General features: G+C 65.4%; 40 protein-coding genes (2 of these 40 cut by a window edge). 9 read left to right on the plus strand and 31 right to left on the minus strand.

Going from position 1 to position 57,671, the window contains the following annotated elements; genetic code table 11:
- A protein-coding gene (locus FA94_RS01020; protein ID WP_035546016.1) for a hypothetical protein crosses the window boundary here: on the plus strand, window positions 1-436 show its 3' portion. Its footprint begins 149 nt before the window's first position; only the last 436 of its 585 coding nucleotides appear in the window; the start codon falls outside the window, past its left edge; it ends in the stop codon at window positions 434-436.
- 58 nt (window positions 437-494) lie between these two features.
- Complete coding sequence (gene gspK / locus FA94_RS01025) at window positions 495-1,493, plus strand: type II secretion system minor pseudopilin GspK (RefSeq protein WP_035546017.1); 999 nt, start codon at window positions 495-497, stop codon at window positions 1,491-1,493.
- Between the two features lie 39 nt (window positions 1,494-1,532).
- Here gspK and FA94_RS01030 read toward each other — a convergent pair whose 3' ends face one another.
- Window positions 1,533-3,188 carry a type II toxin-antitoxin system Phd/YefM family antitoxin gene (locus FA94_RS01030; protein WP_051980251.1) on the minus strand — a complete coding sequence of 552 codons (1,656 nt, stop codon included), beginning with the start codon at window positions 3,186-3,188 and terminating at the stop codon, window positions 1,533-1,535.
- Between the two features lie 222 nt (window positions 3,189-3,410).
- Between FA94_RS01030 and FA94_RS01035 the strand changes: the two genes are divergently transcribed.
- The gene (locus tag FA94_RS01035; RefSeq protein ID WP_035546018.1) at window positions 3,411-4,238 is read left to right on the plus strand and encodes a hypothetical protein; all 828 of its coding nucleotides are present in this window, start codon (window positions 3,411-3,413) and stop codon (window positions 4,236-4,238) included.
- A gap of 233 nt (window positions 4,239-4,471) precedes the next feature.
- Here FA94_RS01035 and FA94_RS01040 read toward each other — a convergent pair whose 3' ends face one another.
- From FA94_RS01040 to gspF, 5 genes are all read right to left on the minus strand, one after another.
- The gene (locus FA94_RS01040) at window positions 4,472-5,473 is read right to left on the minus strand and encodes a FecR family protein (RefSeq protein WP_035546020.1); all 1,002 of its coding nucleotides are present in this window, start codon (window positions 5,471-5,473) and stop codon (window positions 4,472-4,474) included.
- 11 nt (window positions 5,474-5,484) lie between these two features.
- On the minus strand, window positions 5,485-6,033 hold the full coding sequence (locus FA94_RS01045; protein WP_035546023.1) for an RNA polymerase sigma factor: 549 nt from the start codon (window positions 6,031-6,033) through the stop codon (window positions 5,485-5,487).
- 6 nt (window positions 6,034-6,039) lie between these two features.
- The gene (locus tag FA94_RS01050) at window positions 6,040-6,795 is read right to left on the minus strand and encodes a secretin and TonB N-terminal domain-containing protein (RefSeq protein WP_035546026.1); all 756 of its coding nucleotides are present in this window, start codon (window positions 6,793-6,795) and stop codon (window positions 6,040-6,042) included.
- 174 nt (window positions 6,796-6,969) lie between these two features.
- The gene (gspH, locus tag FA94_RS01055; protein WP_156126481.1) at window positions 6,970-7,503 is read right to left on the minus strand and encodes a type II secretion system minor pseudopilin GspH; all 534 of its coding nucleotides are present in this window, start codon (window positions 7,501-7,503) and stop codon (window positions 6,970-6,972) included.
- Window positions 7,504-7,512: 9 nt separating this feature from the next.
- Entirely contained in the window at window positions 7,513-8,730 is a 1,218-nt protein-coding gene (gene gspF, locus FA94_RS01060; RefSeq protein WP_035546028.1) for a type II secretion system inner membrane protein GspF, read from the minus strand.
- A gap of 354 nt (window positions 8,731-9,084) precedes the next feature.
- On the opposite strand from gspF, the gene FA94_RS01065 reads away from it, so the two are divergent.
- Window positions 9,085-10,392, plus strand: coding sequence for a substrate-binding domain-containing protein (locus FA94_RS01065; RefSeq protein ID WP_035546029.1), 1,308 nt, complete (start codon window positions 9,085-9,087; stop codon window positions 10,390-10,392).
- 207 nt (window positions 10,393-10,599) lie between these two features.
- Here FA94_RS01065 and FA94_RS01070 read toward each other — a convergent pair whose 3' ends face one another.
- The 17 genes from FA94_RS01070 to FA94_RS01150 form a co-directional block, all read right to left on the minus strand.
- On the minus strand, window positions 10,600-23,271 hold the full coding sequence (locus FA94_RS01070) for a filamentous hemagglutinin family protein (protein ID WP_081935627.1): 12,672 nt from the start codon (window positions 23,269-23,271) through the stop codon (window positions 10,600-10,602).
- 253 nt (window positions 23,272-23,524) lie between these two features.
- Window positions 23,525-25,786: a tetratricopeptide repeat protein gene (locus tag FA94_RS01075; protein ID WP_035546030.1), complete on the minus strand. Its 2,262-nt coding sequence runs from the start codon at window positions 25,784-25,786 to the stop codon at window positions 23,525-23,527.
- A complete protein-coding gene (locus tag FA94_RS01080; RefSeq protein WP_035546033.1) occupies window positions 25,783-28,038 on the minus strand; it encodes a tetratricopeptide repeat-containing glycosyltransferase family protein in 2,256 nt (751 codons plus the stop codon). The genes FA94_RS01075 and FA94_RS01080 overlap by 4 nt, the downstream gene beginning before the upstream one ends.
- 49 nt (window positions 28,039-28,087) lie before the next feature.
- Window positions 28,088-30,244 (minus strand): tetratricopeptide repeat protein, encoded by a 2,157-nt coding sequence (locus tag FA94_RS01085; protein ID WP_231584820.1) that lies wholly within the window; start codon window positions 30,242-30,244, stop codon window positions 28,088-28,090.
- A gap of 318 nt (window positions 30,245-30,562) precedes the next feature.
- Window positions 30,563-31,225, minus strand: a complete 663-nt coding sequence (locus FA94_RS01090) for a PulJ/GspJ family protein (RefSeq protein WP_035546036.1) — start codon at window positions 31,223-31,225, stop codon at window positions 30,563-30,565.
- Window positions 31,209-31,631, minus strand: a complete 423-nt coding sequence (gene gspI, locus FA94_RS01095; RefSeq protein WP_156126483.1) for a type II secretion system minor pseudopilin GspI — start codon at window positions 31,629-31,631, stop codon at window positions 31,209-31,211. Before gspI ends, FA94_RS01090 begins: the two co-directional genes overlap by 17 nt.
- Before the next feature lie 357 nt (window positions 31,632-31,988).
- Window positions 31,989-33,293, minus strand: a complete 1,305-nt coding sequence (locus FA94_RS01100; RefSeq protein ID WP_035546040.1) for an L-fuconate dehydratase — start codon at window positions 33,291-33,293, stop codon at window positions 31,989-31,991.
- A gap of 122 nt (window positions 33,294-33,415) precedes the next feature.
- Entirely contained in the window at window positions 33,416-34,357 is a 942-nt protein-coding gene (locus tag FA94_RS01105; protein WP_035546042.1) for an ABC transporter substrate-binding protein, read from the minus strand.
- 86 nt (window positions 34,358-34,443) lie between these two features.
- A complete protein-coding gene (locus FA94_RS01110) occupies window positions 34,444-35,469 on the minus strand; it encodes an ABC transporter permease (protein ID WP_035546044.1) in 1,026 nt (341 codons plus the stop codon).
- A 16-nt stretch (window positions 35,470-35,485) separates the two neighbouring features.
- Window positions 35,486-37,000: a sugar ABC transporter ATP-binding protein gene (locus FA94_RS01115; RefSeq protein WP_035546045.1), complete on the minus strand. Its 1,515-nt coding sequence runs from the start codon at window positions 36,998-37,000 to the stop codon at window positions 35,486-35,488.
- A 286-nt stretch (window positions 37,001-37,286) separates the two neighbouring features.
- Window positions 37,287-38,291, minus strand: a complete 1,005-nt coding sequence (locus FA94_RS01120) for an alcohol dehydrogenase catalytic domain-containing protein (RefSeq protein ID WP_035546047.1) — start codon at window positions 38,289-38,291, stop codon at window positions 37,287-37,289.
- 24 nt (window positions 38,292-38,315) lie between these two features.
- On the minus strand, window positions 38,316-39,110 hold the full coding sequence (locus tag FA94_RS01125) for an SDR family NAD(P)-dependent oxidoreductase (protein WP_231584821.1): 795 nt from the start codon (window positions 39,108-39,110) through the stop codon (window positions 38,316-38,318).
- A 2-nt stretch (window positions 39,111-39,112) separates the two neighbouring features.
- Complete coding sequence (gene hpsN / locus FA94_RS01130) at window positions 39,113-40,426, minus strand: sulfopropanediol 3-dehydrogenase (RefSeq protein WP_035548990.1); 1,314 nt, start codon at window positions 40,424-40,426, stop codon at window positions 39,113-39,115.
- Window positions 40,427-40,579: 153 nt separating this feature from the next.
- Window positions 40,580-41,635 (minus strand): ABC transporter substrate-binding protein, encoded by a 1,056-nt coding sequence (locus tag FA94_RS01135; protein WP_035546049.1) that lies wholly within the window; start codon window positions 41,633-41,635, stop codon window positions 40,580-40,582.
- A 35-nt stretch (window positions 41,636-41,670) separates the two neighbouring features.
- Entirely contained in the window at window positions 41,671-42,477 is an 807-nt protein-coding gene (locus FA94_RS01140; protein WP_035546050.1) for an ABC transporter ATP-binding protein, read from the minus strand.
- A gap of 53 nt (window positions 42,478-42,530) precedes the next feature.
- On the minus strand, window positions 42,531-43,436 hold the full coding sequence (locus FA94_RS01145) for an ABC transporter permease (protein WP_081935628.1): 906 nt from the start codon (window positions 43,434-43,436) through the stop codon (window positions 42,531-42,533).
- Window positions 43,433-44,224, minus strand: coding sequence for an ABC transporter permease (locus FA94_RS01150; protein WP_231584823.1), 792 nt, complete (start codon window positions 44,222-44,224; stop codon window positions 43,433-43,435). The genes FA94_RS01145 and FA94_RS01150 overlap by 4 nt, the downstream gene beginning before the upstream one ends.
- A 219-nt stretch (window positions 44,225-44,443) precedes the next feature.
- On the opposite strand from FA94_RS01150, the gene FA94_RS01155 reads away from it, so the two are divergent.
- Window positions 44,444-45,511, plus strand: a complete 1,068-nt coding sequence (locus FA94_RS01155; RefSeq protein ID WP_035546052.1) for a LacI family DNA-binding transcriptional regulator — start codon at window positions 44,444-44,446, stop codon at window positions 45,509-45,511.
- A gap of 54 nt (window positions 45,512-45,565) precedes the next feature.
- Here the strand turns inward: FA94_RS01155 and FA94_RS01160 are convergent, their stop codons facing one another.
- From FA94_RS01160 to FA94_RS01175, 4 genes are all read right to left on the minus strand, one after another.
- Complete coding sequence (locus tag FA94_RS01160) at window positions 45,566-46,561, minus strand: Ldh family oxidoreductase (RefSeq protein WP_035546055.1); 996 nt, start codon at window positions 46,559-46,561, stop codon at window positions 45,566-45,568.
- Window positions 46,562-46,625: 64 nt separating this feature from the next.
- Window positions 46,626-47,987 (minus strand): C4-dicarboxylate transporter DctA, encoded by a 1,362-nt coding sequence (dctA, locus tag FA94_RS01165; RefSeq protein WP_081935629.1) that lies wholly within the window; start codon window positions 47,985-47,987, stop codon window positions 46,626-46,628.
- 165 nt (window positions 47,988-48,152) lie between these two features.
- The gene (locus FA94_RS01170; protein ID WP_035546058.1) at window positions 48,153-49,328 is read right to left on the minus strand and encodes a UxaA family hydrolase; all 1,176 of its coding nucleotides are present in this window, start codon (window positions 49,326-49,328) and stop codon (window positions 48,153-48,155) included.
- 148 nt (window positions 49,329-49,476) lie between these two features.
- Window positions 49,477-49,821 carry a UxaA family hydrolase gene (locus tag FA94_RS01175; RefSeq protein ID WP_231584824.1) on the minus strand — a complete coding sequence of 115 codons (345 nt, stop codon included), beginning with the start codon at window positions 49,819-49,821 and terminating at the stop codon, window positions 49,477-49,479.
- Window positions 49,822-50,231: 410 nt separating this feature from the next.
- Here FA94_RS01175 and FA94_RS01180 point away from each other — a divergent pair, with 410 nt between their 5' ends.
- Genes FA94_RS01180 through FA94_RS01195 form a run of 4 tightly spaced genes read left to right on the plus strand, consistent with a single transcriptional unit; the run spans window position 50,232 to window position 53,992 of the window.
- Window positions 50,232-51,365, plus strand: coding sequence for an ABC transporter substrate-binding protein (locus FA94_RS01180; RefSeq protein WP_231584825.1), 1,134 nt, complete (start codon window positions 50,232-50,234; stop codon window positions 51,363-51,365).
- 1 nt (window position 51,366) lies between these two features.
- Window positions 51,367-52,164, plus strand: a complete 798-nt coding sequence (locus FA94_RS01185; protein WP_035546059.1) for an ABC transporter ATP-binding protein — start codon at window positions 51,367-51,369, stop codon at window positions 52,162-52,164.
- A complete protein-coding gene (locus FA94_RS01190) occupies window positions 52,157-53,062 on the plus strand; it encodes an ABC transporter permease (protein ID WP_035546061.1) in 906 nt (301 codons plus the stop codon). Before FA94_RS01185 ends, FA94_RS01190 begins: the two co-directional genes overlap by 8 nt.
- A 12-nt stretch (window positions 53,063-53,074) precedes the next feature.
- A complete protein-coding gene (locus FA94_RS01195; protein WP_035546063.1) occupies window positions 53,075-53,992 on the plus strand; it encodes a LysR substrate-binding domain-containing protein in 918 nt (305 codons plus the stop codon).
- Here the strand turns inward: FA94_RS01195 and FA94_RS01200 are convergent.
- The 4 genes in view from FA94_RS01200 to sdhC are tightly spaced (at most 21 nt apart) and all read right to left on the minus strand, a layout consistent with a single transcriptional unit that may run on beyond the window.
- Window positions 53,923-55,659 (minus strand): L-aspartate oxidase, encoded by a 1,737-nt coding sequence (locus FA94_RS01200; RefSeq protein WP_035546065.1) that lies wholly within the window; start codon window positions 55,657-55,659, stop codon window positions 53,923-53,925. The two genes, FA94_RS01195 and FA94_RS01200, sit on opposite strands and share 70 nt — an antisense overlap.
- Window positions 55,656-56,318 (minus strand): fumarate hydratase C-terminal domain-containing protein, encoded by a 663-nt coding sequence (locus tag FA94_RS01205; protein WP_051980254.1) that lies wholly within the window; start codon window positions 56,316-56,318, stop codon window positions 55,656-55,658. The genes FA94_RS01200 and FA94_RS01205 overlap by 4 nt, the downstream gene beginning before the upstream one ends.
- Complete coding sequence (locus tag FA94_RS01210; protein ID WP_051980256.1) at window positions 56,308-57,213, minus strand: fumarate hydratase; 906 nt, start codon at window positions 57,211-57,213, stop codon at window positions 56,308-56,310. Before FA94_RS01210 ends, FA94_RS01205 begins: the two co-directional genes overlap by 11 nt.
- 21 nt (window positions 57,214-57,234) lie before the next feature.
- Window positions 57,235-57,671, minus strand: partial view of a succinate dehydrogenase, cytochrome b556 subunit gene (gene sdhC, locus FA94_RS01215; protein WP_081935630.1) — the 3' portion only. 25 nt of this gene lie beyond the right edge of the window; the window shows 437 of its 462 coding nt (coding positions 26-462); its start codon lies off the right edge, out of view; it ends in the stop codon at window positions 57,235-57,237.

Raw genomic sequence — 57,671 nt, forward strand, 5'->3', positions numbered from 1 at the left:
CGCGTGGCAAGCGCTGTCGTGGGTTTCGCTGACGCTGCTCGCGCCGCCGTTCTGGGCGATCGGCGCCCTGCAGATAATCAATCCGCACAGCGACCAGCCGTTCTTCTGGAATGCGCTGATGGCGATCGTGCCGCTGGCCGGCGGCGTCACCATCGTGCTGACCAATCAGCAGCATTACCGCGCGCCATTCCGCAGTCATCGCGCGGCGGCGCTTTACTATTTTCAGCGCAGCATGGCGTTGAGCTGCCTGCTCGTGCTGCTTCTGCTGTGGAGCACGCATGCCATCGACGACCTCGTCGCGCCGCTCGCCATCGCCACGCCAGGCTCGCACCCCGCCGCGCTCGCGCTGTGGATGACCGGCCTCGTCGCCGCGTTCGGCATATCGTCATCTCTGCATGCGAGCATCCTGCACGTGTGGCTTGCCTTCCTGGCCTGAACCCTGGCTTGAACCCTCTTCATTGAACCCTCTTCACGCTCCGCGCGGGACCGACTCTATGCGCCTTCGAAAACCAGGCCGCCGCACGGGCGCCTCGCGGCAACGCGGCATTGCCATCGTGATGGTGCTGCTGGTGGTTGCGCTGGCGGCCACGCTCGCGGCCAGCGTGTTGTGGCGTCAGCAGGTTGCCCTGCGCGACGTGGAGAACCAGCGCCTTGCGGTGGAAACGATGTGGGCCGAGCGCGCCGCCGTCGAATGGGCGCGTGCCACGTTGCGTGCTCAGGCTGCGATATCGAACGTGGCTTACGTGGGCCAGCCGTGGTCCGCGCCGGTGAGCGAGGTACAACTGGTCAGCTTCCTCGCGCCGGGATCGAGCGCGGCCTCCCTCAATGGCGAGCTGTCGCGTGCCTCGATCTCGGGTAGCGTGGAAGACGCGCAGGCCCGCTTCAACCTGATGAACCTGGTGTCGCGCGCCGCGCCCGGCCAGCCCTGGCAAACCAACGCCGAAGGCTTGCTCGCCTATCGCCGCCTGCTCGGTGAACTGTCGCTCGATCCGGCGCTCGCGAAGCAAACCGCCGCGTACCTGCTGAAATCGCTGCGCGAAACCAATGGCCCAGACGGCTGGCCCTTGCAACTCGTGACGGTGGCGGATCTGTCGCGCGCGGCCGGCTACGACGACAGCACGAGCGCGGCGCTCGCGCCGTTCGTCACGATCCTGCCCGACCTGACCACGGTCAATGCGAACACCGCGTCGGAGCCGGTGCTGGTCGCCGCGATTCCGACGCTAACGCGCGTGCTCGCGCACCGGCTCGTCGAACGACGCAACACGGCGTACTTCGTCAGTACCGGCGATATCGCCGAGGTGCTGGCCCCGACCCAAAGCAGCGCGACCCTGCCCGATGGCGCGATGGTCGGCGTCAACAGCGGGTATTTCATTGTTCATTGCCGGATTCATTCCGGCCGGATCAATAGCCGGATCGATACGCTGGTGGCACGCTATGGAGTCGGCAATTTCAGCTGGACATCGGTAATCTGGGTGCATCGGATCACCGGCTAACCAGGGCTAACCTGGCCTAACCTGGCTAGCGGTTTCAATTCAATGCAGATCGCTGACCACGGTCTCGCCGTTCATCGGCACCAGCGACGCATAGTCGATCGACAATCGGTCGAAATTCGTTTCGCGCACCTGGCCGATTAACCGGTTCCAATCGTCGATGGATACCAGCAACGCGACCGGACGGTTGTATTTCGTCACCATCACGAGAGCATCGCTGGCATGACGTAGCGCGCGCGACGGATTGCTGCTGAAGTCGCGCGTCGCCATCGCGATGGTGCGTAGCCTTGAAAATCCCGCCGCCGCCAGCTCCGCGTCTTCGCGCAACAGATGCTCGAGTGTCGTCGCGAGCAAACGTGCCTGCGATTTCGCCGATACCTTGTGATCGCGGCGCTTTCTGCGCATGCTGCGCGGATCGACATGCACCGCAAGATGACGGGCGATATCGCGCAGCGCCGCATCCGGAAGCCGGTCGTAGCGCCGCCAGTTGTCGGGCGGCAGCGCGATCATCATGCCGCCGTACGCGCCCTCTATGCCGCTCGCCATGTGCAGCGGCAAACGCTCGCTATCGCGCTCGTCGAGATCGAGCGCATTTTTCACGACGCCGATCATCGCGCTGAACACGTTGTACGCCAACGCGACGATGCCCGCCGCGAGCGGCGTCGCCCGCGACGCGATGACGCCGAACGCGGCGCCGTCGCAGACGGCGTCGAGCGGCAACGGCAGCGTGTCGCGCCACGCGCGGGTGGCGAGCTGGACGATCTGCGACGCGTCGAGTGTCGTTGCGGGTGCGTTCGTCAGGATCGCGACGCGTTGCGGCGTACCGCTTTCCGCGTCGATCCGATGCCATTCGATACGCCGGAACACCGGCGACGCGCCGCACTCCGTGGGCATACCGATCGGTTGCTCACAGACCGACGCGCCGTCGAGCCAGCCCGCTTCGCGGGGCTCGTCGAGCGCGCGATACGCGGGCGTACAGCCATGTTCCTGCACGACGAACAGACTGCCGTCGCAGGGCCAGCCGGACAGAATGGCGGCCGGATTGAAATGCCCGTCGAGAATCCACAACTCACCCGGCCGAACCGACTCCACCAGTTGCGCGGCAAAAGCCCGCTCGTGGACAAAGCCGCGTTCGTAGGGCAACAGATCGACGATCAGCGCAAGATCCGGGTCATAGACCGGCAGCACGCAAGGACCGTCCACCGCGCCCGGCTGAGTATCGGCCGGAGCGATTACGTGGACGCAGCCCGCCGGTCCCGGCATGCAGCGCATTCCGGCCGACATCGAAACACCATCCAGCACGCGCACCCGCAAATCGCCGGGCGATTGCGACCGTTTCTCCGTGCGCCGATGCGCGACCGGCAGCAATAGTCCCGCGCTGTCGCGCACCAGAGAACGGCCCCATTGCTGGCGTACGCGACTCATGCGGTCATGCAACGCGGTCAATTGCGCGGCGGTTTCTTCGGGCGCTTCGGGGAACGTTTCGCGCGTGCGGTGCTGGCGCGCGGCGATCTGCGTCATCGCCTGTACGGTCATGGAAAGCAGCAATTCGCGCAGCGGTTCGCCATCGCTGTCCGGCTCGTCTTTGCCGAGCGGATCGTCCAGCGACTCCGCGTGCAGCGCCCACTGCATTACCAGCCGCGCCATTACCGCCATCGGGCTATGCTCGACAAAGCGTTCCATGACTGTGCGTATCAAAGGCCACCTCGTTATCGTTTTGACAGACCGTGTCCAGCGTTCAGGTTTGCGTCGCTTGCGGAACGAGACTCACGGTCTTCGCCGTTCACGCGCAATCCGTGCCGCTCCTGTCGAACCGCTTGACGAACTTTTTCCGACGTTGGACCATCGAATGTGACGAGAAAGGGGCAGGCTGTCGCAACGTCGCGTCAGCTCCCCCGACGGCATCCACAAGGACCCGCCATGTTTGTCGACCCGCGCGTAGCGCACGGCCGAGCCAGATACGATCTGAACCGATCCCCGCGCCTGTTCGCCGAAGAACGCCGCTGGGAGATTAGCGACGTCGTCACGACCAGCCTCGACAACTTCACGGGCCTGCGCAACCGGCGCAATCTGCTCCGGCTGCTCGAACGCCAGGTCGCGCCGAAACTCGCGCGGCTTGGACTCGAACCCTACGTCGGCGCGCTCGGACAAACCGAAGGCCTGTTCGTCAACTTCTCGACCATGAGCGCCGAACACGGGCTGCGTGAATTCCAGTTGCAATTGAGCGTGCCGGATCTGGTGTTGCGCAGTTTTGCGTCGAGCACGATCCGCCCGCATGCGGTCGCACGCTGCATGCAGCGCAACGGCGTTACGTCGCTCGCGGAGATCGAAGCGGAAACCAGCGCCGCGTTCGTGCTGGCCCGCGTGATCCGTCCGCTCGCGCTGGCCGAAAACTGGCGGCAGGTCGGCGTGCCGACGGCCGCGGGTCTGTTCGTCGGCGCGTTGAACGACAGCAACGACATCGGCCTGAACACCTATATCCGCCCCGCAACGAGCGACCGCGACTCCCGCTGGGATCGTTTTGCCGCGCTGTTCGCCACGATGCCGCCGTGGCGGGCCGAGCAGATTCGGCAGGGTAGCGATCTGTTGCAATGGATGGTCAACCATATCGTGGCCTTGCAAAAATCCGCCTCGTTCGTCGAGCGTTGTCCATTTCTGCTTGAGCCTTATCGCCACGTTGCCGATCCCCTCAGTGCCAGTTGGGATGCCGCGCGCGCCGACGGCGGCGGCGATGCGGCAGCCTCGTGAGCGCCGCGGCTCGATGCCGAAAAATGCGGCCTTCTTAAACTAGGTCGAAGCGAGCCGCGCTAACCCGCAGATTTTCTTTTTAAGCGTCGATGAAGATCGGTCGCGCCCACGAGCGTGCCGACGCGTGCGTGTCGTGGTTACGCAGGCTATGAGAAATGAATAGATCTGTAGCGCATAAAAAAGCGGGCGCGATGGCCCGCTTCTACGTTCTACGGCGCGGGTTCAGCCCAAGCTCAGCTCAACAGAACCAGATTCCCCGGCAAGCGCGTGATGCGCGCCCCGTACAGGCGCCCAAGCAGATCGATCACATCGTCGAGCCGCGTAATCGGGAATTGCGCCTGCATCCGGTTCTGCCCCAACGCCGGATTTCTGAGAATAATTTTGCCCGGGCGGTAGCGATTGATTTCGTCGACGACCTCGGCGAGCGGCACGCCGTTAAACACCAGCACACCGCGCCGCCACGCCACGAAGCCACTCGGATCGACGCGCGAAACCGGCTCGACCTTGCGGTCGTCGTAGACCACCTGGTCGTTGGCGCGCAACGTAAGCCGCGCGCTGGGATGGTCGAGCGCGAGCGAACCCGACAGACAGGTCACGCAGACCGAGCCGCCGCCGCGACGCACATTGAAGCGCGCGGTGACGGCCTGCATGCGCCCTTTCCCGGCGACGACAGTGACCTGCCGCAACAGCGCGTCGCCCAGCGCCGTCGACGCCTTCGCGTCGATCTCCGCTTCGCCCGCCAGCAGATCGATCCCGCGCGTGGCGGCCTGGACCGGCAGCACGTCGAGCCGCGTCTGCGTATTCATTTCGACCACGACGCGATCCGACAGCACCACGCTACGTTGTTCGCCGGTGCCGGTGCGATAGTCGGCGGCGAGGTCGGTGAGCGACGGCCACAGTTCCAGCGGCGGACGCAACGCGAGCCACGAGGCCCCCGCCGCCACCGCAAAGCCGACGAACGCGCGACGCCCCGTGCGCACCGTTTTATCGCGGCGCGCTTCGGCTAGCCATTCATCGTTGGCGGCCGCCGGGCTTTCATCGGCCAGCTCGGCGGCCGCCGTACGCAGCAGGTTCCACGTATCGCGCAGCAATGCCGCAGTCTGCGGATGCTCGGCGCTCCAGCGCTGGAAGGACTCCGTTTCGGCACGGCTCATGCTGCCCGAACGCAGGCGCACGAGCCACGCCTGGGCTTCCTCCAGGGCGTGGTCCGCGGTAACGGCCTCAGCTTTCCTCATCGTCGGGATGTTCAAAATTTACGTGGCCCACTGCGTGAATCCGTGTACGGGTCGCCAGCTTCCTGCATACGCTGAAGACAATACTTCATTGCCGCACTCAATTCACTCTCTACCAGCCTCAGGGAAATCCCGAAACGTTCGGCGATTTCGCGATTCAACTGGCCATCCACCCGCGCGGCCAGCAGGATGGCCCGACGCCTGGGCGTCAGGCCGCGCAACACGTCTTTCAGGCTATCGATCTTGCGGCGCGCCGTCAGAATCCGCTCGGGATCGGCCAGTTCGTCGGGCACGCCGAGCAGCACGTCGACGTCGTCCTCATGCGCATGACGGCGCTCGTGGCGATGCTGGTCGATCGCGACGTTGCTCGCCATGCCGAGAATATACGCGTCGGCATTGGCGACCTGGGTGGACACATTCGCCTTGTCCAGACGCAGCCAGGTTTCATGCAATGCGTCGGTCGCCCCTTCTTTCGATCCTGTGATGCGCTCCAGCCGCCTGACGAGGTACGCGTAGCGCGTGGCCAGGATCTGTTTGAGTTGGGTGCGGCTCGTGTCTGGCATAAGCGCCTAGTTCCGACCGTCTGTTGTTGCTGTTGTCGTCGGGCAATGCAGATGCACACCGTTGCCGGTGGGCCGCAGCAGAATCGTGACGGGCTCGGGCAAGCTGCCCGGCGGCGGCGAATCGAGTCTCAGCGAACGCAGCGCGCGCACGATGGCCGCGTCACGCGAAGCCTGTCCACTTGAAGCGACCATATTCACCGCCACCACTGCCCCCTTATCGTCGATACGCAACTGTGCCGCCAGCCGGTAGCCACCCGGCATGGCGGCAGGCAGCGCGCACAGGACCTGGGTCATGCGCGCCTGCAACTGCGCGGCGTACGCTTGCGCGTCGGCGTCGTCACCGAGTCCGTCGACCGGTAATGCCGGGTTCGCCGGCGCCTCCGCCGCGACCGGCGACGCCTCCGGCGCAACAGGCTGCGCGACGATGATCGCCTCGTCCGTACCGGTGAACTCGGCCTTCAATCCGGTTCCCGCGAGCACCCTCTCAAGTGCTTCGCGCGGCGAATAATCGCCCTCAACCGGCGCGCTCGTATGACCGTCGAGCAGCGGCGCGGGCGCCAGCACGATCAGCTCGGTGGTCCGCGCAAAAGCCTGCAAGGCCTGCGCGAGCGGCTGGGCGGGCAGCTCGAAATGCGCCGCACGGCCGGACGGACGGCTGGCCTCTCCCGCGTCCTGGGCCTTGGCGCAACGCATGACGAACGCCAGCAACAGCAGACATGCAGTCAACGCCAGGACACCGGTCGGCGCCCGTGAACGTGTCATCTATCAATGCCGGAAATGTTTTGCACAGGACTTCGGCGCAGCGGCCCAGAGCCGCCCCGAAGCAAGCGAACATCGCATCGTAGGGAATCACTGTGACACTTAGGTGAATCCGCATAAGGGTGCGGTTTGGATCGACGTGCCATGCGTGCGGGTCCGGAGTCGGACCCGGCGATTTCAGGGGCGTCGCACGACGAAGTTGCCGATGCCCGTGCCGACCACGAGTAATCGCACGCCCTCCGACGAGAGCGTGATCGTCACCGGGACGCCGATGCTTTCATCGCCGAACACGACGCGCGATACCGGCTCGTTGCTGCCGGTGTAGCGGACCGACACGCCGGTCACTTCGGTCGACCAGCGATGCGGGCCGAACAGGTCGTCCGCGACGGGTTTCCAGGCGCCGTCTTCGGTGCGCCGATAGAACCTGTAGCCGCCCGCGATGGGTTGCCACGCCATCGGCGACGAGCGGACCTGCGCTTCGTCGCCGGCGGATTCGAGCAGGCTCGCGAGGCGCTGCGCTTCTTCGGCGAGATGGGTGCGGCGGTTTCGCGAAGGCGCCAGCGTAACGACCGCGACCAGCAGGCCGACGATCAACAGCACCACCATCATTTCGAGCAACGTGAAGCCGCGCTGCGTGTGACGAGCCGGGCGCGTGAGCCGTGTAGCAGCGAGAGGCCGCGCAATGTGGCCAGATTCGATCCGCCGTTGCATTCGCATCGCTCACTGCACCATGTTGTTCAACTCGATGATCGGCATCATCACCGCCAGCACGATCACCAGCACGACACCACCCATCGCGAGAATCAGCAGCGGTTCGAGCAAGCTGGTCAGAAACATCGTGCGCCATTCGAGTTCGCGCGACTCGCCGTCGGACGCGCGGTCGAGCATCGTGGTCACGTCGCCGGTCGCTTCGCCCGAGCGGATCAGATGCACCAGCACCGGCGGAAACGTCTTCGTATTGCCGAGCGCGCGCGACAGCGACGTGCCTTCCCTCACGCGCACGATCGCGTCCTGGATATTGGCGAGCATCGCGCGATTGCTGAGCGTTTCGCCGGCCGCCTGCAAGGCTCGCAGAATCGGCACGCCGGCTGCGGTGAGAATACCCAGCGTGCTGGCGAAACGCACCGTGTTGTAGCCGCGCACGATCCGTCCTGCGAGCGGCGCGGTGAGCAGCCAACGGTCGAACGACAGACGCGGTCCTGGCCGCGCAAGCACACCGCGCACGATCCACACGAGCACGCCGACCGCGATGAGCGTCGCCCACCACCAATGCCGCACGTAGTCCGACAGCGCCAGCATCGCCACCGTCAGAAACGGCAGCGCCTGCTTCGTGCTGGTGAACACGTTCGCCACTTGCGGCACCACGTAACTCAGCAGGAACGTGACGATGCCGAACGCGATCAACGTGACGACGGCCGGATAGGTAAACGCGAGCAGGATCTTCTGCTTGAGCGCGTTGCTTTGCTCGATGTAGTCCGCGAGACGCGACAGCACGATGCCGAGCTTGCCGGTATGTTCACCCGCCGCGACCAGCGCGCGATAGATGTCCGGAAAATCGCGCGGATGCTGCTCCAGCGCATTCGCAAACGAATGCCCGCCGATGACTTCACCGCGAATCGACGCCATCAGTTCGCGGATGTAATCGCGTTCGGCCTGTTCGCTGAGCACCGAGAGCGTTTCGTTGAGCGGCAGACCCGCAATCAGCAGACTCGCCAGTTGCCGCGTGAGGATGGCCTGCTCGCGCTGCGACAGCTTGCGCCCCGCGCCGAGCCGCCGGCTGCGCTCGCCTTGCAGCCGCGACGTGGCCAGTTCGACGACCAGCGGCGTGAGCCCGAGACCGCGCAACTGGGTGCGCCCGGCGCGCGCGCTGTCCGCTTCGAGTACACCCTTCAGCGTCTTGCCTGCCAGGTTGATGGCTTCATAGCGAAATGCCGACATGACACTCTCCTCCGGTTACGCGCAGCACTTCTTCAAGCGATCTTCAAGCGATGGTCCGGCAAAGAGTAAGCAGCGAACAGGATCAGAATTGTGACGAATGGTGGGCTAACATTTTTGGCGTTTCTGCTATTGCGGCGGTGTGGGTGTTTTTAGATTTTTCGCACATAAAACGCCTATACGTCATCTCTCCATACGGGTATTGGTTTCCCTAAAGGAGGCCGAAATGTTCCGTACCATTCGTTATTAAAAATTCACGAGATAAGCACGACGTTCATCCTAAAGTAGCTGCGCGGTCAACGACATAGTCCGGCCGTATCGGCAGCCCCTCTCTTTTTCTTCGTGCAAGGAAATCTCATGAAATCCAGCAAGCGCAAGATCTGTCAAATTCTGGCTCTCGTCCTGTCGGGCGTGGGTGCATCGGCTGCAATGGCGGTTCCCGTGGTTCAAGGCGGCGGCTCGTCGCTCGTGGCACCGACGATCGGTGCAATTGGCCTGAGCACCACCGAAATCGGTCTGTTCGGCACCAGCGAAGGTTCGTTCACGTATTACTCGGTCGGCTCGGGCGCCGGTCAGAACGCGTTCCTCGGCAATCAACCGACGTTCCTGGGCACGGGCGTGACGGGCACGGTCGACTTCGCCAACAGCGACGCAGCGCTGAACACCACCCAGATCACTTCGTATCAGGCCGGGCTGGCCAGGACCAGCGGTCCGCTGATCCAGATTCCGTACATCGTCACGCCGATCACGATTCCGCTGGTCAACGCACCGGCCGTGACGAGCACGACGACGCCGCAAACCACGCCGGACCAGGCACACAGCATCGCGCTGAACGACGACGATTTGTGCGGTATCTTCTCGGGCAATTTCACCGACTGGAGCCAGGTCACGGATCCGGAGAAAACCACGAAGTATCCGGCTGGCGCGATCAAGGTCGTGTACCGCGCTGACAGCAGCGGTACGAGCGAATTGCTGACGCGCCATCTGGCGGCTGTCTGCGCCACGTCCAGCGCGACAAAACCCGGTATCACGTTCGTCGACTCGCTCACCTTCGCAGCCTCCTTCCCGAGCGGCGTGCCGTCGAATTTCGTTGGGGCAACAGGTAGCGGCGGCGTCAAGAGCCAGTTGACCTCCTACCTCGCGGCCGGTACTGCCGCAGTGGCTTACCTGAGCCCGGACTACACGAACACGTTCCTTGCACCGTCGAGCTCGTCGGCTTCGTCGCAGCTCCAGGTGGCGAGCCTGCTGAACGCGAAGAACGGCTTGTACTACGCGCCGACGGCTGGCAACGCGACGACGGCATTGTCGATCGCCGCGCCCGGCACGAAGAACGCCGCATCGCAACCGGCCAACTGGGTGCCGATCGCGGGCGCGTCTTACACGGCCAACGCCAACCCGGCCTCGGGCTATCCGGTCTCGGGTACGAGCCAGATTCTCGTGAGCCAGTGCTACGCCGATCCGGCCGTCAAGACGGCCGTGCATGACTTCCTGAACAATCACTACACGAACTCCACGTTCGCCACCGTGATCCGCGGCAACGGCTTCGATACGGTTCCGTCCAGCTTCCAGACGGCGATCTCGAACGACTTCCTGAGCAACGCGAGCGGCTGGAACCTCGACATCGGCAACGCGAGCGTTTGCACGGGCACGATCACGGGTCGTTAAATTTTGCTCGCAGTCTGAATACCGCGGAAGTACTTTAGAAACCGCGTCCCCGGGAAACCGGAGACGCGGTTTTTTTATGCCGCGGATCGCGACGCCGCTCAAATGAAAATGGCGGCAATCGCCGCCATCCTCGTGCTCAACTTTCGCCCCCATCAAACCTGAGCTGCACGCCAACCAACCTCGGTCAGCGCGCCATCCTTCCTGTTTCTATATTTTTCCCAACCGTTCCCGTTCCTGCGCACTAAGCACGGCTTGCTGAGTCGGCCCCACCTGCCCGAACCCCACGATCGACACCGCGCTGGACGAGTCGTATCCAACCTGCTCGCGCTTGCGCTTCCTGCCGTCGTCCGTTGCGTCGCCGAAGCCTTCCACCTGGACGGAGATCGTCCAGCGTCGCTGGCCGACACCCGACGCATTGTTCTTCACGAGGTCCTGCGCCAACTGGCTCGCCGCCGACGCCGCCGAACTCGCGGCGGTCAGCGCACCCGTGTTCACGGCCTGTCCAACCGGCACGCCGAGCGACGTCCCCTGCACCTGAATGTTGTCGGCGTTCGCCACATGCAACGCCGCCACGTTCAGGTTGCCCGACACGCGAATGCCCGCGTCGCCCGCATCCACCGTGCCGCGCGGCGCGATCAGATTCGCGTTGCCCGTCGGCGAGCCCGGCACTGACTGCAAGGTCGCGATCCCGGCTCCTGTCACCTCGCCGCGCGCGTCGACCGTGCAGTAGTGGTTGGCGTCGCACACGTATTGCGGCGCCGGCGTATCGGCGGACGACTTCGCGCCCTTGCCCGCGTTGATGTCGCCGTTCGAACTCCAGATTGTCAGGTCGCCGCCCTGCTCGGTAAAGATACGGCTCTGCGCGAGCAGCACGCTCTGGTCGGTGAAGATGTCGATATTGCCCTGCTCGAGCGTCAGGATGCCCATCGACCCGGGACCGGCTATCACCTTGCCGTTGCTGTCGATAGCCTCGGGAGGCGCCGTCGTACTGCCTACCAGCGCCTGACCGCCGGGACCGAGAATGGAGATGTTGCCGCCCTGCTGCGTCTGAATGGTCGTGCTGCGAATGTCGAGGTTGCCGGTGCTGACTGCCTTGTTCGCGCCGTTGCCGCCACCGGCCAGATTGTTCGCCGTGTAGCCGAACGACGCCGGGAACAGCGTGTTGATCGCCTCGTAGCCGCGCGCGTATTTCTGGTAATAGGGGCTGGCGGGATTGTTGTAGTCGGTGCCGACCTGGGTCAACACGCTGAACAACACCTGCTCGGCGAAAAGCTGCTGCACGTACGACGGCAACGCCTGATACTGCTTCCATGCCGCGCTCGCGGACAGCGTGCCTACGCTTTTCTGCGCAGCATCCTTGTCAGCCTGCAGACCCGTATCGACGCCAAGGCCCGCATCGTACTGCTGCATGAACGCGATCAGCGCCGGCGTCGCGCTGGACACCCCGGCTACTGAACTGCCGGGGGCGATATAGGTCGAGACGAACGTCGACAGGTCGACACCGGGTCCAACACCGAACAGCACGTTGATGTCCGCGCTCTCGTGCGGCAGATTGGGATTGTTCGCGTTGCCGACCGCCTCGATCCCCGACCCGAAAGTCGGACCCACACTGCCGGCCTGAGACGCCGTGGTCAGCGGACCCATGTTTCTGCCCGCTTGCACGTCCAGGGTGCCCGGGCCGCCAAGGATCAACGCGGGCACCACCTGCACGGCGCCAGGCGATTGATAGCTGGTGTCGTAGATGTCACGGCCCGCCACGATACGCGTCACGTCCGAGCTGCGTAGATTCTGCCCCTGGAACGCCAGATTGACGATGTCCTGGCCTGCCTGAATCAGTGTCGCCTTGTCGGTTGAGATCGTAACGAGCTGGTTGTAGAAACCCGCGGTGGTGCCGGTCGTATCGAGAATCCCGTTGACGATGCTGCCGTTCAGACTATAGATGCGTGCCGGCGTCGTATCGTCGGCGTGCACGGGGCTGGTTGCGTGAGCAGCCGGCTTTGCCGATGGCTGCGTCGGCGACGGCATCTGCGCCGGATCGGCGTCTCCCATGCCGAACTGGGAGGACAAGCCCGCGGAAAAAGTCACGCTCTGATCGGCGATGAGGTTCAACTGCCCTACCGCGGACGGATACAGCGAACCGCTTGCCTGCATGCCGATACTGCCGTCGAACGCCGTCACGTTGAGACTGGCCGGCAAGGTGAAGATCGCGCCCGTCAAATAGCCAAGCAATCCCCCCATCGCGACGTCGCCCGTTGTCGACAGGATGTTCACCGCGGAGGTTGCCGAATACCCCTGGCTGTCCGCGTACTGTTTGTAGTTCGACAGACTTCTGCTACCCGTCTGACTATTCGGCGCGGTAAATGTGTTTGAATAAGACGGATCGAGCACCGAGCCGATATTGATATCTTGCCGCGCCGTTACGTTGAAAATTCCGTCCTGTAGTGCGAGCACGGTCGGCACGGCGATGGGTTTCTGAAAGTCGGTTTGCGCAGCGACGGTAATGTCCGAGCCGATGCTGCCGCCCGCAACGATCGTCCCGGTTCCTTTAGCAACGAAATAGTCGCCGCTCAGAATGTTGCCGCCCGCGCGCACCGACAGATTGCCGCCGCCAACCGTGACCGGGGCGCCGTTACCGTTCAGATACCACGTCGTCGGCAACGACACCGCCAGGTCCGAAATATTGCCGTCGGCGCTGATCGAGACGTTGCCCCCTACGCTCATCACACCCTGGTCGAACGCGCCGAAATCGATCGATGTCCGGTTCAACAGGGTCGTAATCCCAACAGTCGACGCGGTCCGGCTCGCCGTGATCTGCATCCACTGCCACCAGAACTGACCCATGCTGCTGCCGGCGACACCGGTCACCAGGCCTTGCGCGTCCGTGGTGTATTCGGCCGAGTTGATATCGCCCTGCGCGTAAATCGTGATATCGCCGGCGGAATCGGGGTTCACGGCCGGCGACACCAGAATGTCGGGATCCCCCGCACCGCCGCGCACCACGGCGCCATTGCCCGTCACCGCGGGCGCACCTGCCGCCGGCGCTCCCGCCGTATAAATCACGCCGGGTACGACCATCACGTTCGGGTCGTTCTTCGGCGTCGCGCCCGGATCGAACAACGACACACCATTGCCCGCGGCGACGTCGATGCCGCCCGTCCCGGTGCGTATCATCGTCGGCACCAGCAACACGAGGTTGTCGGGGTTGTTGGGATTGGTCGAATTGGCGTACGCGAAGTAGCCGCCCAACGTCACGTTGCCACCACCCGCGAGGGGTATCCCAGCGGCCTTCGAAAAAACCGGCGCGGCCTGCACGGACAGCGGATCGGCGCTCGACAGGTCGGCGCCCGCCACGATCCGGTAGGAACTGCTGGAACCGCCGTTCAGGCTCGCGGAGAGTAACGGCAACGCGTTGCCGACGACCGCGACCGGCGACGGCGAGTTGTCGGTCGGCGCGGCCGTCACCAGGATGGGTTGAGTAATGAGTTGCGCGAGCGTCGCGGGCGGCGCCTGCAACTGATCGATGTGCGGCGTCGCGTTCGGATTGGCTTGCACCCATTGCGCAAGCTGATTGCGATAGGTTTCATAGAGCGCAAGGTAGCGGGGATAGGCGGTGGAATCGTCGTGCTCTTCCTGAGCGGTCGGTGCCGCTACACCCAGTACCGGCTGACCGGTCACCACAGGTGCCTTCTGATTGGCGGGTTGGGCGCCAAGGAAGATGTACTTCCCGTTGGCATCCTGTGACGACAGGTATTGCGCGTATTCCTGGTACATCCCGTAGTACTGTGCAATCTCACCGGTGTCGCCCGAGGTCCAGTTGATCGGCGCCGTCAGGCCAAGGTAGGCGTAGTTGGCGAGGATGTAGTTGAATTCCCCGAATGGGGTCGTCGCCCACTGGTTTTCCGTATTGGTGTAGGACGACGCCGGCGGGATCGGTGCGGAGACGCCGTTGCCCACCGGGTTCGCAATCTGGAAAAAACCGTCCGTCAGACTGGCGTTGACCTTGACGTTGTTGTCGGCCCGGAAGGTGATGACGGGTGCCTGCCCTTCGAAGCGGAAGGCGAGATTCGTCGGCGACGTACCCGCCCCGAGGTTCCAGTTCGTCAGAATGGAGATGTCGCCGTTGTTGATCGCGGTACTCGGATTGTCCAGCTCGATGCCCGGCACCACATGGAAGTTCGCGATGCGGGTCCCAGCGAACTTCGCCGCCACGCCGCTCACGCCGTTTTCGACAAAGTTCATCAGCGTGCCGGGCCCGGCGACGCTACCGTCGCTATTCATGACGTAGCCGTAGAACGACTCGTGATCGGCATTCGCCGTCGTGGGCTTGAAGAAGTACTGGGACTGATACTTCGCCAGCTCGTCGGGAGTCGGATCGGCCAGCGCGTTGCCGCTCTGATCGGTCCAGGTGCCCGCCACCATGCCGGGTTGTCCTGCGCCCGCCACGCTGTTCCCATACCAGCCCGCCGGATCGACGATACCGTCGAAGTGCTGCGCGCCCGTGCCTGGATCGGTCGTACTCCACACCGCGTACGCTTCGAGATTCACGCCGCGCGCGCCCTTGATCTGCGCGCCGAGTTGCAAGGTCACGTTCACGCCGCCGTTGTCCAGCAGCGGCGCGCGGAAGTTGACCGTGCCGCCCGACAGCCCGGCCGCCGTGCCGCCCGACACGTCGATGAGGGCGTTGCTGCCTAGCGTGATCAAACCCGAGTTCGCCGCCGAAATGTTCTCGTAGCCGTACGTCGGATTCACCGTCACGGTGCTGCCCGGCGTGCCGATCGTGTCGATGATCACCGTACCGCCGCGTTGCGTCGTGCTCGACCCCGTCGCAATCAGGGAACCCTCGACGTCGACCCCGCTCTTGCCGTAAAGACCGATTTGCCCGCCGGCGATTCCCGATGCGTTGATAGTGCCGAAAATCTGCACCTCGCCGTTGTTCGGATCCTGGCCGCCGGCGCCGCCATTCGCGGTCAGCAGCACCTGGTGCGCCGTCAACGTGTTGCCAGGCGACAGCGTGAGGTTGCCCGACTTCGTCTGAATCGCGATCGCGTTGTTCACGCCGCTCGAGGCCAGCGTCTGCGCGAAACTGTCCAGGTTGACCGCGCCGCCGGTGTCGAGCGAAATCGAACCGCCCGCATAACCGCTCGCCGCTCCGCCCTTCAACGTCCCATTCAGATTCACGCTCTGCTGCGGCGCCGACAGCGTCAGACTTCCCGCCGCGCCGCCGCCTTTCGCGCCCGAGAAGTCCAGCGTCGAACCCGATTGCACGTCCAGCGCGCCCACGTCGGCGGTCAGTGCGATCGAGCCGGCCGGCGCGTATTGCGTCACGTCGAAGAACTGCTTCGCCGCGCCCGCCGCGCTCACCGTCGAGCCCGTGCCGATCGTCAGGTCGCCGCTCGTCGCTTCGAGCCCCACGTTGCCCGCGGCGGCGGCGATCGTCGCGCCGTTGTCCGCAATCGTGCCGCCAATGAGATGCCACGCGCCGCCAACGCCCGTGCGCGTCAACGCCGTACCCGCCGCGTTATTCAGCGTCAGCACGCCGGTCGTCTTCACGGTCGAGGCTGAACTCGTATCCGCCAGATACACCGGCGCATTGAGCGTGACCGGCAACGCGCCGAAGTCGAACGTGCCGGTGTTCTGCCCGACGATGCCGCCTTGCGCATTCATCGTCGCCGCGCCAAAGCCGCTGACGATCTTGTCGCCCGTGCCGAAGTCGATCTCCTTGGCGTTGACCGTGAGCGTGCCGCTACCCGCCGTCGCGGCCGGCGTCGGCGCGCCGGTCTCGTTCGTGAACGCGATCTGCTGTCCATTGAGCACGACGTTGCCGCCGTCGCTCGCGAACGTGCCCGCGCTCAGGTCCACGCTGTTGCCGAACGTCGCGTTGACATTGCCGACGAAATTGATCGCGCCCGCGCTGCGCAAGATCACCTGCTGCGCGTTCGCGAGTTGCGCGAGTCCAGCCGGATCGAGCACGAAACCCGGCAGGTTTGCGGCAGCCGCGCCGGCCTGATTCGTGAATGTGATCGCCGAGCCATCCACCGTGATGGCTTTCGCCGATAGCGTCGCGCTCGGGTCGACCTTGAGGTTGCCCGACGAATCGAGCGTCAGCGCCTGGCCGCCCGTGAGCGTCGCGTTCGCGCCGACCGCCAGCAAGCCGGTGCCGGTCGCGCCGGCGCGCGTCACCGTCGTCATTGCGCCGTTCGAGACACGTAAAAGCGAACCGTCGCCCGCGATCGCGATCGGCTGATCTTTCGCCGCCGGATAGCTGCCGGTCGCGGTGATCGCGCTGCCCGCATCGACGCGCAGGCCGTTGGCCGCGTTCGGATCGATACCGGCCGGGTCCGTCTTCGTGACCAGCAGAATTTCCGGGCCGCTCAGTGCGCTGCCCGCATTGTTCGAGACCACCACGCTATCGGCGAGCGGGTTGATCGTGATGCCGCTGGTCGTCGCGGTGCGTGTGCCGCCGATCAGCAGGCTGCCCGCGTTCAGCGAGTTGAGATCGGTCGCGCTGATCTGCAGATAGCCGGACAAGGCGGGACTGCCGTTGCCGGTGATCTGAATGTCCTGCGACGCGATGTCGACTTCCGCCGGCGCGCCGCCTTGTCCGGGCGCCGTGTTGAGCGTCGCGCCGAGCGTCAGCGCGCGCGTGGCGGCCAGCACCAGTTGACCGCCGTCGACCGGTAGCGGCGGCGTGACGTTGCCCTTGCCGGCCGCTAGCGTCGGGAAGAAGCTATTGGCGCTGGTCAGCGTGTATTGCGAGTACTGCTGCCACACCGGCCCCGACTGCACGTCGAAGAGCGTCGGCGTCGCGCTGCGGCTGCCCGTGACGGCGTTGCCGAAGTAGCCCGCGGTCATCACCGTGCCGTCGGCCAGCACGTTGCTGGAGTCGGGCGCCACGTTGCCGGTGGTGCTCGCCACCGTGACCCGATAGGCGCCAGGCACCGTCGCGTATTTACCCGGCAACAACGTGTAATAGCCCGGCGTCAACCCCGGCACGCCGGACAGATAGACCGACTGCCCGATCGCACTGCCCATGCCGGCCTGGCCGATACCGAGACTCGCCGTGATGGTGCCCACGGTGCCGTTGCCATTGGTCGACGGCTGCAGCGTTTGCGCGAAGGTCGGGTCGTAAGCGGACACGGGCGACTGCGCGCCCGGCAGGATCGCGTACACGTTCGACGCGCCCACGTTGACGGGCACCGCCACGCCGGTCGGATTGCTCGCGTAGCTGACGTTGTATTGCGACAGCACGTCGCGCGTGCCGCCCGTGCCAGGTATCCATTCGGCGGCCTGAAGATCGCCGCCGCCGGACAGGTCGATCGTCGCACCCTTGTTCAGCGCGACGCTACTGCCGTTCACGCCGATAAACTTCGACGGCGGCGCATTCAGATCGGGCGTCGTGTTGCCGGCTAACGGGTTGAACTGCCATTCCGTACCGTCGACTGTCGTGCCGTACGGAATCACGCTGTTGCCGTTCGATACCGACGTCACGCTGCCGTTCGCGAACGTGACCGAGTCGGTCGCGACGAGCGTCTTGCTGTTGAACTGGGTTTGCGTCGTGGCATTGGTGGGGTCGCCCACGCCGAATACCAGCGTGCCCGACGGCGCGCGCACCGTGCCGCCCTGCACGATGTTCGACGCATCCACCAGCAACGTGCCGCCCGCCGACAACGGCACGCCCGACGCGCCGTTCGGGACGAACGTGACCGTGGTCGGCGCCGGTTTGCCCGTGCTCGGGTCCGTGGGTCCGATCGCATCGACAATGAACGTGCTGGCGGTCGACGGATACAGATCCGCCGCCTTGAACGTCAGGTTGCCGGGCGTGTAGAGCTCGCCCGCCAGGAGCCCCAGGCTGACCGTCTGCGCGGCGTTGGTCGAACTCAGGCGGATGTCGCCGCGGCTCGTGAAGTTCGCCTGACCGAAGTTGTTCAGCTGAAACTGGTTCTCCAGATCGATGAACGACGCGTTCACGTTCAGCGTGCCGTCCGATAGCGTCGCAACCGGGGTGAACGCCGGCGGATTGTTTGCGAGCTTCGGGCCGACCAGCGCGACGTACGGCGCGTCGATAGTCACCGTGGTGCCGAGCGGATTCTGCGGCGCCCCGCCGAGCAGCGTCGTCAGCACCGGCGCGGGGGATGGATTGAGCGGCGTCGGTTGAATGGCCGGCGTCGACAGCAGCGTGGACAACTGGTCCATGCCTATCGCCGCGATCCGCCCCGAGTTCACGGTGACCGAACCCGGCAGCGTCAGGTTGACGTCGCCGGCGAACGCGACCGTCACCGGCGCGACGAGCTTTGCGTCACCCAGCACGAGATTCGCGATCCCCGAACCGTTCAGACGGTCGGCGGCGAACTGGATCACCCCGTTCGGCGTCCCGAGCGCCTGCCCGGTGGTCGGATCGATGGCCGTGTCGAAACGCTGTCCCGGCGCGAGGCCCTGCGGCACGAATTGTCCGTCCTGGCGCACGATCAGCGCGGTCGCGCCGGCCACCGTTCCCTTCGTGCCATCGTTCACATACACACTGGACGAGGCATTCTGCTGCGGCAGGATCGTCAGCGTGCCACCGGCGGCCTGATCGCCGCCTGGCCTGGCGTTGAGCGTGCCGTCGAAGAACAGCCCGCTGGCTGCCCCGAGCGTAATCGAGCCGGCATTGCTCCACACCGGCTGCGACGCGTACGTGCCGTTCGCCTGCAACTGGTCGAAGCTGGCCGATGTGCCCGACACGTCGATCTTCGAACCGGCCTGCGCCACCACGTAGCCGGAGTCGTCGGAGATCGTCACGCTACCGCCTGCGAGCACGCGGCCCGTGTTCGGCGTCAGCGTCGTCAAGCCGTTCTTCACGGGTGAGGCCAGCGGGTTGGTCAACGCGACGCCGGATACATCGAGCACGGCGTTGGATCCCAACCAGACCGATTGGGTCGGGCTCGTGAACGTATTGCTTGCGTATTGTCCCGGCAGTTCAAAGCTGCCCGTGGCCGAATCGCCGCTCAGCATGATCGAGCCGCCCGGCGCGATCAGCGAGCCGAGCACCGTCACCTGCGCGGGTGAGCCGAGCCCGATACTGGCGCCGGCATCGCCGACGATCGACGCCCCTGGTCCGACGCTCACGCCGCCCGTCACGCCGGCGTAAACCGGCACCTGGGCGACTCCGCTTGAATCGAGTCGGTGCCAGTTCGCGTAACCGCCCGCGGTCATCGTGAGGCTGGTCGCCTGGCGGTGATACGCGTCGAGCGGTCCCGGCGTGGTCAGCCCCGCGGCCGACAGACTGGCGCCGCTAACGGTGCGCTGCAATGCGACCGCGTCCGGGATCAGGTTCTGCTGGGTCAACCGGACCATGGCGCCCGGCGCCACGGTCGCGTCGTAGAAAGCGTTCAGCACGTAATTGCCGAACCCCTGGGTGGCAAAAAAATCGGTCGGCAGCACCAGGTCCCAGGCCGGCGCTTGCGCCGGATCGCCGCCGATCTGGAACCCCAGCGCCTGCAGCGTCAAGGTGCCGCCGCCCGCAAAACCGGTACTCCGGATGGTGCCGTCCATCTGGATTTGCCCCGCCACCGGCTGACTGGCAGGCAGGAATGGCGAGTTGACATCGCCATTGCCAAACGGGTTGCCATTTGCGGCGTAGGTCAGCAGCGACAGGCTCCCGCCCTTGCCGGCCGGGATGCCGTTCTGCGTCAGCAGTTGACCGTTGGCCTGCATCTCACCGCCGCCGGACACGTCGAGCACACTGCCCGGCCGCAGCAGGATCGAGCCGGTTCCGTCGGTCACCGTCCCGTTGATGTTCGCGCTATTACCGAGCGTCGACAGCGCGATGCTGCCGCCGTTGATGAACTGGCTGTTGCCCGGCGTCGTGCCCGGCGCGGCCTGCACGTCGTTGTTCACCCACTGGCCGGCCACGCTGATCAACGCATCGGGACCGACCGTGATGTTGCTGCCGGTGGTGATAGAGACCGTGCCCGACGGCACGATCAACTGGCCCGCCACCGTCGCGCTGCCGCCAGTCGAACCGTTGAGCTTCAGGGAACCGCCCGGCTGCAGCGTCAACTTCGTTCCCTCTGACACCAGAAAGCCTTTGCCGCTGCTCTTGTCGCCCGTGAGATCGACGTTCGCGAAGCCCCCTGCATTCAACGTATCGACCGGCACCACGATGGTCGCGAGCACGTTGTTCGGATCGGTGGCCGACAGTGCATTCAGCGCGGCCGGATTCAGCAACGTGTCGTATGAAAATCCCGGCGCCAGATCGTCCAGCTTCGGCGCGGCGTTCTGCAGGATCACCAGGTTGAATTCACCCGATGGGGCGCCGTCCCTGCCGTTCTGCGTCAGGCCGATCACCGCATTTGCCGTCGTGAGTTTCGGATCGACCCCGAGATTGAATGTGCCGCCGGTCGGTAGATCATTGCCCTGGGTCTGCTTCGAACCGCCGAACGCCTGCGCGGTGACATCGCCGTCGAGCACCATCGACTGCGACGCGAAAAGATCCAGCGTCCCGGCGTTGCCGCCCACAATGAACTCAGGCTGATAAGTCCCGCCGGTCTGCAACGGGTTGTACCAGGTTTTCGTCACGCCCCAGCGCGGGTGGTTCTCGGTGAACTGGCCGGCGATACCCACGAACGTATCGAGCGGACTCGCCTGGCCGATCGGCACGATCGCGCCGTTCGCGTCGACGAGGCGCGTGGTGTTCAGCATGCCGCCGTCGTAGTGAACGTAGCCGCCGTTCAGGTTCAGCGACGAACCGGCCGCCGTCATCACCTCGTTGCCCGATAGCATGATGGTGCCGCCGTTGGTGAGCAACTGGTCGACCGTGCGCGGCATGCCGTTCACGTAGCCGGACAGATTCAGGATCGGGCTGCCGACCCATTGCAAGCCATCGCCGCGCGTACCCGTGAGCGTGCTGTCGACCACCACGCCCTTCTGACCGAACAGGAAGCCGTCGCGCAGCAGCGCCGAGTCGGCCAGTTCGTTCTGGCCGATCCGGTCGATCGTGAGCAGGATGCTGGAGATGGGCAGTTCGACGTTCGCCAGACCGGAGACGTCGATCGTCGCGCCGCTGTCCAGGTAAATACGGCCCGGCACCGCGGTTTGACCGACCGGCGTGGCATAACCGACCACCGACTGGGTCAGCGCGTTGACGGACACGCTCGAGCCCGGCGCCTCGATCAGCGAGCCGCCCTGAAACCACACGGAGCCCGCGGTCATGGTGATGTTGCCGGCCGTGAAGACCGTGCCCGGCGTCGACGTCGCGGTCTGGCCATTGGCATCCGGCATGATTGCCGTCACGGAGTCAGGACCGAAACTCAGCAGGCCGGCACGGCCCGCGCCGCTGGCAACGCCCGCGCCGGCCGTGAACGGTCCGCGGCCCAGGTAGCCGGCGCTCGCCGGATTGTTCGACTGGTACTCGTCGACCGTTGAGATCGTGATGGCGCCCGGCGTATTGACGCTGGTCGTCACCCCCACCACACCGTTCTGCTGCACGTTGCTGCCGAGCAGGTTGACGTTGCCGCGCGCGGCCTGAACGATGCCGGTATTCGTCAACGTGCCGGCCGGCGTCAGATCGATCGTCTTGCCGCTCGCATCCGTCATGACGATTTGACCGCTCAATTCCGGAAGCAGGACCTGCGGGTTGGTCGTGGCGCCCACATTGGGCAGGAGGCTCACGCCGATGCCGGCCGCCAGCACCACCTGCCCACCGTCGGCCGTGATCTTGCCGCCGTTGTTCACATTGGGCGCGGCGATCATCACGAAGCCGCCGTCGCTCACATTGCCGTTGGTATGGGTCGTAATCGACGCGCCAGGCGAGATCGTCACGTCGCCCCAGCCCTGATACTGGCTCAGCGAAGTGAGCTGGATCTTGTTGCCCAGCCCCAACACCTCGTTCGGCACGCCGGTGTGGCCCACCACGCCGCCTGTCGTCGAGTTGCCCGACTCGGGATAGGCCAGACCGCCCGTGGTGCCCGCCGGCAAGCTCAGGAACTGCTGGTTGCTCGCGACGATGCCCGCGGCGTCCTGCGCGAGCGTGCTGTCGGTCACCAGCGGCACCTGTTTCACGAGCGTCTGGTTGTAGTCGTTCATGTTCAACAGATCGAGCGACGACGCCACCAGCGCGTGCACATTCACCTGCGACCCCGCGCCGAACAGAATCCCGTTGCGGTTGATCACATACACCGCGCCCTGCGCGTTGATGTTGCCGAGAATCTGACTCGGTGCGCCGCTCGGATCGACGATCCGGTTGAACACCGCCCAGTTGTTCGCGCCGTTCGTCTGCGTGCCGGCCGACTGATCGAAGTTCAGCGTGGTCTGCTTGCCGACGTTCATCGTCTGCCAGGTCAGCACCGCGTTCTGGCCGGTCTGCGTCACGTTCACGTTGACGTGGCCGCTGCTGTCGACGGTTTGCTGCGGCCCGTTCGCGTTGATCCACAGCAGCGGACTGGTCGAATCCGTGTTCTGACTGACGAGCGCGCCTTTGCCGTTGTTCACGAAGGTGATGCCCGGCGCCACCTGCAGGCCGCCAGGCGTCAAGCCGTTGGGCACGTTCGACACCGTCGCCGCGGCGGCCGCCGCTGCCGCGCTTTGCGCGGCGATCTGCGCCGCGATCGCCTGCGCCGCGTGACCGAGATTGCGAATCGACGGCTGGCTCGCCTGCAGCGCCTGCTGCGGCGACACGCCGAGATTCGGCACACCCGTGCCGCCGTAGCCGCCCGCGCCGCCCGCCGCGTTACGCGCGGTGGCTTGCCCCAGATTGACGATACCCGCGGCGTGCGCCTGGGTCGTGAATCCCGCCGCCAGGATCAGCGCGACGGCGCGACGCAGCGGCCGCACGTCGGCGATAAGGACAGTCTGCGAACGATACTGGTGTTGTTGTCGTGCTGCGCGCGCGCGTGCTGCCATTCTCCACCCCGAAACCTTAGAAGTTGACGACCCCGTCGCTTGCGCCCACTCTGGCGCCCACGTGAAGCCGCGAATGTCGATTACCCGAATTCCCGATTCTTCGATCTTTCGACCGTTCGCCGACCCCGCGTCGAACAGCCTGAATCCATCGAAAATACGGGCCGCGCGTGGCAGCGATGTTGCGGCTGTTACGCATCATTTGAGCCGCTTCAAATGGTCCGTAGCTTTTGCTGCTGTGGGCGGCTTGGGCGGCTCATGCCGCTGCTACGTCACGCAACGGCATCATGTCGAGCAACGCGGTGCCAACCCGTTCGATCACCGCCGGCCAGTCGCCCGGCCGCGACTGACGGAACAGCCGCGCGCTCGGATACCACGGGCTGTCCTCACGTTCGAGCAGCCAGCGCCAGTCGGGCGCGCGCGGCAACAGAATCCACACCGGCCTGCCGACCGCGCCCGCCAGATGCGCCACCGACGTATCCACCGAAATCACTACATCGAGCGCATTGATCAACGCGGCGGTGTCCGCAAAATCGGCAAGCGCATCGTCGAAACACACGACGTCACTCGCCGCCAGCGCGGCGCGATCGCGCTCGCGCACTTGCGGTTGCAGGCTCACGAAGGTTGCATCGAGCGCGAACAGCGGCGCGAGTTCGGCGAACGACAGCGAGCGGTTTTCATCGTTGTTGTGGCGAGGATTGCCGGACCACGCGAGGCCGATTTTCAGCTTGTGCGGCGTGGCGATGGCATCGACACGGCGACGCCATTCATCGCGCCGCCGCGCATCGGCGTGCAAATAAGCACCCCGCGCGGGCATCGTGTCGAGCGTCGTGCGGAAAGCGAGCGGCAGGCTCATCAACGGAACCTGAAAATCGAACGGCGGTATCGCATCGTCTTCGCTGACGATGCAACTCACGTCGCTCAACGACGCCAGCAGCGTCGCCAGTTCGCGCGGCGCCTGCAGGATCACCGTCGCGCCTTTCGCATGAACGAGGCTCGCGTAGCGGCAGAATTGCAGCGTGTCGCCGTAGCCCTGCTCCGCATGCAGCAGCACGGTCCTGCCCGCAATCGGCTCGACGCCGAGCCACAGCGGACGATCGGCGTGACGCCGGTTCAACGCGACGTCGGTGGCGTGCCAGCGCGCTTCGTGCAGTGCCCAGCCGGTTGCCATGTCGCCCATCAGCAAACGGCAGTACGCCTCGGAGCGGCGCGCCGCGCCATGATGCGGATCGCGTTCGCAGGCCTGCACGTAGGCACGCAGCGCGGCTTCGTGCTCACCGATCTGCTGCAAGGCGACCGCGCGCGTATAGAGATGTTGCGCAGTGTCGGCGGGCGCGCAGGCGGCTTTCGCGTGACTGTCCATCGCCTCGTCGTAGCGCGAGAGTTGTTGCAGCGTGACGGCGCGGTTGTACAGCAACTCGGGATGCGCGCCGGTCAGCGCGAGCGCGCGGTCGTAGTCGTCGAGCGCTTCGTCGTGGCGGCCAAGCGCGCACAATGCCGCCGCATGGTTGCGCAGCGCGTCGATATGTTCGGGGGCGCGTTTGAGCGCTTCACTGTAGGCCTCGGCCGCCTCCTGATGACGGTCGAGACCGAGCAGTGCGTTGCCGCGTCCCACCCACGCCGTCGACTGCTCGCGATCGATGGCAAGCAGCCGGTCGCAGCGTCGCAGCAGTTCCGCGCGCGCATGCAGCATGTCGAGCGCGACGCAGCTTGCGTATAGCAACGCGGTGTCGTCGGGCGCGAGTTGCAGGCCTTCGTCGAGGATCGTCAGCGCCTCAGTGGCACGCCCCAGTTCGGTCAACGCGATGCCCGTGGCCAGCAGCAACGCCGGACTGCGCCCGCAGATCACCATCGCCAGCCGGTATTGCCGCAACGCTTCGTCATGACGGCCGACTTCACGCAGCGCGTGACCGTGCTCGGCGTGCGCGGCGGCGTCGTTGGCATCGAGATTCAGCGCGCGCTCCAGGCTGATCAAGGCATCGGCAGGACGACCCAGCGCGCGCAACGCGGCGCCGCGGCGGCTCCACGCCTGGGCTTGCGCGGGCGCGCGTTGCAGCGAACGGTCGTAGGCTGCGATCGCTTCGTCGAAGCGTTCGAGTCCCAGCAGCGCATCGCCGACCGCCGTGTGAGCGGGCGGATGCGCGGGATCGAGTTTCAACGCTTCGTCGAGTACGGCGAGCGCGTCGCGATAGCGGCCCACGCCGACCAGCGCCGCGCCGTGATTCGTGAAGTTCCAGGCTTGCCGCAAACCCGCGCGCATCGAGCGCGCGATCAGCGGCTCCGCGCGCGCTGCGTCGCCCTGACGCAGACAGACGAGTCCCAGCAGATGGAGCGCTTCGACGTTGTCGGGCGAGAGAGTCAGCACGCCTTCGTACAGACGCCGCGCCGCGCCGAGGTCATTCCTCTCCAGCAGCGCGCGCGCATTGCGCAACGAATCGGCGATAGCCACCTGCACGGCACTCCCGTTCGCCACCGGCGCAAACGAAGAAGCGGCGTCCTGCGCTCTTTGCCGGTTCATCGACCCGCTCCATTCACGAGCCCAGGCAACGCCGCCTTTACGGCTTCGACCACCGGCGCCCAGTTCCCCGCCTCGGTTTGGCCGAAAAGTCGCGCGCCGGGATACCACGGGTTGTCGTCGCGATCGAGCATCCAGCGGAAGTCCGGCGTATGCGGCAACAAGACCGCAAGCGGCCGCCCCAACGCGCCCGCAAGATGCGCGACTGACGTATCGACACTCACCACGTAATCCATCAGCGCGGTCAGCGCGGCCGTGTCGGCAAAGTCCTCGATCTGATCGCCGACGTGACGGAGCGGACTCGCGGCGAGCGCTGTTTGATCTTCGTCGCGGACCACCTTTTGCAGACTGATCCAGTCGAACGCGTCGTCGAGTAGCGGCAGCAGATCGGCGAGCGGCATTGACCGGTTGCGGTCGTTCAGATGCAGCGGATTGCCCGACCACACGAGGCCGATACGCGGCCGTTGCGACATACCCAGCCGCTCGACCCAACGCGCGACGTGTGCAGGATCGGCCAGCAAATACGGCACCTCGGCGGGAATCGACGCCTGTTCAGTGCGGAACTCGAGCGGCAGACTCAGCAACGGACAATGCAGATCGAACGGCGGCAGCGGCCCGCCGCGCATGACCACTGTGTCGACGCCGTCGAGGCTCTCCAGCAGCCCGGTCAACTCACGCTGCACTTCGAGCACGACCGTGGCACCGAGCGCCTTCACGAGCGGCACATAGCGGCAGAATTGCAGCGTGTCGCCGAGGCCCTGCTCCGCATACAGCAGGATGGTGCGGCCCGCGAGCGGCATGCCGTGAGTCCACCTCGACTGCACGAACTCGCGGCGGCTGCCGTCGAGTTGCGCGTCGCGCCAGCGCCATTCGTATTCGCTCCAGCCGGCCTCGAAGTCGCCGATCGACAGACACAGAAACGCGCGCATGCAGTGCGCGAGCACGTAGTCCGGATCGATGTCGATAGCCTGCGCGTAGGCCGCTTTCGCTTCTTCATGCCGTCGCAAGGAGCGCAGCGCATTGCCGGTGTGAAAATGCGCGAGCTTGTCGCGCGGTGTTGTGTCCAGCACGCGCGCGAAATCGCCGAGCGCGTCCTCATAACGGTGCGTTTCCAGCGACACACGCCCGCGCGTGAACCACGCGGGCACGTAGTCCGATTCGAGCGCGAGCGCGCGTTCGCAGGCCTGCCGCGCGTCGTCGTAACGCTTGATGCTGATCAGCGCGCTAGCGTAATTGCACAACACGCCGACACTGTCCGGTTCGACGTCGAGAGAGCGCGCATAGCTCTGCGCGCCGTCGCCGTCGCGGCCCAGATGACACGCCGCGTTGCCCCGGTTCGCGTGCGCCTTCGCATGATTCGGCTCGATGGCGAGCACGCGGTCGCAACGCGCGAGGGTTTCCCGATGCCGTCCAAGCTGTTCCAGCGCGACCGAACTGTTGTAGATCGCCTCCACGAAACTCGGGCTCGCCGCCATCGCCGCGTTGAAATCGGCGAGCGCGTTGCCGGGTTCGTGCAGATCGAGAAACGCGACGCCTCTCAGGAACAGCACCTCTGCACTGCCCGGCACGAGCGACAACGCCAGACCGTAGTTATCCGTCGCGTGCTGGAAACGGCCCAGCTCGCGCAACACGCGTCCACGTTCGCGCAGCACGTCGAAGGAACGGCCGGCTATCGACAACGCACGGTCGCAGCAGACCATTGCGTCGGTGCAACGCCCCAGCGCGCGCAGCGATTCGCTGCGCTTGAGCAGCGCCTCGGCGGAACCCGGATTGATGTCGAACAAACGGTCGTATGCGGCGAGCGCATCGTCGTGACGGCCCAGTTGCGCGAGCAGACCCGCGCGTTGGAACAGCGCGCGTTGATGGCCGGGATTGAGCGCCAGCGCTTCATCGAGTCGTGACAGCGCGTCTTGCGTCCGCCCGAGACCCAGCAGCACGGCAGAGTGATTGGTGAGCGCCAGCGCGACCGGTTGCCGCTCGATCGAGAGGCTCATCAACGCATTGGCTTCCTCTAACCGTCCTTGCTGGAAACGCACCGCGCCGAGCAGATGCAGCGCTTCCGCATGCGCGGGGTCGAGCATCAGCAACTCGGCATACGCGGCTTCCGCTTTGTCGAGGCCGCCCTCGGTGTGCGCCTTGCGCGCCCGTTGCAACAGACGGTCGAGCTGCGCGGCGTCGGGCTTCGGGACCTCGTCTCGCGCCCGCGCGGAATCTGTCTGGATCGCGAGCGTCGTCCCTTCCCCATTCGATGTCATTGTTTCGGCCCCTGTTGCCGCGCTCGCGCCCGGCGTTTTTCCGTCGAGTTCAGTCTTCCGCGTCCGGTTGGCCGATGGCCGCCCTGACCGCTTCGATCACGCTGCCCCACTGACCCGGCGTGCTTTGCCGGAACAACCGCGCGTCGGGATACCACGGACTGTCCGCGCGTTCGCGCAACCAGCGCCATTCGGCCGGGTCCGACAACAGCACCCAGACCGGCTGGCCCAACGCGCCAGCCAGATGCGCGACGGCCGAGTCGACGGAGATCACCAGATCGAGCGAACGGATCAGCGCGGCGGTGTCCGCGAAATCGTCGAGTTCGTCGTCGAGGCAGATGACGGGCGAGTCGCCGAGCAACGCTTCGTCCTGCTCGCGCACGGTTTTTTGCAGGCTGATCCAGTCGACGTCCAGCGCAAACAGCGGCGCGAGTTGCGCGAAATCGATCGAACGGTTGTGGTCGTTGCGATGCTCGGGATTGCCGGACCACGCCAGCCCAATCCGCGGACGCCGTCCATTACCGAGCCGTTCAGCAAATTGCCGTGCGCGCTCCGCGTCCGCCTGCAGATACGGCGTGTGACGCGGAATGCTCGCCAGTTCCGTGCGCAACGCAAACGGCAGGCTGAGCAGCGGACACTGATAGTCGAAAGCCGGCAGCGGCTCGCCTCGCGCGAGCACTTGCGCGGGGCCTGGCAGCGTCGTCATCAGCTTGCGCAAGGCCGGTTGGACTTCGAGCACCACGCGCGCGCCCAGCGCGGCTAGCTGCGGCGCGTAGCGGCAGAACTGCAGCGTGTCGCCGAAGCCCTGTTCGGCGTGAATCAGGATCGTCTTGCCGTCGAGCGGTTCGTCGCCGCGCCACAACGGTTGCACGAACGGGCGATAGTGCCGCGCCAGTTCGGCGTCCCGCAGACGCCATTCGTAGCCGGCCCAGCCGCGCGCGAAGTCGCCTTGCGCGAGATACAGCGAGGCCCGCGCGAAATGCGCGTCGACGTAGTCCGGCTTCAGTTCGATCGCGCGGTCGTAGGCGGCTTGCGCGGCTTCGTGACGGCCGGTGTCGTAGTGGAGATTGCCGCGGTTGAAAAAGTTCGTCGCGTGATCTGGTCTGATCTGCAGCGCCTTGTCGAGCGCGCTCATCGCTTCGTCGTAGCGATGCAGATCCTGCAGCACGTTGCTGCGGTTGGTCCATGCTTCGCCGAAGCGGTCGTCGCGCGCGAGCGCTGCGTCGTAACTGGCGAGTGCGTCGTCGTAGCGCTTCAGATAGCGCAATGCCGTGCCGCGGTTGCAGTGAATGTCGGCCGCGTCGGGGTCGATCGTCAACGCGAGGTCGTAGTTCGACAACGCCGCGTCGTAGCGCTTCAATTGCAGCATCGCATTGGCCCGGCAGGTCAACGCGCGCGCATGGTGCGGGTCCAACGCCAGCACCCGTGCGCAGCGGCCGATCGCTTCGTCGGGTCGCCCGAGACGGTCGAGTGCGACCGCGCTGTTGTAGAGCGCCTCGATCATGCCGGGCTCGGCCGCGATGGCTTCGTTGAAGGCCGCGAGCGCTTCGTTCAGCCGACCGAGGTCCACCAGACACTGGCCGCGCATCGACAGCATCACGGCATGGCCGGGCTGGATCGCAAGCGCGCGCTCGAAGCTTTGCAGCGCCTCGGCGGTGCGCTGTAATTCGCGCAGCACCAGACCACGGTTGAACCACGATTCGAACGAAGCAGGATCGACGACCAGCGCGCGGTCATACGTGTCGAGCGCTTCCTCGCGCCGCCCCAACGCACGCAACGCGCCGCCGCGATTGCACAACGCGTCGAGCACGAGCGGCGAGATCGACAGCACGCGGTCGAACGCTTCGAGCGCTGCCGCATGGCGACGCAGCGCCGTCAGCGTATTGCCCTTGCGCACGAGCGTCTGGATGTCGAGCGGATCGAGCCGCAACGCGGCGTCGAACTGCGCGAGGCCTGCGTCGGCCCGTCCGGATTCGGCCAGCACCGCGCCGAGATCGGACAGCGTGCGCGCCGTGGGCGTCAACGCAATCGACTGGCGCAGCAACGACTCGGCGTCGGCCACCGCGCCGCGCTGGTAATGCAGCACGCCGTAGAGATGCAACAGCTCGGGGTTGTCGGGGTCGCTGGCCAGGAGCGTTTCGTACTCGCGCGCCGCTTCGTCGAAGCGCCCTGCCGCATGCCAATCTTTGGCCCGCGATAAATTCGCCACGCTTCGCCGCGTGGCCGACGCATCGCCGCTCTGCGCGCCCGCTCGCGTGTCTTGTGAGTATCCCGCCTCCACGTTCGCTCCCTCGTCATGTTGCGCTACGCGCCGCCACTTCAATCGTGTGAAACGATCTTTGAAAGTGACTGCTTCAACCCGAGACTAGGGACGGGCGATAACAGGCGTATGACGAAAGTTACGGAACATTTCCTCAACTATGCCTATCGCATTGAATTGAGCGAAATGGGGCTGCACGCGGCTGCTATGCGGCTGCAATGTGACTGTAGTGCGGCACTGAACCGAGGACGGGTTCTAACGCACGCCTCATTGCCCGATCGGAATCATCCGCACGAATTCGACCGGCGGACTGCCGAGCGCGACGGTGAAGCGGAGACCACGCGGCAGCGGCATGCCAAGCGACGTGATGTTGCTGATGCCGTGCTGCGACAGAAAGCGCGTGTACGCAGCCTCGACGGCGGGCTGACTGGACGTCCAACCGTCCGGCGCGATCCATACCGCGAGTTGCATCGAACGCGCGTTGTCGCTGACAACAATGCGCGCGAATTGATCCATGTGCTGCAAGGCATCGTCGAGATCGGCGAGCGAGCTGAGCGGCTGTGACGCGCTGCGTATCAGTTCGCTGCCCTTCAATTGATAGCGTACGACCTGCACCTGAGTCGGCCCGCTGCCGATACCCAGATGCCGAACCAGCACGAGTTCATTGGGCCGGATTCGCAATGGCGGACCGAACACCTCGTCGGCGGTGACGAGGTTCAGCAGGTCGTATTGCATTTGCGAGAAGTATCGGCCGATCAGCCGCGTCTGGCCGAGCTTCGCGGCGATGTCGTCGCGTCCGCGAATCGTCGCGTCGAGGCCGCGCCACGACAGCAGCGCAATCACGGCGAGCAGCGTGATCGCGACCAGCATCTCGATCAGCGTGAAGCCTTTCGTTCGCGGCGCGCCGCGCGGGCTAGTGGCGCGCTTCATCCTGCACCACGGTCACGACTTCGGCGAGGACGCTGCGGCTCGACGCGGACGGCAACACACTCACCGTCACCTGACGCACCAGCGGGCTTTCGAACGCCGTCACCACCTGGCGGCAGACGAATGGGTACTGTCCCTGCGGACAGGCGAACGTACTGCGCCCCACGGGCGGCCAACTGGATGAAATACGAATCGCCGCCAATGCATTGTCCGCGCTCCACAGCGCGAGCAAGCGTGCGCGCGCGCTGTCGGTGTCCGTCGCGAGCGAGCCGATCGCGCGCAGCACCGCGCCCAGCGCAATGGCGACGATCGCGAGCGCGATCAGCACTTCGATGAGCGTGAAGCCACCGGACTTGCCGGAGGTTGCGCGCGCACGCATCGGCCGCCGCATAGGCCGTGTTGGCCGCATCGGCCGCGTCCATGGCCAGGCGACAGGCGCGTGCCCTATCGGACGGACACTCATCGGATTCCCCGCAGAAGAAACGATCAGAACAGGCGATCAGGTCGGCTCCCGCCGCGTCGTCGGATTACGCGCAGGCGCTCACGCGCCGCCAGCAGCGCGGCGATGCCGCATTCGCACCGGGCAGCAGGGTTGGGCGGGAAGCAGTCCGCTGACGGTAACGGACACCTGTGGCATCAACGTGTCGAATGGTACGGACCATTTTTGACGCTGAAGTGGCGGGAGTGGTGGGGGTGGCCGCTGGACGCGTTCCGTTCCAGCGGCATCAGCACGGCCAAACGGCGCCACGGTAAGCGACACGCGCGCTCAGGTCGTCCAGCCCGCACCGTCAGGAAAACGATACCGGTCGAGCGACGCCGCGTGCATTTCGATGCTGTAGCCGGGGCGCTGCGGCGGCATATAACGCCCATTGCGGATCACCACCGGATCGATGAAATGCTCATGCAGATGATCCACGTATTCGAGCACCCGATTCTCCGGCGACGCCGACACGCAAACATAGTCGAACAGCGAAATATGCTGCACGTACTCGCACAAACCGACGCCGCCCGCATGCGGACACACGGGCACGCCGAATTTTGCCGCCATCAGCAGGACCACGATCACTTCGTTCAGACCGCCCAGCCGGCAACTGTCGACCTGACAAAAGTCGATGGCCTGTGCCTGCAGCAACTGTTTGAACATCACCCGATTGTGGCAATGCTCGCCGGTCGCCACGCCGATCGGTTTGAGCCGCTGACGGATCGCCGCGTGGCCGAGAATGTCGTCGGGGCTGGTCGGCTCTTCGATCCACCACGGGTCGAACTGCGCGAGGCGTCGCATGTTCGCCACCGCTTCGTCGACGTCCCAGACCTGGTTCGCATCCATCATCAGCTTGCGGTTTGCGCCGATCTCTTCTCTTAAGATGCGGGCGCGCCGCATGTCTTCGTCGAGATTGCCGCCCACCTTCTGCTTGAAGTGCGTCCAACCCTGCGCGACGCCTTCGCGCGCGAGGCGGCGAATCTTGTCATCGTCATAGCCAAGCCAGCCGGCCGATGTCGTGTACGCCGGGTAGCCCTGCGCGAGCATCTCCGCTTCGCGCTCGCCGCGTGACGACGCATGACGATGCAGCATCGCGATCGCTTCCTGCGGCGTGATCGCGTCGGTCACGTAACGGAAGTCGAGACACCGCACGAGTTCTTCCGGGCTCATGTCGACCAGCAGTTTCCACACCGGCTTGCCTTCCGCTTTGGCCCACAGATCCCACGCGGCATTGACGACGGCCGCGGTCGCCAGATGGATCGCGCCCTTGTCCGGACCGATCCAGCGCAATTGACTGTCCGACGTCAGCGCGCGCCAGAACCCGCCCATGTTCGCCGCTATTTCTTCGAGCGTCCTGCCGACCACCAGCGGCGCCAGCGCCTTCACCGCCGCCACGCAGATCTCGTTACCGCGTCCGATCGTGAACGTCAGGCCATGACCGGTGAGCCCTTCTGGCTGCGCCGAATCGGTTTCGAGCGTCACGTAAGTGGCGGAGTAATCCGGCGCCGCGTTCATCGCGTCGGAGCCATCGAGCGAACGCGAAGTCGGAAAGCGGATGTCCCGCACGGACAGGTTGGTGATCGTAGTCACTTGGCACGCTCCTGAGCGACAGCTATCGATGTCCGCCTGTCTCCCTCTCACCCGACGGAACCAGAAAGAGAGAGGCGCGCACCACGCGCGCGGCCTCCCCCATTGCGCCTTGGCGGCGCAACTCAGTCATACAGCACGGCGGCGATCTTCGGATCGCTCATGTTGCTCTTGTCGTACCAGTAGAAGCCGGTGTCGACCTTCTTCGGCAGCTTCTCGCCCTTCAGCGCCTTCATCGCGGAATCGACGACGCACTTGCCGATGCCGACCGGGTTCTGCGTGATCGCGCCCAGCATCAGACCGGAATTGATGTCGTCTTTCTGCTCCTTGCCGGAGTCGTAGCCGATCAGCACAAGCTTCTTGCCCGACTCCTTGACGCCGATCGCCGCGCCTTCGGCCGAGCCTTCATTCGAACCGAAAATGCCCTTCAGATTGGGATTGGCCTGGATCATCGCCTTGGCGATTTCCGCGGACTTCAAGTGGTCGCCACCGCCGTACTGCACGGACACGATCTTGACGTTCGGATGCTTCGCCTTCATCTCATTCAGGAATCCATCGCGACGGTCCACGCCCGTGCGGCTGGTCTGGTCGTGCACCACGAGCCCCACTTCGCCCGAATCGCCGATTGCCGCCGCCATCTTGTCGGCGGCGAGCGCGGCCGCGGCGAGATTGTCGGTCGCGCAGGTCGTGAGCGGAATGTCGCTGTCGACGCCCGAGTCGAACGCGATCACCGGTATCTTGGCGGCCTGCGCGCGGCGCAGCAGCGGAATGGCCGCTTTGCTGTCGAGCGCGGCGATGCCGAGCGCCTGCGGCTTCTTCGCCAGCGCCGCCGACAACATGTCGATCTGCTTGTCGACCATGGCCTCGGTCTCGGGACCTTCGAACGTGATGCGGGCTTTCTGTTCCTTCGCCGCCTGTTCGGCGCCGGATTTGACGGCTTGCCAGAACTGATGCTGGAAGCCCTTCGAGATCAGCGGAATATACGGTTCTTCCGCGCGGGCCAGATTCGTCACGCCGACCAGCGCGCCCACGCCGACCACGACACCGAATAGTTTTCGATTCAACATGGCAACTCTCCTCCTAAGGTGGACCACCGCCTTCAGTAATGAGGAAGCCCTTTCGCGCTCCCCTTTTTGATTTCGTGTGTGGCGTGTCAGCGCTTGCTGCGCCGCAGGATATCGGCATACACCGCGAGAATGATGATCAGCCCGGTCACGACGATCTGCCATTCCTGCGCGACCGACAGGATGCGCAGCCCGTTGGTCAGCACGCTCATGATGAACGCGCCGATGATCGTACCGAGGATCGTGCCCGCGCCGCCGCTCAGCGACGTGCCGCCGATCACCACGGCGGCGATCGCTTCGAGTTCATAGCCCTGGCCGAGCGCCGGCTGCGCGGAATTCAGCCGCGACGCGATCAGCAAGCCGGCAATGCCGCAAATAGCGCCGCCGAGCGCGTAAATCGCGATCTTCCAGCGGTCGACGTTCACGCCGGACAGACGCACCGCTTCTTCGTTGCTGCCGAGCGCGAATGTGTAGCGGCCGAGCGCCGTGCGATTCAACGTGAGCGAACTCACGATTGCCAGGAAAAACAGGATCAGCACGCCGTTCGGCACCGGCAGGTTCGGCAGCACGTAACCGATCAGCGAATCCTGCGAGATCAGGGTGAAGTTTTCAGTGTCGGTGAAGTAAATCGGCTTGTCGGCCGAGACCACCAGCGAGAGCCCTTTCAGCAGCAGCATCATGCCGAGCGTCGCGATGAACGGCGGGATTTTCATCTTGGCGATGAGGGTTCCTGAAATGGTCCCGCACATCGCGCCGGCGCCGATCGCCGCGAGCACGCCGGTCCACATCGGCAGATGCCAGTAGGTGAGAAACACGCCGCAAATGACCGCCGTGAACGTCATCAGCGTGCCGACCGACAGATCGATGCCGCCGGTGATGATGATGAACGTGCAGGCAATCGCCAGCACGCCGTTGACGGCCGTGGCCTGCAGAATGCCGAGAATATTGTCGATCTGCATGAACGCCGGCGACGCGAAACTGAAGAACACCAGCAGCAGGACCAGGCTCGCAAACGCCAGCATTTTTTGCAGCGCGGCCGGCGCGAAGAGACGCGCTCTCAGGCCGGAGGCGCGCCCCTCGTTCACTAACGCCGACGTATCCGATGGCAACTTCATTCAGACCTCACGAGGTTCATGCCGCTGCTTTCAAGGGGTCGCGCTGCGTCGCGAGATGCATGATGCTTTCCTGCGACGCCTCGGCGGCCAGGAGTTCGCCGGTAATGCGGCCTTCGCACATCACGACGATGCGGTCGCTCATGCGCAGGATTTCCGGCAGCTCCGACGAGATCATCACGATCGCCTTGCCTTGCGCCGCGAGCGCGCGCAGCAGCTTGTAGATTTCGCTTTTGGCGCCGACGTCGATACCGCGCGTGGGTTCGTCGAAGAACAGCACGTCGCAGTCGCGTTCGAGCCATTTGGCGATCACGACCTTCTGCTGATTGCCGCCCGATAGCAGGCGGACCGGCTGCGTCGCGGACGGCGTGCGAATGGCGAGCAATTTGATGAAATGACCGGCCGTGCGGCGAATCCGTGCACGGCGCAGGAAGAAGTTGAGCGACAGGAATTTGTCCAGATTGGACATGACGATGTTCGACTCGACGTCCATGCCGGTCGCGAGGCCATAGCGCTTGCGGTCTTCCGACAGATAGCCGATGCCGTGCGCGACGGCGTCGCTCGGCTGGCGGATCGTCACCCGCTTGCCTCGCACGACGATTTCGCCGGATTCGATCGGATCGGCGCCGAACACCGCGCGCGCGACTTCCGTGCGGCCGGCGCCCATCAGGCCGGCAAACCCCAGAATCTCGCCGTTGTGTAGCGTGAAGCTCACGTCTCTGACCAGCGGGCCCGCATTCAGGTGTTTGACCTGGAGCGCGATCTCGCCTTTGTCCGCGGTGTTGTTAGGCGGCTCGACGTCGGTCAGGGTGCGCCCGACCATCATGCCGATGATCGTCTCGACGCTGGCGTCCGCAACGGCGACGGTGGCCACGTATTCGCCGTCGCGTAACACGGTCACGCGGTCGGCGATCTGCTTCAACTCGTCCATTTTGTGGGAAATGTAGACGATGCCCACGCCCCGGCTCTTCAACTCGCGGATGATGCGGAACAGTTCGGCGATCTCGGCGTCGTTGAGGGCCGAGGTCGGTTCGTCCATGATCAGCACGCGCGAATCGAACGACAACGCCTTGGCGATCTCCACCATTTGCTGTTTGGCCACAGTCAGTGCGCCGACCATGGCGCGCGGGTCGATGTTCACGTGCATGCGGGCGAGAATGTCGCGTGCCTGTGCGTTGAGCTTGTCGTCGTCGAGGAAAACGCCGAGGCGTCCGCGCGGCTCGCGGCCGATGAAGATGTTCTGCGCCACGCTCAGATGGTTCATCAGTTGGAGTTCCTGATGAATGATGCCGACGCCGACGGCCTGGGCGTCGCGTGGGCTCTGGAAATCGACCGGCTGGCCGTCGACGAGAATTTCGCCGGTATCGCGCGTGTACACGCCGGCGAGGATTTTCATTAACGTCGATTTGCCCGCGCCGTTTTCACCCATCAGCGCATGGACTTCTCCGGTCATCAGCTCAAGCTGGACCTCGTGAAGCGCCCGTACGCCGGGGAAACTCTTGCTGAGCTTTTTTACGGAAATCAGTGGGATCATGGCGCGGATCTGAGAACAAATCCGCAACGACCGCGGACCTCTGCGCGAGAGGCGGGTCGAGAAAACGCCGGGGTTGGCCGGGTTGGGTGAGGGAAATCGCCACGAGAAACCAGACGCATTGCTGGACTCCCAAATCGATGTGCGACGATTCTACGCTGGTGGGCGGTGGGGGCTCAAGGCGGGGCATTCCCGGGGGTGGGAGCGCGGCTGGTAGGGTCGACGGCAGCCTGACAGAAGCGCGGGTGATCCACCGCATGGCGCGAATCACCCGCCCTTCACTGTCCGACTAAGCCGGCACCAGAATCACTTTGCTCGATTCGACACGGCCCTGATCGAGCTCTTCGAACGCGCGCGCGCCGCCTTCGAGGGGACGTGTCTGCTTCCACGCGAGATCGCCGAATGCGCCGCCGGCGAGCGCGGCGACGGTCGCCCGCAGATCGGCCATCGAGTAGGTGTAGGTGCCAAGCAGCGAGATCTCGGCGAGCGTCAGCTTGCGCATGTCGATTTCGCTATCCCAGTCGAGCAGGCCGATATGCATAATCACGCCGCCCGGCTTTACCGCCGACAGCGAGAGCTTGCGCGTGGCCTTGGCGCCGACCGCATCGAGCACGAAATCGAAGCGATTCGGCGGCGTGTCGGTGGTCTGCGGATCGAAGGCCCGGCAGCCGGCATGGCGCTCCGCCGAAGCACGCCGCAGCGGATTGACCTCCGCCATCTCCACGTTGCGACAGCCGTAGCTTCTCAGCAGCAAGGCCGCGAGCAGACCGATCGCGCCGCCGCCAATCACCAGCGTGCGCGTTTCGGGCAACGGCCGGGATAGCGCGCGCATCGACAGATTGAGCGCGTGCAGTGCGGTCGCGGCCGGTTCGGTCATCGCGGCGTGCGTCGCCGGCATGTCGGGCGGAATCTCGATCAGGCTCGCGGCGGGTATCGACATGTACTCGGCGAACGCACCCGGTCGCGTCATGCCGACCATGGTCCGGTCGACGCACAGATTGTCGCGTCCCTGCAGGCAATAGTCGCAGCGCCCGCACGTGATCAACGGATTGCCGGTCACCCTGAGGCCGACCGGCACATGCGGCGCGCGGCTCGCCGCGACCGTGCCGGCGAACTCATGCCCCAGCACCAGCCCGGGCTGACGGCGCGGATCGTGACCGTGGTAAGCATGCATGTCCGAGCCGCAGATGCCGACGGCGTCGATCTTCAGCACGACCTCGCCCGCCGCCGGCTCCGGATCGGCGCGCTCGAGCAGCTGCATTTCGTTGGGTCCGGTGTACACCAATGCTTTCATGAGTGCCTCTCTGCTCCGCTACGATCAACGCGCGGTATAGCCGCCGTCGACCATCAGGGTTTGTCCAGTGATATAGGCCGATGCCTCGCTGGCGAGGAACACCGTCGCTCCGTACAGGTCCTCGAGCCGGCCATTGCGGCCGATGCAGGTTTGCGCCGCGTGTTGCGCGGCGAGCGCGGCGTTGCCGAACACGGGCGCCGTCAACGCCGTCGGAAAGAAGCCCGGACCGATCGCGTTGCAGGTGATCCCGTGGGGCGACCAGGCCTGCGCCATCGCCCGCGTGAGCTGCACGATGCCGCCCTTGGCGGCGCCGTACGGCGCACTGTCGCCGAACGCACGATACGACTGCAGCGAGGCGATATTCAGTATCCGGCCGAAGCCGCGCGTCTGCATGGCCGGGGCGAGCGCCTGCGTCATGAAAAAAGGCGCGCCGAGATGCAGCGCCAACTGCCGACGCCAGGCGTCCGGCGTCACTTCGCCGAATGGCTGGCGCAGATTGATACCCGCCGCGTTGACGAGAATGTCGATCTGGCCATACAGGCGTTGCGCCGTGAGCGCACACTCGCGAGCAGCGTCTTCGTCCGCGAGATCGTGCGGCAACGCGTGCGTTTCGATGCCGTCGGCGGCGAGGCGCCCGCTCGCGAGATCGAGCGTGTCGCGCCGGCGCGCGACCAGAATCACGCGCGCGCCGGCAAGACCGAGCGCATGCGCCATTGCCTCGCCAATGCCCGAATTGCCACCGGTCACGAGCGCGGTGCGGCCGCCCAGACCGAACAGACCTTGTACCGCTCGGCGCGAATCAGGCTGGTTCGGCGCCACGATCACACCACCACCGGTTCGCCGCGCACGAAACGCTCGTCGGGAAAGTATTTGTCGAGGCGGTCGTCGGCAGTGCGGGCATGCGCTTCCATGCCCTCGAGCCGGGAGATGCGGGCGGTGACTTCACCGATCTGCCTGGCGGCGTCGCGGGTCATGCGCTGCCAGGTGAGGGTCTTGACGAACTTATGCACGGACAGGCCACCCGAGTAACGCGCCGCGCCCTTGGTCGGCAATACGTGGTTGGGGCCGCTGGCTTTATCGCCGAACGCGACGGTCGTTTCTTCCCCGAGGAACAGCGAGCCGTAGCACGTGAGCCGTTCGAGCCACCAGTCGAGATCCGCCGCATGCACTTCGAGATGTTCCGACGCATAACGGTCGGAGATCTCGACGATGTCCTCGCGCGTATCGCACACGATCACTTCGCCATAGTCGCGCCACGCGGCGCCGGCGGCGTCGCGCGCGGTCGGCGGCAGGCGCTCGATCAGCTCGGGAACGCGTTGCATCACGTCGAGCGCCAGTGCGTTCGAGGTGGTGAACAACCACGCCGGCGACTCGTGTCCATGTTCCGCCTGACCGACGAGGTCGCTCGCGACGATCGCGGGATCGGCGCTTTCGTCGGCGATCACCGCCACTTCGGAGGGCCCCGCGAAGACGTCGATGCCGACCTTGCCGAATAGCGCGCGCTTGGCCTCCGCCACGAACTTGTTGCCCGGCCCGACCACCACGTCAGCCGGTTTGCCGGTGAACAGCCCGTAAGCCATCGACGCAATCGCCTGCACGCCGCCGAGCGTCATCACGATATCGGCGCCCGCGGCCTTGAACGCGTACAACACGTACGGATGAATCCCGCCGCCGCGAAACGGACTCGAACAGGCGATCACGGTTTTCACGCCCGCCGCCTTCGCCGTCGCCACGCCCATATACGCCGACGCGATATGCGCGTAGCGCCCAGCCGGCGCGTAGCAGCCGACGACATTCACCGGCACGACCTTCTGCCCGGCCGTCACGCCCGGATACAACTCGACGGCGAAGTCTTCGATCGAGCGACGCTGCGCCAGCGCGAAATCGAACACCTGACGCGCCGCGAAGTCGATGTCGGCCCGCACATGCGCCGGCACATCGGCGGCGCGCCGCTCGATCTCGTCCGCCGTCACGATGATCGGGCCGTCCCAGGCATCGAGTTGCTTCGCGTAAGCCAGCGCCGCGGCCTCGCCGTTCGCTTCGATCTGCGCCAGCATGTCGGCCACGACCTTTTGCGCCGTCGCGGTCTCCGTCTCTGGAGTCTTGCTCGCTTTCTTCAGGTAAGTGACGCTCATGGTGTTGCTCCTCTCGATGCGGTCGGTTCGGTCGGTCTGGGTAAATGCAAACGCTTGCATACTGCGGCTTTAAAAAAGACCTCTCAGGTCTTCCTGCCGGGGCGTGCGCCCCGGCCTGCTTGTCGTGTCCGGCTGGCGTGTCTGGCTGATTCGTTACTTCGTATCCACCGCGAAGGCGGCCAGCTTCGGATCGGCTTGCACGCGCTTCATCAGACTGTCGTCGATGTAGTCTTTCGCGTCGGGCACCCCTTGCAGCGCCCCCGACGCGCGCATGAACTGCGCGATGCTGGTGAACCACTTGTCCGCTTCGGACGGTCCCTTGCTGCGATCCATCGCGGCGAGTTGCTGCGTGAGGTCGAAGGTGGGACGCGTGGCGAACTCCTTGCGCATCGACGCGTCGCTGATCGTCACGCCGCCCTCCTGATAGAACTTCTTCATCAATGCGGTGGCCTGGTCCGGATTCGCTTTCATCCATGACCACGCGCGCAGATAGACCGCGAGAAACGCCGCCACCGCTTCCGGATGTTCCTTCGCATAGTCGCCGCGCGCGACCAGCGCGCCCGGCACCGACGCGCCGCCGTCCTTGCCGCTGCACAGCACCCGCGCGCCGGACTTTTCTTCGAGCGTGTAGTCGTAGGGCGCCCACACGCCGGCATAGTCGGCATTGCCTGACGACATCGCGGAAATGATCTCGGCTTGCCCCATGTTTCTGAGCGTGACGTCGGTCTTGGTAAGCCCATACTTCTTCAGACACGCCTGCACCGCGTAGTCGCCCGTGGAATTCGACGTGAGGACGATGGTCTGCCCTTTCAGCGAGGCCGGATTGCTCTTCACCGCGTCATAGCGCGCCTTGCTCGCCATCAGCACGTTGCCCTGCGATTCGTCGTTGGTGATACCGATCACCTCGACGCCGAAACGCTTGTAGCCGAGCACCGCCGGTACCGAGCCGGTGCCGCCGACGTCCCACGATTTCGCGGCGGCCGCGGCCATCTGCGGCACGCCGGCCGGAAACACCACGAACTCCGGCGCGAGGCCCGCGGCCGCCCACCAGCCTTTCTCGGTCGCCACGTAAAACGGCAGCGCCCAGTAGAGCGCCGGCTGATAGGTCACCTTGATCGGCGTGGGCGCGGCCGCCTCGGCGCGCGTGACGAACAGCGCCGTGCCCGCGCACAACATGGCTACCACGGAAATCGCTCGCAACCGGTTCATGCTGGTCTCCCTGTTTTTCAGTGTCGACGCGCCGCTCATGCGGCCGCGCGCGCAGCGCCGCCGTGCTCGTCGCGCAACGATTTCCAGATGTGCGTGCGCAGTCGCACGAACGACTCCAGATCCATGACGTCCTCGATGCGCTTGTGCTGGTCCCACTGGTTCGCTTCGCGCACCGATTTGACGTCGACGATTTCCTTGACGCGTCCCGGCCGGCTGGTCATCACGACGACGCGGTCGGCCAGATAGACGGACTCCTCCACCGCGTGCGTGATGAACAGCACGGTGCGCGGATTGGCACGGGTGACGCGCACCAGTTCCTCCTGCATGACCACGCGCGTTTGCGCGTCGAGCGCGCCGAACGGCTCGTCCATCAGCAGCACGCCGGGATCGAGCGCATAGGCACGGGCAATCGCGACGCGCTGCTGCATGCCGCCCGACAACTGATGCGGATAGGCCGCTTCATGGCCGCGCAGGTTCATCAGGTCCATATAGCGTTCGATCGTGCTGCGGCGCTTCGCGGCGGCCACGCCTTGCGCCCGCAGACCGAGCTCGATGTTCTCGTAGACGCTCTTCCAGGGAAACAGCGCGAACTGCTGGAACACCACCGCCCGATCGGGTCCGGGACGCAGCACCTGCCGGCCGTCCACGCTGACGGTGCCGGACGACGGAAACTCCAGCCCCGCGACCATCCGCAGACAGGTGGTCTTGCCGCAGCCCGACGGCCCGACGATCGCCACGAACTCACGGTCGGCGATCTCGAGGCTCACGTGATCCAGCGCCACCATGCCGCTGCCGGCGTGGCCGAAAACGCGGGAAACATCGTCGAAGCGGATGACGCTCATGTCGGTACTCCGTAGCGATTGCGGCAGACCCGGAATGGGAGTCGCCGAGGCACTCAGCGGCGCGCGCGGCGCCGATGCCGCATCGCGAAGGTTTCGATACGTCCGAGCAGCCAGTCGATCACCGCGCCCACCATGCCGATCGCGATCATGCCGCTCATCACGGTCGCGGTATCGATCGACGACTGCCCCTTGACCATCATGTAGCCGATGCCGCTCGAGGCGACGATCAGTTCCGCCCCGACCAGCGACATCCAGCCGAGCCCGGCGGCCACCCGCAGCCCAGCGATCACCGCCGGCAACGCGCCGGGCAGCAGCACTTCGCAGACGATCATGCGGTTCGACAGGCCCAGCATCCGCGCCGCCTCCAGCAGACGCTCGTCGACCTGCTTCGCGCCGCGGTAGGCATTCACCACGCACGGCGGAAAGGCGCCGGCGAAAATGATCAGCACCGGGCCGCCGATACCCGTGCCGAACCACAGCGCCGCGAACGGCACCCACGCGATCGGCGCGATGAAGCGCAGCGTTTCGAACAGCGGACTCACGATGTAATCGAGCCAGCGGAACCAGCCCATCATCAGGCCCAGCGGCACACCGACCGCGATGGCCAGCGAGAGCCCCATCAGGTAGCGCTGCAGGCTCGACCACAGGTGCTGTTCGAGCGTATAGCCGACGAACGGATGCGTCAGCAGGTCGACGAAACGCGTCGCAACGGCGAACGGGGTCGGCAGGAACGCGGCGGGAATCAGTTGCGCCGCAGCCGCGAGCCACCAGATGCCGAAAAACGCCAGCAGACCCGCCGCGCTCAACGCCCACAACGTGCCGCTGCCCGGCCCCGCGCCATGCGCCGCGACGGCGCTTGCGCGGGCCTGCCGTCGCGTCTCTTTCGCGTGCGCCGCGTCGGTGCGATTCACCAGGCTCACGGGGTCCATGTCGGAACGTGCCAGATGCTGCAGTTTCATCGCCTTGCTCTCCACGGCATCGAACGGTTTTCGAGCAGACCCAGCAGCACGGTCATCAACCAGCCGCACAGCGCGACGCTCAGCATGGCGACCACGATCATCGCGGGGAAAATGTCGAGCGAGCCCTGCGTCAGCAAGTGGCCGAGACCGCGCACCGCGCCGATCAGTTCGCCGGCGACCAGCGTGGTCCAGGACGCTTGCAGCGACAGCCGCAAGCCGGTGAAGATCATCGGCAACGCGCCCGGCAGCATGACTTCGAACACGAACTGGCGGCGCCGCAGGCCCAGCATGTCGGCCGCTTCGACGAGTGCGGGATCGAGATTGCGCACGCCGGCAAAGCTGTTGATCACGCAGGGCACGAAAGCGGCGAACCAGATCACCATGACCTTGGCGGCGTCGCCGAGACCGAGCCAGACGATCGCGAGCGGAATCCACGCGAGCGGCGGAATCGGCCGCAGCATGATGAAGATGGGATTGAAGAAGGCCTGGGCGCGGCGCGACTGGCCCATCCACAAACCGAGCGGCACACCGCTGAGCGCCGCGGTGACGAAGCCGTACAGCACGAGCTTGACGCTCTGCACGATGTGCTGGTCGAGACGGCCGTCGGCGTAACCCTCGCCGGCCACCTGCAACAGTGCCTGCCATACCTCCAGCGGTGCCGGCAAGCGCGCCGGACCGACGATGCCGGTGCCGCTGGTGAACACGTACCAGAGCGCGAGCGTCGCGCCGAGCGTGCCGATGCTGCAGACAAGGCGCGGTGAGCGAATGGAACGGATAGCCGTCAGCACGTCGTCTCCTGTGGGGTGCGGTTGGTCGTCCTGCCACTCAATGCAACCGCTTGCATTTGACTATAATCCTGATTTCCGATTGTTGTATCAGGACTTACACCAAGCCTTGCGAAGAAATGTCATGCGCTTGCATTCACGCACTACAATCAGACTTATCCGCGGTCTGAACCGCGGTCTGAACGGTAGCCGCCGCAGCGGTCTTCGAACGAGACATCTCCAGTGAGCAATGCCCCTCCCTCGCGCGCGCGCATCGACGACGTCGCGCGCCTCGCCGACGTATCGACAGCCACGGTTTCGCGGGCGCTGTCGAGCCCGAACCGGGTCAAGCCGGACACCCGCGCCCGTATCCGCGAGGCCATCGCCACGCTCGGCTACGTGCCCGACGGCGCGGCCCGCGCGCTCGCGCTGGGGCGCGCCCGCACGGTCGGCGCGATCGTCCCGACGCTCGACAACGCGATCTTCGCGCGCGCCGTGCAGGGCTTGCAGACCACCCTGTCCAATTCCGGTTACCAGTTGCTGATCTCGGCCCACGAATACAACCTGGCGGCTGAAACCGAAGTGGTCCGCGCACTGCTGGAGCGCGCCGTCGACGCGATCCTGCTGGTCGGTCAGGACCATGCCGCGCAAACCTACGAGTTGATCCGCGCGAGTCAGGTCGCGCTGGTCGTCATGTGGTCGAGCCCGGGCGAGGAGCCGGAGCCGGCGCAGTCAAGCGCACCGCCCGCGATCGGTTTCGACAACCGGCTGATCGGGCGTCTCGCCGCCGATCACCTGCTGTCGCTCGGCCATACCCGCTTCGGCGCGATCTCCGGTTTCACTCGGCACAACGACCGTGCCCGGGAGCGCATCGGCGGCTTTCGCGAGACGCTCGCGCAACACGGCTACGCGTTGCCGGACGCCTGCGTGATCGAGCAGCCGTTCGGCTTCGAAGGCGGCCGCGCCGGTTTGCAGCATCTGTTGAAACTGCGCCCTTCGCCCACCGCGATTTTTTGCGGCAACGACGTGCTGGCGCTCGGCTGCCTGTTCGAAGCGCAAGCGCTCGGCATCGCCGTGCCGGACGCTTTGTCGATCGTCGGCTGCGACAACCTGCCGATCGCCTCGCAGATCATGCCGGGGCTCACCACGGTGCTGCTGCCTACCTACGAGCTCGGCGAACACGCGGCCCGCGCGGTATTGAGCTGGCTCGCGAACGGCAACCCGCCGCCGCACGAACGCCTGCCGATCGAGTTGATCGTGCGCGGCACGACCGGGCCGTCATCGTTGCGCAACGAACCGCCGCAGCTATAGCGCGCAGGCCGGCCGGCGCGGTCGGCGCGGGCCGCCCTCGTGCGCGACGGCGGATCAATTGCGCTGCAACTGCGCGATCAGCGCGTCGGGAATCTCCACGCCGTCTGTTTGCGCCGTCTCCGCCAGCCGCTCTCGTCGCGAACCGGGCAGACGGACGTCGTCGTCCGCGCTCATCATCCCGATCAGTGCCTCGACGCGCGACAGATAAGTGTCGTCGCCGGCCAGCGCGCCCGGATCGATCGCCCAGAACAGATGACCGATGCGCGAACGCTCGCCCTCTTCGCTCAGAAACGACCCCGCTTCATAGCCGAAATTCGCGCCGGTCAGCGCCGCCGCCAGCAACTCGACGATCAGCGCGAGCATCGCCCCTTTCGCGCCGCCAAACGGCAGCATCATGCCGTCGAGCGCGGCATGGGCGTCGGTGGTCGGCTGCCCGTCGCGGGTGGTGGCCCAGCCTTCGGGAATCGCCTGGCCGTCGCGCGCGGCCAGCGCAATCTTGCCGCGCGCGATCTGCGACAGCGCGAGATCGATCACGAGCGGTTCGCCATGGCGCCGTGGAAACACGGCGGCGATCGGATTGGTGCCGAACAGCGCGCGCCGGCCGCCCCAGGCGGGCATGGCCGCGGGCGAGTTGCTGAAAGCGAGCGCCACCCTGCCCGCCGCGCCGAGCGCCGCCAGATGCGCCGCGCCCACGCCGAAGTGATGGCTGCGCTTTACGCCCGCCACGGCACTACCAAACTGACGGGTCCGTTCGATCAGCGTGGTCACGGCCAGGTCGCAGGCGGGATAGGCGAGTCCATCCGCGGCATCGATCAGCACGGCCGCGCCACGATCCGCGACGACGGCCGGCTGCGCGCCGGGGTCGACGCGGCCGTTGCGCAATTGCGCGCAATACATCGGCAGACGCGCCACGCCGTGCGACGACAGGCCGCGCAGATCGGCATAGACGAGCGCGCGGGCAGTCGATTCAGCGGTGGCTTGCGACGCGCCCGCCTGGCGCAACGAATCGATCGCCAGGGCGGTGAGCGCAGCGGGTAATAGTCGGGCCATCGAGTCTTCCCTGAGAAGGCGGTGTGGGCGGTCGATCAGACGACGATCCGTCTGCCGGCCGTGCTCATTTGGCCGCCTTTTCCAGCAACGGGTGCGCGGCCGGATGCCGTATCTGGTCGAGGCCCGGCCCGGCGGCCGGCGCCTGCGGGGTCAACGGCTGTTGCGCCTCGGCCTGGCGCTCGCGCGGCGCGGCCAGAAACGCGCGGGCCGCGCGAGCGTCGAACGCGCCTTCCCAGCGCGCGACCACCAGCGTTGCGACGACGTTGCCGATCATATTGGTCAGCGCGCGGACCTCGTTGAGCACCCGGTCCACGCCCAGAATCAGCGTGATGCCCGCCACGGGAATGATGTTGTGGGTCGACAGCGTGGCGGTCAGCGCCACCAGTGCCGCGCCGGCCACCCCCGCGCCGCCCTTCGACGTCAGCATCAGGATCGCCAGCAAGCCCACCTGCTGCCACAGCGACAGATGCGTGTTGGTCGCCTGCGCGATGAACAGCGAGGTCATGGTCAGATAGATCGCCGCGCCGTCGAGATTGAACGAATAGCCGGTCGGCAGTACGAGCCCGACGATGGCGCGCGGACAGCCCATGCGTTCGAGCTTTTCCATCAGACGCGGCAGCACGGACTCGGTGGTGGACGTGCCCAGCACGATCAGCAATTCTTCGCGGAAATACTTGAGCAACGGCCAGAGCCCCACGCCCGCCCAGCGAGCCGCCGAACCCAGCACGACGGCCACGAACAGAATGCTCGTAATGTAGAAGCACAGAATCAGCAGCCCCAGTTGCTGCAAGGTGCCGATGCCGTATTTGCCGACCGTGAACGCGATCGCACCGAACGCCCCCAGCGGTGCGAGACGCATGATCATTTCGACAATGCGCATCAGCGTGTCGCCGAATTGTTCGATGCCGCGCATCAGCAGCCGGCTGCGCTGCGACATGATCGACAGCGCAATGCCGAACAGCACCGAGAACAGCAGCACCTGCAGCAGATCGCCGCGCGCGAACGCGCCCACCACCGAATTCGGCACGATCAGATCGAAGAAGCTCGACGACGCCGCATGCGCGTCGGCCACGTAGTGCGACATGGCGTGCGGATCGAGCGTGGCGGGGTCGATGTTCAGTCCGGCGCCCGGACGCAGCACATTCGCCACCACCAGTCCGATCACCAGCGCGATGGTCGTCACCACTTCGAAGTAGAGCAAGGTCTTGAAGCCGACGCGGCCGACCTGCTTGAGACTTTCCATCCGCGCGATGCCCACCGAGACGGTGCAGAAGATCACCAGCGTGATCAGCATCTTGATGAGACGGATGAAGGTGTCGCCGAGCGGCTTCATGTCGACGCCGAACGACGGCGCGAGATAACCGACGAGAATGCCCGCCGCAAGTCCGATCAGGACCTGCACGTAGAGATGTTTGAGCACGCGCAAGATGGTGTCTCCTCCACTCGCTGCCGCCAGATGTCGAGCCGGCGCCGTGGGCGGCATGGCTTGCCGGCGCGGGCGGCATGACAGCCGTTCTCCGTGCCGGCCTGCGCCGGACTATCGCGCTCCGCTCCGGTCGCACAGGCTCGCGGAGCGGCCAGGCCGCCGGAATCAGGCGCTTTCGAACAGGCGCGTCAGCACGAACTCGCGGTGGCCGAGTGCTTCCGCCGACGTGAAACGCCCGTTGATCGTCGCCATCATGCACTCGAGCAGTTTGTCGCCGCTCTGGTCGAGGTTCTGTTCGCGCTGCAGGATGCCGGTCACGTCGACGTCGATATGCTCGCCCATGGTGCGCACCGTACGCGGATTGGCGCAGATCTTGATGACCGGCACGATCGGGTTGCCGATCACATTGCCTTGGCCCGTCGGGAAGAAATGCACCGCGAAGCCCGACGCCGCGCACAGCGTCACCATCTCCGCGGCCGCCGACGACGAATCCATGAACCAGAGCCCCGCATGCGTCGGCTCTTCGGCTTTGTCCAGCACGCCGTCCACCATGCATTTCTTGCCGATCTTCTGGATGTTGCCGAGCGCCTTTTCCTCGATGGTCGTGAGGCCGCCGGCAATGTTGCCCTTGGTCGGCTGCGACTCGGAGAGGTCGTCGGTCTTCCAGCGGTTGATCATCTCCTGGTAGCGGTCGAACATGAACTGGAAGCGCTCGCGCACACCGTCGTTCGCGCAGCGCGCCGCCACGATCTGTTCGCCGCCCGTCAACTCGGAGGTCTCGCCGAACACCAGCGTGGTGCCGAGGCCGTACAGTTTGTCGAACGCATTGCCGACGGTCGGATTCGCGCCGCAGCCCGACGTGGTGTCCGACTCGCCGCATTTGGTCGAGACCCACAGATCCGAGATCGGGCATTCCTGGCGATCGAGCGAGGTGGCGTACTGCACCATTTCCTTCGCCGCTTTCGAGGCGCGCATGATCGTGTCATGGTCGCCATGCAATTCGATGCCGAAACCCATCACCGGTTTACCCGTTTTGGCGATGCCGTCGACCACACGCTTGGTCCAGCCTTCCTCGATCCCGATCACGATCACCGCCGCGACATTGGGATTGCTGCCCGCGCCGATCAGCGTACGGAAATGCAGGTCGAGGTCGGCGCCGAACTGCAGCCGCCCGTACGGATGCGGCAGCGCCATGGTGCCTTTGATATTGTGCTCGACAGCCTGCGCCGCCGCGTTCGACAGATCGTCGACCGGCAGAATGATCACGTGGTTGCGCACGCCGACGCGGCCGTTGTCGCGACGATAGCCGCGGAAAGTCGTATCCAGATCTATCACGCTCATGATGGGTCTCTCGTTCAGGTTCGGTTCGGTTCGGTTCGGTTCAGTCTGGTTCGGCTCGCTGCGGGCGATCCGACGCGGTTCCGCGCCGCCCGGTGCGTGGTTCACGCACTGGCGGGCAAGCGCGAACGCTCGCGGGCACGGCCCGCTCTCACCAGCGTTTCGTCTTGATGTTGTGCACGTGGGCATGCTCGCCCGCGCTGATCGGCGCGACCACCTTGCCGATATCCACGCCGTACTTGAACACCGTGTCGCCGACCGCCATGTCTTTCAGCGCCACTTTGTGACCGATCGGAATGTCCTGTTTGGCCGGGAAGCTGACGACCTCGTCGTCGTCCATGATCCATGCGTTCAGTTGCGTGCCTGCCTTGATGCCCTCGACGACCGCCACGCCGACCGTATCTTTTGCCTCGTGCAGGACGATGTGAATCGTCTTCCGCTCGGACGCGGCACCTGCCGCCGCGCTGCCGTTGATGTCTGCCGTGGGATTGCTCATTAGCGTCTCCGTTCGTCTGTGGAATGCGGTGTGGGTGCCGCTGGGGCAGCGCGTCAAGCGCGTTGCTGTGAATTGATATTAGGCGGCAGGTTTGCGCATGTCAACTAGGTCATATATATGTCTTAGATGAGTGTTTTCCAGTAGCCGAGGCTTTCCCATGCGGGTTACGGCGAGCGTGCGCGCGTGGCGGCGAGCGTCGAAGGGTGCGCGGACCACGCCGCGAACCAGACCGCGTTTCTACCAGTTTGATTTCGGGCGAATCATCGCCTAGACTTCGCAGTCATACAGATGACCTAAATAACACGCCCTCATCTGGTGCCCGGCGGCACGAGTTCCCGAACCCTGAATGCGCTGCAACGACGCCGGCACACAGTGCGCACACGACGCACGATCCGCCCCAGGAGACACGCATGATGCTTGCCCCTCTCGTCAGGTTGTGGGCCGCGCCCGCACCCACCTGCCGGCGGCTGTCCGCCGTTGTCATGCGCCGGTGCGGCGCGTCCCGATACGCGGAGGCGCCGGCCATCGGCGTGAAGCGCGTGGTTCGCCTGATAAGCGTGGTCTGTCTGGTGTCCGGCCTGCTTGCCGCCGGCGCCGCGCGGGCGGAGCTCAGCGAGGTGAAGATCGCCCGGCAATATGGCGTCAGCTATTTGCCGCTGATGGTCATGCAGGATCAGAAGCTCCTCGAAAAGCATGCCGCGCAACTGGGCATCAAGGACCTGAAGGTGTCCTGGGTCGAGTTCGCCGGCGGCAACGTGATGAACGACGCGCTCCTGTCCGACTCGTTGCAGATCGCCTCCGGCGGCGTCGCCCCGCTCGTGCTGCTGTGGTCCCGCACCCGGGGGACCTCGGTCGAGGTCAAGGCGCTGTCGGCGATCAACTCGATGCCGCTGCTGCTCAACACGACGAATGCCAAAGTCAAAACGGTGAAGGACTTCACCGGCCAGGACAAGATCGCGCTGCCGGCCGCCAAAGTGTCGATTCAGGCGATCACCTTGCAGATGGCCGCGGAAAAGGCGTTCGGTGCGGGCAATCAGGGGCAGCTCGACAAATACACCGTGTCGCTCTCGCACCCGGACGCGCAACAGGCCCTGTTGTCCGGCAGTAGCGAAGTCACCGCGCACTTCGGATCGCCGCCGTTTCAGGAACAGGAACTGCAAAAGCCCAACGTGCATACCGTGCTGAATTCCTACGACGTGCTGGGCGGCAAGTCGAGTTTCAATCTCGTCTGGTGTACGGCGCGCTTCTATCAGGACAACCCGAAGCTGACGAAGGCGTTCATGGACGCACTGGACGAATCCGAAGCCTGGATCAACCACGACAAGCATGCGGCGGCCGTCGCGTATCTGCGCATTTCGAAGGAGAAGAGCAGCGTGGACGAAGTGGAGAAAATGATTTCGTCGCCCGACGTGTCGTTCACCACGGTGCCGCAGAACACCATCAAATACGCCGACTTCATGGCGCGCACCGGGCTGATCAAGTCCAGACCGCAATCGTGGAAAGACATGTTTTTTCCGACCGCCCAATCGTTATCAGGAAGCTGAGATGCGCGCCGCCACCGAAGCCACGCCCTACCCCGACACCTCGCCCCTGCTCTCGGTGCGCGGCGTGACGCTGCAATACAAGACGCCGAAAACGCTCGTGATGGCCACCTACCGCGTCGACTTCGACGTGTTTCGCGGCGATCGCTTCGTGCTGCTCGGTCCGTCCGGTTGCGGCAAGTCGACCTTGCTGAAAAGTGTCGGCGGCTATCTTGCACCCACCGAAGGCACGATCTCGCTCAAGGGCAAAGCGGTCACGCGGCCGGGCCCGGACCGGATGATGGTGTTTCAGGAATTCGACCAGTTGTTGCCGTGGAAAACCGTTCGACAGAACGTGATGTTCGCGCTGCAGGCCTCGCACCGCCTGCCCGCCAGGGAGGTCGAAGAACGCGCGATGCACTACATCGACAAAGTCAATCTCGCCTCCTTCGCCGACAGCTATCCGCACACGCTGTCCGGTGGCATGAAGCAGCGCGTGGCGATTGCGCGAGGCATGGCGATGGAGCCCGACATCCTGCTGATGGACGAGCCGTTCGCCGCACTCGACGCCCTCACGCGCCGCAAGATGCAGGACGAACTGTTGACCCTGTGGGACGAAACGCGCTTCACCGTGTTGTTCGTTACGCATTCGATTCCGGAGGCGATCAAGATCGGCAGCCGGATTCTGCTGTTGTCGCCGCATCCCGGCCAGGTGAAGGCCGAACTCGAAACCGCGGCAACCCCGGAAGCCGCGATCGCGCTGGAAAAGCGGATTCAGCACATGCTGTTCGAAGACGAGATCGAGAGGGCGGAAAATGTCTGACATGCTGACCCGCGGCGGCGCCGCACATCGCAACGCCGCACCCACCGTGCCGCGCTCCGAGGTGGTTCGCGAGCCGTCCGAGACGCGCGAATTCAGCGTGGTCGAAAAGCCGTTGTCGCCATTCGAGCGGCTCTACAACCAGGCCTGGATCCGCAAGCTGATCATCCTGGCGGTGCTGGCGGGCATCTGGGAAATCTACGGCCGGGTGTTGAACAACCCGCTGCTGTTTCCGACCTTCAGCGCGACGCTCGAAGCGTTCTTCAAAAGCATTGCGAGCGGCGAATTGCCGGGCAAGGCATGGGCCTCGATCCATGTTCTGCTGATCGGCTACGCGGTCGGCATTGTGCTCGCGGCGTTGCTCACCGCGGCCGCCATTACGTCGCGCATCGGCACCGACTTTCTGGAGACGATGACCTCGATGCTCAACCCGCTGCCCGCCATCGGGCTCCTGCCGCTCGCGCTGATCTGGTTCGGTCTCGGCAACGGCAGCCTGATCTTCGTGCTGGTGCATTCGGTGACGTGGTCGGTCGCGCTCAACACGCACTCGGGATTTCTCTCGGTGAGCAATACGCTGAAGATGGTCGGACGCAATTACGGCTTGCGCGGCGGCCGCTACGTGCTGCAAATTCTCGTGCCCGCCGCCTTTCCCAGCATTCTCACCGGACTGAAAATCGGCTGGGCCTTCGCGTGGCGCACGCTGATCGCCGCTGAACTCGTGTTCGGCGTGAGTTCGGGTTCAGGGGGGCTCGGCTGGTTCATCTACGAGAACAAGAACCTGCTGGACATCGCCAACGTGTTCGCCGGGCTGTTCACCGTGATCCTGATCGGGCTGGCCGTCGAGAACCTGATTTTCCGCGTACTCGAGCGCCACACCGTGCAGCGCTGGGGTATGCAATAGCGCGGAGTCGTCGTGAGCGCGATTCGCTATTTCGTCACGTTTCTCGCGGTGGTGCGGCATGGCTCGTTCGCCGGTGCCGCCGAGGAAGTGTGCCTGACGCAGGCGGCGGTCGGCCTGCAGATGCGCTCGCTGGAGCGCGATCTCGATCTCGTGCTGTTCGATCGCGCGGCCCGTTCGGTGTCGCTCAGCGCGCAGGGGCGCGCCGTGCTGCCGCTGGCCGAAACGCTGGTGGCCCACTACCGGCAGATTCTCGCGGTCGGCGATGCTGGCGAACTGTCGGGCACGGTGCGGGTCGGCGCACTCGTTTCCTCGCTGATGGGCGCATTCGCCGACGCCATGCTCAAGCTCAAGCAACGCTATCCGCGTCTCGATCTGAAACTGTTTACGGGCTTGTCGAGCGACTTTGCCGCGCGGGTGGAAAGCGGCGAACTGGATGCGGCGATCGTCGCGCAGGCGCCCTCCGGATTGCCCGCCACACTCCGATGGACCCTGCTGTACAGCGAGCCGATGGTGCTGATTTCGTCCGCCGGCGGCCAGCACGCTTCGATCGAAGCGCTGCTCGAAGAGCCGCTGATCCGCTTCGACCGTCACACGTGGACCGGCGTGCTGGTCGACAACGCACTGCGTCAACTCGACTTCGACGGCCACGAGATCATGGAGCTGAATTCGATCGAGGCCATATCCGAGATGGTGCGGCGCGGCTTCGGCGTTTCCATCGTGCCCTTGCTCGCCAATGCGAACTGGACCCGCGAAACCGGCCTGCGGGTCACGCCCTTGCCGGAGCGCATCGCGCCGCGCCGGGTCGGCTTGCTCGAACGGCGCGATCATCCACGCGAAGCGTTCACCGACGCGGTGAAACGTCACTTCATGGATACGGCCGAACTGGCCTCGCCGATCAGCGATTCGCCGGGTCGCACGCGCGTGAACTGAACCGGCCGGCGGCTTGCCGCGAAGCGCTCGCCGTCGAGTCGCAGACACATGTAGTCGGAGGTCTCCAGATCGCCCGCTTCCGGAAAGTCCTCGCGATAGTGCGCGCCGCGCGAATTCTCCCGCAGCAGCGCCGACTCCGTGATCGCGCGGCTCACCAGAATCAGATTGCGCAGGTTCATCCAGTCGTGCCACGACAGATTGAAGCGCAGGTCGCGACCGTCGATACCGGTTTCATCGAGTTGCTGGTCCAGTTCCACGAGCCGCTGTTTCGCGCGTTCGAGTCCGGCGGCGTCGCGCAGAATCCCCACGTCGTTCCACATGACTTCGGCGAGCGCGTCGCGGATCGGTTCGAGATTGCCGCGCGCCGTACGCAACGGCCGGTTGCAACGCATCATGGCCGCGTTCAGCGCGTCCGTATCGACCTCGGCGAACTGACCGTGGCGCGGCACCCAGGCCGCCAGGGTATCGCCGGCGATCCCGCCGAACACCGTCGAATTGGCCACGCCGTTGCCGCCCAGCCGGTTCGCGCCGTGCACGCCGCCCGCGTCCTCGCCCGCGACGAACAGACCCGGCAAGGTGGTCGCGCAGTTCGCGTCGAACACGACGCCGCCCATCATGTAGTGCGCGGTCGGCACGACTTCGACGAGACCGCCGGCGAGATCGAAACCGCAGTCGGCGCAGCGTTCGACCATGCCCTTGAAGCGCGCGCGCACACTGTCGGCGCCGAGGTGATGCATCTGCAGATAGACGCCGCCGTTGGGCGTCGCGTGGCCGGCGCGCAATTCGCGAAAGATACTGCGCGACACCACGTCGCGCGTCGCCCGTTCGGCACGCGGGTCGTAAGTCTCCATGAAGCGCTCGCCCGCGCCCGTCAGCAGGTAGCCGCCCGCGCCGCGCAGCCCCTCTTCCAGCACCGTGCCGGTCATGCGCGTATCGGCGCCGGCCAGCAGGCCGGTCGGGTGAAACTGCACCATTTCCATGTCGCGCAGCGTGAGGCCGGCGCGCAAAGCCATGGCCATGCCGTCGCAGCTTTTGTCGCCGCTCGGCGTGTGATAGCGGTACATGGTCGGGCCGCCCCCGGTGGCAAGCAGCACGGCCTGCGTGCGCACGAACACGAACTCGCCGCTGCGCATGTCGATCATCAGCACGCCGGCAAGCGTCTGGGCGTCGCGGCTGCGGATGAACTCCACCGCGCGATATTCCTCCAGCCGGTCGATGCCGCGCGCCCACACCTGCTCGGCGAGCCGGTTGATGATCTCGATGCCGGTCTGGTCGCCCTTGTGCACGGTGCGGTCGAAGGTCTGGCCGGCGAACGCCTTCTGCCGCACGGAGCCGTCCGGATTGCGATCGAAGAAACAGCCCAGTTCGTTTTCGAGTTCACGAATCCGCTCGACGGCGCCGGTCACGAGCATCCATGCGAGGTCCTGGTTCGAGAGCCATTTGCCGCCCTCGATCGTATCCATGAAGTGCCGCTCGATCGAATCGCCCGGCGCCAGCGCCACGTTGTAGCCGCCCTGCACCATGCGCGTACAGCCGCATTTGCCGAGCAGGCCCTTCACCGCAACGGTGATGCGCAAGTGCGGCGCCGCCGCCTGCGCATGCAGTGCGGCAAAGAGACCTGCGCCGCCGCTGCCCAGGATCAGAATGTCGGTATCGACCTGTTTCATCGGGGCGCGCTCCCGGCCGGGTCGGCCGTGCGAATGCCGAGCGAGGCGAGCACGGCGTCGCGCTGCGTCCGCGTGTTCTGCTGGACCGCGGTATAGAGGCTGCCGCCGTGACTGTCCATAGCGACCAGCAAGGGCCCGAAACCGTGGATCCGGAAACGCCACAGCGACTCGGGGTGGAGGTCGTCGAGGTCCACGTCTTCGATCTGCTCGATCCAGGTGGTCTCCAACGCGGCGGTCCCGCCGACGATCGCGAGATAGACACCGCCGAACTCGACGAAGGCCGCGCTCGAGTCCGCGCCGAGGCCGCCCTTGCCGATCACCGCGCGCACGCCGTAGGCGCGCATCAGCGGTGCGGTGAAACGCTCCATGCGCGCGGACGTGGTCGTGCCGATACAGACCGGCTGATAGCCCGCGGGATGCTCGGGCGAGACGTCGACGCGGCGCACATTGGGCGCGGTGTGAATCACCGCATGGCCGCGCAGATCGAAGCGCGTCTTGCGGCCGTGGTCGAACATCTGGATCTGGGTGGCGTCGCGAATGCCGAACAGCGTGTGTTCGAGCGTGACCGTATCGCCCATGCGCAACGCGCGTATCTGTGCTTCGCCGACCGGCATGGCGAGCGTGTGATGCGTGCCGGTGGGCAGCGTGTCAGTAGCCATAGTCGACTCCCTGGGCGGTCAGCGTGGCGCGTGCCCGGCGCGCCGAATGACACTGCATGTTGACAGCCACGGGGTTCATGGTGATATGCGTGGCCGCCAGTTCGATATGAACCGCGAACGCGGTCGAGTCGCCGCCGAGCCCCTGCGGCCCCACGCCCAGTTGATTGACTGCCGCCGACAATTGCCGTTCGAGCGCCGCGCCATGTTCGTCAGCGCAGCTCGTGCCGAGCGGCCGCGTGGCCGCGCGCTTGGCGAGCGCCACGCACAGATCCGAGGTGCCGCCCACTCCCACGCCGACGATCGTCGGCGGGCAGGTCTTGCCGCCCGCCTCCACCACGCAATCGATCACGAACCGGCGGATCGCGTCGACGCCCTCCGCCGGAATCGCCATGCGCAGGAACGAGTTGTTTTCCGAGCCGCTGCCCTTGGGAATCATTTCGATGGAGAGCGTCCCCGGCGTATCGTCGAAATCGATGTGAATCACGGGGACGCCGGCGCCGCAGGAATTCTGCTCGTTGTGGCGCGTGAGCGGATGCACCACCGACGAACGCAACGGATGCTCCCGCGTGGCGCGCGCGCAGCCGTCGCGAATCGCCGCCTTCAGACGCACACCGTCGAACTGCGTGCCCTGGCCTATCACGACGTTGTAGATCGGCAGCCCGGTATCCTGGCAAAGCAGATTGTCGGCCTGCTCGGCCACCGCGATGTTCTGTCGCATCGTCCCGAGCACGCGCCGCGCCGTATCGTTGCGCTCGCCGGTTTCGAGCGCCGCGATGCCGGCCTTGATGTCGGGCGGCAGCAGTTTCAGCGAGCGGATGTACAGCGTCTTCGCCACCTCTTCGAGCTGCGCGTAATCGACGCTGAAGGCCACTTCGAGTTTCGTTGCAGTTTCCATTGAAAACCTCGTGCAATACGCTCACAAGCTGAGCGAGAGCGCAAACGCCAGACCGATGACAAACGCGCCGCCCGCGGTCAGCGCGATCAGATCCTTGCGCAAGCCGCTCCACGGCCGGAATTCGATCAGCAACAGGCGCACGCCGCCGATCAGATGCGCCGCGAGCAACGTCACGAGCCCCCATTCGGCGAACACGAAGCCCGGCGAACGCGTGACGACCAGAAACGATTCGAAGCGCGCCGCCCCGTTCAACGCCGTGCCGAGCGCCCAGAAATGCGCGGGCAGGAAGAACGCCAGCGCGAGGCCGGACAGCCGGTGAACCAGAAACGCCCACCACGCGGGATGATTTCGGGCACGGAAGTCGAGCTTGCGGCCCGGCGCGACGGCGCGCGCGCGCGTTCCCGTGGCTGTGGCCGTTGCCGTGGCCGTTGCCGTGGCCGTTGCCGTGGCTGTGGCCG

Origin of the sequence: Burkholderia sp. 9120 (genome assembly GCF_000745015.1) — a bacterium.
In the GTDB taxonomy this organism is placed as follows: domain Bacteria; phylum Pseudomonadota; class Gammaproteobacteria; order Burkholderiales; family Burkholderiaceae; genus Paraburkholderia.

Bases quoted from the DNA above. Each gene is read 5' to 3' on its own strand.
- gspK (WP_035546017.1), top strand. From the start codon at position 495: ATGCGCCTTCGAAAACCAGGCCGCCGCACGGGCGCCTCGCGGCAACGC.
- FA94_RS01035 (WP_035546018.1), top strand. From the start codon at position 3,411: ATGTTTGTCGACCCGCGCGTAGCGCACGGCCGAGCCAGATACGATCTG.
- FA94_RS01040 (WP_035546020.1), bottom strand. From the start codon at position 5,473: ATGAGGAAAGCTGAGGCCGTTACCGCGGACCACGCCCTGGAGGAAGCC.
- FA94_RS01045 (WP_035546023.1), bottom strand. From the start codon at position 6,033: ATGCCAGACACGAGCCGCACCCAACTCAAACAGATCCTGGCCACGCGC.
- FA94_RS01050 (WP_035546026.1), bottom strand. From the start codon at position 6,795: ATGACACGTTCACGGGCGCCGACCGGTGTCCTGGCGTTGACTGCATGT.
- gspH (WP_156126481.1), bottom strand. From the start codon at position 7,503: ATGCAACGGCGGATCGAATCTGGCCACATTGCGCGGCCTCTCGCTGCT.
- gspF (WP_035546028.1), bottom strand. From the start codon at position 8,730: ATGTCGGCATTTCGCTATGAAGCCATCAACCTGGCAGGCAAGACGCTG.
- FA94_RS01065 (WP_035546029.1), top strand. From the start codon at position 9,085: ATGAAATCCAGCAAGCGCAAGATCTGTCAAATTCTGGCTCTCGTCCTG.
- FA94_RS01070 (WP_081935627.1), bottom strand. From the start codon at position 23,271: ATGGCAGCACGCGCGCGCGCAGCACGACAACAACACCAGTATCGTTCG.
- FA94_RS01075 (WP_035546030.1), bottom strand. From the start codon at position 25,786: ATGAACCGGCAAAGAGCGCAGGACGCCGCTTCTTCGTTTGCGCCGGTG.
- FA94_RS01080 (WP_035546033.1), bottom strand. From the start codon at position 28,038: ATGACATCGAATGGGGAAGGGACGACGCTCGCGATCCAGACAGATTCC.
- FA94_RS01090 (WP_035546036.1), bottom strand. From the start codon at position 31,225: ATGAAGCGCGCCACTAGCCCGCGCGGCGCGCCGCGAACGAAAGGCTTC.
- gspI (WP_156126483.1), bottom strand. From the start codon at position 31,631: ATGCGGCCAACACGGCCTATGCGGCGGCCGATGCGTGCGCGCGCAACC.
- FA94_RS01105 (WP_035546042.1), bottom strand. From the start codon at position 34,357: ATGTTGAATCGAAAACTATTCGGTGTCGTGGTCGGCGTGGGCGCGCTG.
- FA94_RS01110 (WP_035546044.1), bottom strand. From the start codon at position 35,469: ATGAAGTTGCCATCGGATACGTCGGCGTTAGTGAACGAGGGGCGCGCC.
- FA94_RS01115 (WP_035546045.1), bottom strand. From the start codon at position 37,000: ATGATCCCACTGATTTCCGTAAAAAAGCTCAGCAAGAGTTTCCCCGGC.
- FA94_RS01120 (WP_035546047.1), bottom strand. From the start codon at position 38,291: ATGAAAGCATTGGTGTACACCGGACCCAACGAAATGCAGCTGCTCGAG.
- hpsN (WP_035548990.1), bottom strand. From the start codon at position 40,426: ATGAGCGTCACTTACCTGAAGAAAGCGAGCAAGACTCCAGAGACGGAG.
- FA94_RS01135 (WP_035546049.1), bottom strand. From the start codon at position 41,635: ATGAACCGGTTGCGAGCGATTTCCGTGGTAGCCATGTTGTGCGCGGGC.
- FA94_RS01140 (WP_035546050.1), bottom strand. From the start codon at position 42,477: ATGAGCGTCATCCGCTTCGACGATGTTTCCCGCGTTTTCGGCCACGCC.
- FA94_RS01145 (WP_081935628.1), bottom strand. From the start codon at position 43,436: ATGAAACTGCAGCATCTGGCACGTTCCGACATGGACCCCGTGAGCCTG.
- FA94_RS01160 (WP_035546055.1), bottom strand. From the start codon at position 46,561: ATGGCCCGACTATTACCCGCTGCGCTCACCGCCCTGGCGATCGATTCG.
- FA94_RS01170 (WP_035546058.1), bottom strand. From the start codon at position 49,328: ATGAGCGTGATAGATCTGGATACGACTTTCCGCGGCTATCGTCGCGAC.
- FA94_RS01175 (WP_231584824.1), bottom strand. From the start codon at position 49,821: ATGAGCAATCCCACGGCAGACATCAACGGCAGCGCGGCGGCAGGTGCC.
- FA94_RS01180 (WP_231584825.1), top strand. From the start codon at position 50,232: ATGATGCTTGCCCCTCTCGTCAGGTTGTGGGCCGCGCCCGCACCCACC.
- FA94_RS01185 (WP_035546059.1), top strand. From the start codon at position 51,367: ATGCGCGCCGCCACCGAAGCCACGCCCTACCCCGACACCTCGCCCCTG.
- FA94_RS01190 (WP_035546061.1), top strand. From the start codon at position 52,157: ATGTCTGACATGCTGACCCGCGGCGGCGCCGCACATCGCAACGCCGCA.
- FA94_RS01200 (WP_035546065.1), bottom strand. From the start codon at position 55,659: ATGAAACAGGTCGATACCGACATTCTGATCCTGGGCAGCGGCGGCGCA.
- FA94_RS01205 (WP_051980254.1), bottom strand. From the start codon at position 56,318: ATGGCTACTGACACGCTGCCCACCGGCACGCATCACACGCTCGCCATG.
- FA94_RS01210 (WP_051980256.1), bottom strand. From the start codon at position 57,213: ATGGAAACTGCAACGAAACTCGAAGTGGCCTTCAGCGTCGATTACGCG.